The 43,374-nt window shown below is 39.6% G+C and carries 30 protein-coding genes and 8 tRNA genes; 24 read left to right on the top strand and 14 right to left on the bottom strand.

Annotated features, from left to right (window positions below; genetic code table 11):
* The first annotated feature begins 66 nt into the window (after positions 1–66).
* From CWB62_RS14750 to CWB62_RS14790, 9 genes are all read left to right on the top strand, one after another.
* Positions 67–142: transfer RNA gene (locus CWB62_RS14750), tRNA-Lys, on the top strand.
* 46 nt (positions 143–188) lie between these two features.
* A tRNA-Lys gene (locus CWB62_RS14755) sits at positions 189–264 on the top strand.
* A gap of 60 nt (positions 265–324) precedes the next feature.
* Positions 325–400 (top strand) — tRNA-Lys (locus CWB62_RS14760).
* Between the two features lie 55 nt (positions 401–455).
* Positions 456–531: transfer RNA gene (locus tag CWB62_RS14765), tRNA-Lys, on the top strand.
* Positions 532–593: 62 nt separating this feature from the next.
* Positions 594–669: transfer RNA gene (locus CWB62_RS14770), tRNA-Lys, on the top strand.
* Between the two features lie 39 nt (positions 670–708).
* Positions 709–784: transfer RNA gene (locus tag CWB62_RS14775), tRNA-Lys, on the top strand.
* 78 nt (positions 785–862) lie between these two features.
* Positions 863–938 (top strand) — tRNA-Lys (locus CWB62_RS14780).
* A gap of 128 nt (positions 939–1,066) precedes the next feature.
* On the top strand, positions 1,067–2,107 hold the full coding sequence (gene nadA, locus CWB62_RS14785) for a quinolinate synthase NadA (RefSeq protein ID WP_138530222.1): 1,041 nt from the start codon (positions 1,067–1,069) through the stop codon (positions 2,105–2,107).
* Positions 2,108–2,303: 196 nt separating this feature from the next.
* A tRNA-Ser gene (locus CWB62_RS14790) sits at positions 2,304–2,393 on the top strand.
* 42 nt (positions 2,394–2,435) lie between these two features.
* Here the strand turns inward: CWB62_RS14790 and CWB62_RS14795 are convergent.
* Together CWB62_RS14795 and CWB62_RS14800 are read right to left on the bottom strand one after the other, a co-directional pair.
* Entirely contained in the window at positions 2,436–4,094 is a 1,659-nt protein-coding gene (locus CWB62_RS14795) for a GGDEF domain-containing protein (protein WP_138530220.1), read from the bottom strand.
* Between the two features lie 102 nt (positions 4,095–4,196).
* Positions 4,197–6,866 (bottom strand): CHASE domain-containing protein, encoded by a 2,670-nt coding sequence (locus CWB62_RS14800; protein ID WP_138530218.1) that lies wholly within the window; start codon positions 6,864–6,866, stop codon positions 4,197–4,199.
* A gap of 287 nt (positions 6,867–7,153) precedes the next feature.
* On the opposite strand from CWB62_RS14800, the gene CWB62_RS14805 reads away from it, so the two are divergent.
* On the top strand, positions 7,154–8,023 hold the full coding sequence (locus tag CWB62_RS14805) for an alpha/beta fold hydrolase (protein ID WP_171034619.1): 870 nt from the start codon (positions 7,154–7,156) through the stop codon (positions 8,021–8,023).
* Positions 8,024–8,073: 50 nt separating this feature from the next.
* Here the strand turns inward: CWB62_RS14805 and CWB62_RS14810 are convergent, their stop codons facing one another.
* A complete protein-coding gene (locus CWB62_RS14810) occupies positions 8,074–8,463 on the bottom strand; it encodes a DUF2750 domain-containing protein (RefSeq protein ID WP_058406011.1) in 390 nt (129 codons plus the stop codon).
* A gap of 213 nt (positions 8,464–8,676) precedes the next feature.
* On the opposite strand from CWB62_RS14810, the gene CWB62_RS14815 reads away from it, so the two are divergent.
* From CWB62_RS14815 to CWB62_RS14865, 11 genes are all read left to right on the top strand, one after another.
* Positions 8,677–9,720, top strand: a complete 1,044-nt coding sequence (locus CWB62_RS14815) for an alkene reductase (RefSeq protein WP_058406012.1) — start codon at positions 8,677–8,679, stop codon at positions 9,718–9,720.
* A gap of 190 nt (positions 9,721–9,910) precedes the next feature.
* Entirely contained in the window at positions 9,911–12,187 is a 2,277-nt protein-coding gene (locus CWB62_RS14820; protein ID WP_138530214.1) for a TonB-dependent receptor domain-containing protein, read from the top strand.
* A gap of 69 nt (positions 12,188–12,256) precedes the next feature.
* Positions 12,257–13,381: an alkaline phosphatase family protein gene (locus tag CWB62_RS14825; RefSeq protein WP_138530212.1), complete on the top strand. Its 1,125-nt coding sequence runs from the start codon at positions 12,257–12,259 to the stop codon at positions 13,379–13,381.
* Positions 13,378–14,433: an alkaline phosphatase D family protein gene (locus CWB62_RS14830; protein ID WP_058406015.1), complete on the top strand. Its 1,056-nt coding sequence runs from the start codon at positions 13,378–13,380 to the stop codon at positions 14,431–14,433. Before CWB62_RS14825 ends, CWB62_RS14830 begins: the two co-directional genes overlap by 4 nt.
* 181 nt (positions 14,434–14,614) lie before the next feature.
* The gene (recC, locus tag CWB62_RS14835) at positions 14,615–17,914 is read left to right on the top strand and encodes an exodeoxyribonuclease V subunit gamma (RefSeq protein ID WP_138530210.1); all 3,300 of its coding nucleotides are present in this window, start codon (positions 14,615–14,617) and stop codon (positions 17,912–17,914) included.
* A complete protein-coding gene (gene recB / locus CWB62_RS14840) occupies positions 17,901–21,467 on the top strand; it encodes an exodeoxyribonuclease V subunit beta (RefSeq protein ID WP_138530208.1) in 3,567 nt (1,188 codons plus the stop codon). The genes recC and recB overlap by 14 nt, the downstream gene beginning before the upstream one ends.
* On the top strand, positions 21,464–23,479 hold the full coding sequence (gene recD / locus CWB62_RS14845) for an exodeoxyribonuclease V subunit alpha (RefSeq protein ID WP_138530206.1): 2,016 nt from the start codon (positions 21,464–21,466) through the stop codon (positions 23,477–23,479). The genes recB and recD overlap by 4 nt, the downstream gene beginning before the upstream one ends.
* A gap of 4 nt (positions 23,480–23,483) precedes the next feature.
* Positions 23,484–23,705, top strand: coding sequence for a hypothetical protein (locus CWB62_RS14850; protein ID WP_138530204.1), 222 nt, complete (start codon positions 23,484–23,486; stop codon positions 23,703–23,705).
* Positions 23,706–23,954: 249 nt separating this feature from the next.
* Positions 23,955–25,277, top strand: a complete 1,323-nt coding sequence (locus CWB62_RS18945) for a methyl-accepting chemotaxis protein (protein WP_058406019.1) — start codon at positions 23,955–23,957, stop codon at positions 25,275–25,277.
* Between the two features lie 481 nt (positions 25,278–25,758).
* Entirely contained in the window at positions 25,759–26,826 is a 1,068-nt protein-coding gene (locus CWB62_RS14860; protein ID WP_058406020.1) for a hypothetical protein, read from the top strand.
* A gap of 54 nt (positions 26,827–26,880) precedes the next feature.
* Entirely contained in the window at positions 26,881–27,936 is a 1,056-nt protein-coding gene (locus CWB62_RS14865) for a hypothetical protein (protein ID WP_082653645.1), read from the top strand.
* Between the two features lie 46 nt (positions 27,937–27,982).
* On the opposite strand, the gene ttcA is transcribed toward CWB62_RS14865, so the two are convergent.
* The 11 genes from ttcA to ccoN form a co-directional block, all read right to left on the bottom strand.
* Positions 27,983–28,894 carry a tRNA 2-thiocytidine(32) synthetase TtcA gene (ttcA, locus tag CWB62_RS14870; protein WP_138530202.1) on the bottom strand — a complete coding sequence of 304 codons (912 nt, stop codon included), beginning with the start codon at positions 28,892–28,894 and terminating at the stop codon, positions 27,983–27,985.
* Positions 28,895–28,989: 95 nt separating this feature from the next.
* Positions 28,990–29,916 (bottom strand): universal stress protein UspE, encoded by a 927-nt coding sequence (uspE, locus tag CWB62_RS14875; protein WP_138530200.1) that lies wholly within the window; start codon positions 29,914–29,916, stop codon positions 28,990–28,992.
* Positions 29,917–30,016: 100 nt separating this feature from the next.
* Positions 30,017–30,748, bottom strand: a complete 732-nt coding sequence (locus tag CWB62_RS14880) for an FNR family transcription factor (protein ID WP_138530198.1) — start codon at positions 30,746–30,748, stop codon at positions 30,017–30,019.
* 68 nt (positions 30,749–30,816) lie between these two features.
* Positions 30,817–31,488 (bottom strand): sulfite exporter TauE/SafE family protein, encoded by a 672-nt coding sequence (locus CWB62_RS14885; protein WP_138530196.1) that lies wholly within the window; start codon positions 31,486–31,488, stop codon positions 30,817–30,819.
* On the bottom strand, positions 31,481–31,648 hold the full coding sequence (ccoS, locus tag CWB62_RS14890) for a cbb3-type cytochrome oxidase assembly protein CcoS (RefSeq protein ID WP_006794301.1): 168 nt from the start codon (positions 31,646–31,648) through the stop codon (positions 31,481–31,483). Before ccoS ends, CWB62_RS14885 begins: the two co-directional genes overlap by 8 nt.
* On the bottom strand, positions 31,645–34,020 hold the full coding sequence (locus tag CWB62_RS14895) for a heavy metal translocating P-type ATPase (protein WP_138530194.1): 2,376 nt from the start codon (positions 34,018–34,020) through the stop codon (positions 31,645–31,647). The genes ccoS and CWB62_RS14895 overlap by 4 nt, the downstream gene beginning before the upstream one ends.
* Before the next feature lie 8 nt (positions 34,021–34,028).
* Positions 34,029–34,520: a FixH family protein gene (locus tag CWB62_RS14900; protein ID WP_138530192.1), complete on the bottom strand. Its 492-nt coding sequence runs from the start codon at positions 34,518–34,520 to the stop codon at positions 34,029–34,031.
* A gap of 149 nt (positions 34,521–34,669) precedes the next feature.
* Complete coding sequence (locus tag CWB62_RS14905; RefSeq protein ID WP_058406027.1) at positions 34,670–35,704, bottom strand: c-type cytochrome; 1,035 nt, start codon at positions 35,702–35,704, stop codon at positions 34,670–34,672.
* On the bottom strand, positions 35,701–35,886 hold the full coding sequence (locus CWB62_RS14910) for a CcoQ/FixQ family Cbb3-type cytochrome c oxidase assembly chaperone (protein WP_006794297.1): 186 nt from the start codon (positions 35,884–35,886) through the stop codon (positions 35,701–35,703). The genes CWB62_RS14905 and CWB62_RS14910 overlap by 4 nt, the downstream gene beginning before the upstream one ends.
* A 5-nt stretch (positions 35,887–35,891) precedes the next feature.
* The gene (gene ccoO / locus CWB62_RS14915; protein ID WP_006794296.1) at positions 35,892–36,566 is read right to left on the bottom strand and encodes a cytochrome-c oxidase, cbb3-type subunit II; all 675 of its coding nucleotides are present in this window, start codon (positions 36,564–36,566) and stop codon (positions 35,892–35,894) included.
* 12 nt (positions 36,567–36,578) lie between these two features.
* The gene (ccoN, locus tag CWB62_RS14920; protein ID WP_006794295.1) at positions 36,579–38,012 is read right to left on the bottom strand and encodes a cytochrome-c oxidase, cbb3-type subunit I; all 1,434 of its coding nucleotides are present in this window, start codon (positions 38,010–38,012) and stop codon (positions 36,579–36,581) included.
* A gap of 338 nt (positions 38,013–38,350) precedes the next feature.
* Between ccoN and CWB62_RS14925 the strand changes: the two genes are divergently transcribed.
* The 3 genes from CWB62_RS14925 (at position 38,351) to CWB62_RS14935 (ending at position 43,267) form a co-directional block, all read left to right on the top strand.
* The gene (locus CWB62_RS14925) at positions 38,351–38,776 is read left to right on the top strand and encodes a hypothetical protein (protein WP_138530190.1); all 426 of its coding nucleotides are present in this window, start codon (positions 38,351–38,353) and stop codon (positions 38,774–38,776) included.
* 540 nt (positions 38,777–39,316) lie between these two features.
* Complete coding sequence (locus tag CWB62_RS14930) at positions 39,317–41,761, top strand: TonB-dependent receptor (RefSeq protein ID WP_138530188.1); 2,445 nt, start codon at positions 39,317–39,319, stop codon at positions 41,759–41,761.
* Between the two features lie 153 nt (positions 41,762–41,914).
* Positions 41,915–43,267 (top strand): hypothetical protein, encoded by a 1,353-nt coding sequence (locus CWB62_RS14935; protein ID WP_058406030.1) that lies wholly within the window; start codon positions 41,915–41,917, stop codon positions 43,265–43,267.
* The last annotated feature ends 107 nt before the right edge of the window (positions 43,268–43,374 follow it).

Here is a 43,374-nt window from a genome sequence, read left to right on the forward strand (position 1 = left end):
AAATAAGTATTATAAGCGCCCGAAGCAAACGAATGCTTACCCAACTAAAAATGTTTCAAATAGAGCGGGTCATTAGCTCAGTTGGTAGAGCAGTTGACTTTTAATCAATTGGTCGATGGTTCGAATCCATCATGACCCACCATTTTTAAAATGGTTTTCCAACTTGAATACAGCAGTTACACCAGAGCGGGTCATTAGCTCAGTTGGTAGAGCAGTTGACTTTTAATCAATTGGTCGATGGTTCGAATCCATCATGACCCACCACTTTTAAAGTGTCTGGATCGGCGGATTTACGCATGTTTATTATTGAATAAGTTTATGAGCGGGTCATTAGCTCAGTTGGTAGAGCAGTTGACTTTTAATCAATTGGTCGATGGTTCGAATCCATCATGACCCACCACTTTAACGAGTGGTCAGTAACTAAAGTATAATCAATAATTTACGAAAAATAGAATGGGTCATTAGCTCAGTTGGTAGAGCAGTTGACTTTTAATCAATTGGTCGATGGTTCGAATCCATCATGACCCACCATTCTATAAAATTTCTAATCGGCGGATTCACGCATGTAAGCTTTTTTAAACTATGTTTTGAGCGGGTCATTAGCTCAGTTGGTAGAGCAGTTGACTTTTAATCAATTGGTCGATGGTTCGAATCCATCATGACCCACCATTTTATCAAAACATAAGTTTATAAGTTAGCACCAAGAGCGGGTCATTAGCTCAGTTGGTAGAGCAGTTGACTTTTAATCAATTGGTCGATGGTTCGAATCCATCATGACCCACCATTTTTACTTTATAAGTAAAAACTGGAACATCGGCGGATCTACGCAAGCAACATATTTCAGTACATACAATATTAGAGCGGGTCATTAGCTCAGTTGGTAGAGCAGTTGACTTTTAATCAATTGGTCGATGGTTCGAATCCATCATGACCCACCATTTGTTATATTCTTTTTTAAAATTCCATTCTCTTTTTTATAAACAGCTTAACCAGTTTGCTGTTATTTATGCTTTTATTCTCGTATAATTCGCCGTAATTTATACACTGTACATAAGTGGTCGAGAACATGAGTTTAGCGCAAACTATTATGCCTGAAGGCTATATTTTCCCTCCAAAGCCAGCACCGTTAACGAAAGACGAGCAGAGCGAATATAAAGCACGTATTAAGCAATTACTTAAAGATAAAAACGCGGTACTCGTAGCGCATTATTATACAGATCCTGAAATTCAAGCACTGGCTGAAGAAACAGGTGGCTGTGTTGCGGATTCTTTAGAAATGGCGCGTTTTGGTGCGCGACATGACGCTGACATGATCATTGTTGCAGGCGTACGTTTTATGGGTGAAACAGCAAAAATATTAACCCCCAATAAAACAGTTGTTATGCCAACACTTGAAGCAACCTGCTCGTTAGACATTGGTTGTCCAATTGATGAGTTCTCAGCATTTTGTGATCAGCACCCAGACAGAAAAGTTGTAGTTTATGCAAACACATCAACGGCGGTTAAAGCACGTGCTGATTGGATTGTTACGTCGTCTTGTGCCCTTGAGATTGTTGAGCACTTAGACGAGCAAGGTGAAAAGATTATTTGGGGCCCAGATAAGCACCTAGGCAGCTATATTCAAAAAAATACTGGCGCAGACATGATCATGTGGAATGGCGCATGTATTGTTCACGATGAGTTTAAAACTAAAGCACTTAAAGACATGAAAACGCTGCACCCTGATGCTGGCGTGTTAGTCCACCCCGAATCACCTGCTGAAATTGTTGCACTTGCTGATGCGGTTGGCTCTACAAGCCAGCTTATAAAAGCGGCGCAAACAATGCCTAATAAAAAGTTTATTGTAGCGACTGACCGAGGTATTTTTTATAAAATGCAGCAACTCTGCCCAGAGAAAGAGTTTTTTGCAGCTCCTACGGCTGGTGAAGGCGCTTCATGTAAAAGTTGTGCACATTGCCCGTGGATGGCAATGAATGGCTTAAAAGCGATTGAGGAGGCATTAATAGACCCTCTAGGTAAAGAAGTATTTGTAGATATGGATTTGCGTGAAGGGGCACTTAAGTCACTTAATCGCATGCTAGATTTTACAGCTAACATGGCAAAATAATAAAACGCACGATTAATAAAAAGGTTACTGAAGTTCAGTCCCCTTTTTTTGTGCCTAAAAGAGTTATAGTGATTGAAACTCATCATGTTGATGTAATTGGTATGATTAGTGAGCAGTTAAAAGCCAGATACTAAAAATGCCTTGCACCTGAGTAACCTATTTCATACTATAACGCGCTGTTGCAATGCAACACTGTGGAGGAATGGCTGAGTGGCTGAAGGCGCACGCCTGGAAAGTGTGTTTAGGTTAACCCCTAACGAGGGTTCGAATCCCTCTTCCTCCACCATCATTCTATATTAGGACGCCTTATGGCGTCCTTTTTTGTGCACTAAGTTTGCTGTGTGGCTTGTTGGCTATTCGATGTGCTATTTTTTCGGGCATATTTTACTGCATACATTCGTTCATCAGCTAAGGTAAAGCACGCTTTGTAATCAGTGCATTCATTACTGCTGGCAATACCAAAACTTAATCCTGATTCTGGCCACTTTTGCTGTAGCTGAATATGTACTTTATTGAGTGCTTTAGCCGTGTTGCTTTCGATTACAGCAAGGTTCTCTAGTGAGTCGGCATTACATAAACAGATAAATTCATCCCCACCTGTTCGATAAACATCCCCTAAGTTAGCCAATCCTTTTTTAATCAACTTAGTAACGTTAATAAGTAACTCATCGCCACTGGCATGACCTAATTGGTCGTTTATTGATTTCATACCATCACAATCAATAAATACAATTAAATAAAACGTGCCAATAGTATTTAGCTTTTCTTGTAGTAGTAATCGGTTACCTACTTTTGTGAGCGGGTCAATGCGGGATTGTTCAAGGGCATCAATATAATCGTTTTGCTTTATTTTTAACCATTCAGAAAGTGAAAGTAATATACAAATACAATCTATCGCGAGTGCAATTAAAACCCATAACTCAGCCGAGGCGGTTACGATTAAGTTAAGGTGAGCTAAAATAAACACGACAAGAGAAAGGCTATAAATAATATTACCGGTTAAAAAATACTTTGCTCTAAAATCGTTTAAGCTCAACATTTTAAAGCCGAGCACTAACGTTAGTACCACCCATATTGCTGCTAAAGTGTGTGCTAAATAAAATACCCAATGAAAGGGTAGTACTAGGTTTATAAAGCCACTAATAAAAGCGACATAAGAAAAATACTTTAAAAATTGGCTTATTCGTGTTTTTGCAACCGTATGAAAATTAAATAAGTAATAGGCAAAGGCGCTGGCTGAAGATATCGCAAACGAAAAAATATACATACCAAAATAATGTGAGTTTATGCTTTTAAAGCTGTAAAATACGCCAAAAACCCCAGCCGCAAACGCCCAACCAATTCCGTGTAAGCCAATATAACCTGCACAATATAACGCAACGTTTTGACCTGTTTTTAAATAAAGAATGAATGCCATGCAGGCAAGGGTGAGCATAATGGTGATGGACATTATACTGAGTGAATTTATAAAAAACTGCTGGTATATAAATGTAGGCTCATCTAAAAAGGTTACACTCACTGGTTTCGCGTAATGACGTGCATTTAAATAAAGCCACAGTACGCCTTGAGAATTTGTTTCTAGGTTTAATTGAAACGCTTGTCCATGCATTATAATTGCTGACTGCGACAAACTACCCTGAGAAAAATCAGCAATTAAACGAATTCCCTGTGTATCTTGCCAATAAGCAAAACCACCATCTAGGTAGTTTGCTTGGGGTAATACAACCCAGCGTTCTTCATTCAGAGTCGACAGTGGTATTTTAGCAACAGCGGGTCCACGCATTTCAGATAAAGAAACAAGAGGGCTTTGCTTATTTTGATATGCACTGATTATTTGTTCACCCGAAACAGGTGACTTTATATTAACCTGTTGCCAAATAGCGGGCCCAATTTTTTTAATTTGTTCATCATTAAGCGATTGAGCTAATGTACTAAAAGACAATAGGGTCAACAATATACATAAATATAAACTAAATAATCTAAGCATACTCCCCCTTTAATTTGCTTATGTGCTTATGTAAAAAATACTTTATAAGTATTTATATAACCATTTAATACCCAATATGTCAGTTTTTAAGGTATTTCGGCTTTAGGTATTTTTAATATGTAATGCGTTTATTAGTTTTTGTTTTTCAATAGGTTTTGATACGTACCCATCAAAAAACTGTTCATAAAGTTGCTTTTGTTCAGAGAGTACATTGGCTGTAAGTGCAATAACTGTTTGTGATGCATCTATCCTTTTTATGGCTTTACACGCTTCAAAGCCATCCATTTTTGGCATTTGTATGTCCATGAAAATTATATGAGGTGATACCTTTTTGTATAAATCTATTGCTTCATAACCATTATTAGCAATGACTAATTTAGCACCTGTAGGCTCAAGAAAAGAGCTCACAATTATTTGGTTAATTTTATTATCTTCAGCAATCAAAATAACTTTATTACTTAGATCGGGAAAATCTAAATTTTCAGTATTATCAGTGCTTGGTATTTTGTCAGCTTGTTCTAACGGTAGGTATACATAAAACTGGCTTCCAACACCTTCTTCGCTTGTTACTTTTATGTCACCGTCCATAAGGTTTATTAGCGACTTCGTAATTGGCAATCCAAGCCCTGTTCCACCATATTCACGCGTGGTTGAAGACTCTGCTTGTTCAAATCGCTCAAAGAGCCTGTTTACAACATTTTTTGGAATACCAATACCTGTGTCTGAAACAATAGCGCAAACTTGTTCATCGTCAGTTAGTTTAAACTCAACCGTTACACCTCCTTTGTGTGTAAACTTAATTGCGTTGTATATTATGTTTAAAAACACCTGCCTTATTCTTACAGCATCACCACGCCAGTATTTATGATGAATCGTTGATTTAAATTTTAGATAAATATTCTTTTCTTGGGCAGGTACTAATAAATCAGACTCTAAATGATGAATTAATTCGTCCAGCTCAAACACCTTCTGCTCAAGAGAAAGTTTACCGGCTTCGATTTTAGAAAAATCCAGTATATCGTTAATAATAGTGGTTAATGAGCGAGTAGAGTAGAGTGCTTTTTTTAAGTAGTCTGTTGATTTATCATTCATCGGTTGCTCTTGCAGTAACTGCAGAGTACCTAAAATACCATTCATAGGTGTACGTATTTCATGGCTCATGTTTGCTAAAAATTCAGATTTAGTCTTAGAGCTTTGCTCTGCGAGTTCTTTTGCGTGGGCAAGTGCTTGTTCGTGTTTTATTTGCTGCGTTAAATCAAACGCTATACCTAAAAAACCAACAACTTGAGCCCTGTTATTAAGCAGTGATGTAACACTTAAGCTGACTTGAATATGCCTACCTTTAGAGTCTACATAGGTCCATTGGTTAACATCGGGTTCTGTGGGGGTTGCCTTTACAATCAATGTTTCAAACCCTGGGCTAACTATTTTGTTGAGCTCATAACTAAGTTTTTTTGCTTTGCTTACCAGCTCTGTTTCTAAATGAAATATGCTACAGGTTTTTTTGCCTACGACATCATTTGCTTTGTAGCCCAGTAACTTCTCTGCAGCGGGGTTAAACTCGGTAATTAAACCGTTTATGTCGGTAGCTATAATGGAGTAGCTAGCGCTGTCTAAAATGCTGCGCTGTAACATACTAATATCGGCTATTTGCTGGGTTCGTAGCTTTACATCAGTCTCTAGTTTCAAATTGGCTTGTTCAAGAATATTTTTATGTGCCTGCTCGGCTTCACGTCTTAAATTTTCTTTTTGGGCTTTTCTAAAAAATTGTAACTGTATTGCAAGCACAATTAACATAGCAATTAGCGTTAAAAAAATACCATTTACGAGTGCTTGATATTGATAAGGCAAATGCAGGTTTTCAATAAACGCATGAGAGCCATGTAAAGTTATTTGCCACTGACGGCCGATCACATTAGTAACAGTGGATACTTTAAACTCAGTGTTACTTGTTTTATCGCCGTATGTAAAAAAGGCCACATTAGTTGCATCGTTTAGATCGCTAATGGCTAAGTAGTTTTCATTAATATCAAATAATGAGTTTAAAATATTGTCTATGAGCAAAGGGGAATATGCCCAGCCATGGAGCGCTTCTAGCCGTTCACCTTTAGATGAAGACGTGATCTTACTATTATAAATAGGTAATAGAATCAAAAAACCATGATGAGTTTTTTTATCTGCTTGTACTAACGTAATAGGTGCAGATAATTGAGCAGCATTTGCAAAAACTGCGTTTAATGCTGCACGTTTACGAATAGTTTCTGAGCCAATATCTAATCCTATTGCTTGTTTATTGTTACTTTCAGGAAAAATATATTGGATTACAAAATGATCACTTTTGTTTTCAGACAATGTTTTAAAGTTAAATAGGGTATCGGGGCGTTCGCTTTTTGCTTTAGTTATAAAAGAGGGAAGTTCGCTCTGGGTTACTTTTTTTATGTACCCAACGCCGTTAGCTCCCGGAAATTCTTGTGCGTAATCTCTCGCGTTTGAGTAACGTTTAATTGCGTTGTAGTTTAAGTTTTCAATACCAATACCCTGTATAAACCCTTTTAGGCCAAATAGCCCGTATTGATATAGCTCCATTCTGTTGTTTATGCCCACCGATAGGTTTGTTAGCTCGTTGTTTAAAGCCGCTAATACTTTTGTATCTAATGTTTGCTGATGTTGTATTTGTTGGAAGTAGGTGAAAACAACACCCATAGTGAGGATTAAAGCCTGAAGCGAAGTACCCAGTATCACTCCTTTATTAGCTCTAATTTGCAAAGCCATTTATTAATCCTTTTGCATGATATTAGTTGAAGTTATGGGACCTCGTTGTACATTTCAATATAGCATTTAATAGTTAAGTTACAAGTTAAAAACAAACTAAACGCCTTGTTAAATAGTAAGTTGTTCAGTAGTGTAATTGAGTTTTTTAGTGGCAGTAAATATAACTAAGCTGACTTTTTTTAATGATAAAGCATTAAATTTATAGGTTGTATTGTTTTTAGACTATTTTTCGGACTTTATCTGTAATTGTGTTAAAACATTTAAAACCACCTATTTGGGCTAACAACGTGTATACACTCACACAATGGCAAATAAACGGTCAGTTTTTAAATATCAACGGCCAGCAAATTTTTACTAAAATAGCAGGGAGTGCAAATAAACCCGTGCTGCTTTTAATTCATGGGTTTCCAAGTGCTAGCTGGGACTGGGAAGGTATGTGGGATGAACTTACTCAACACTACTTTTTAGTAACACTTGATATGCTGGGTTTTGGGCTTTCGGATAAACCAATAAACGCGACTTATAAAATTACGGAGCAGGCTGATTTATACACGCAATTTTTAAAGCGCTTAAATATTACCGATGTACACATACTCGCCCACGATTATGGTGATACCGTGGCGCAAGAGCTATTAGCAAGACAAGTTGCTACTAAAAGTGAAATACGTATACACAGTGTGTGCTTTTTAAATGGCGGGTTGTTTCCTCAAGCACATAAACCGTTATTTATACAAAAGCTGTTACTTTCAAAGCTGGGCTGGATAGTCCCTAAGCTAATGAGTAAGCAAAAGTTTGCCAAAAATTTAACCTCCATATTTGGTGCAAACACGCCACCCGCACCTGTAGTTATAGATACGCTTTGGGCGCTTTTAAATCACAATAATGGTTTACGTGTTATGCCAAAGCTAATTAATTACATTACACAGCGAAAGCAAAACGAGCAGCGCTGGGTTACTGCAATTATTAATAGCGATATACCGGTTACATTGATTGCAGGTGAGCAAGACCCAATATCAGGGAAACACATGCTCGAACAGTATGAAAAAATAATACCTAATGCCCGCACACAAGGCTTTGCTGAGCTTGGGCACTATCCGCAAGTTGAAGATGCTAAGGCAATCACTCAGGCTTATTTAAATTTTAGAAAGCAGATATAAAAAACGCGGCTACTTTAAAACCGCGTTTATACACCAAACAAGGATGTTATTTAGTATTTTTTCTTTGGTGCTTTTAGCTGTTTTTCAAATTCATCAGGGAATAAAATAGTGCCGTCGTCTTCCTCGGTTGGGAATACTGCAATAAGTAGGTCGTCTTCTTCAAGGCCCGGTGTCCAGCGGCTAAACCAATCAGCGGTCGGAATTGCTTTAGGTGTACAGCCTTCCCACTCACCGGTTGCCCATGCTTGGGCAAATTCCCGCGTTGGCCACACAGGTACACAGTCGTCATCTTCATTGGTAAGCATTACACAGCCGTCGTCGTCATTTAAAATCCATACTTGCTTGTATTGCTGAACGGTTTCAAACATAAACGCGAGACGTTTTTTGGCGCCTAGGCCTAAAATTACGTCGTGTTTGTCGGTTGCATTTTCGCTTGTCATGATGGGCTCACTTTGTTGCTGTCAATTTATATTTATAGCGTACAAGTATATCGAGTTATGTGACACAGTGTTGAAAACTTCACAATTATTTTTGTTATGTAGATCCGTTTTAGAGGTTAGTCAGTATATTTTGAGCAAACATTCAAAATTGATCTTGAATGTTGTCAAAAAGGCCACACTTAGTATGCATACACTTAATCAAGGATTTATAAAATGAACACAGATTTACTTACACCATATCGATTAAACGACACGATTGAACTTAAAAATCGTGTTTTAATGGCACCGCTTACACGTTGTATGGCTGACGAAAATTTAGTGCCAACGCAAGATATGGTTGAGTATTATGCACGCCGCGCAGACACAGGATTAATTATTAGCGAAGCGACAATTATTCGCCCAGACGGGCAAGGTTACCCAACAACGCCAGGCTTGTTTACACGTGAGCAAATTCAAGGTTGGAAAAAAGTGACTGACGCTGTTCATGCAAATGGCGGTAAAATGTTTGCTCAACTGTGGCATGTTGGCCGTGTTGCACATCCACACTTTTTTGATGGTGAAGTACTTGCCCCTTCAGCAATAGGTGTAGAGGGTTCGGTACCCCGTATGCGTGAGCTTACTTACATCACGCCAAAAGCCGCGACAACTGACGATATTAAATCGTTGATAGCAGATTTTGCGAAAGCCGCCGAAAATGCAATAGAAGCTGGGTTTGATGGTGTAGAAATTCATGGGGCAAACGGCTATCTGATTGATCAATTTTTACATTACGAAGCCAATGTACGTGAAGATGAGTATGGCCAAACACCGCAAAACATGGCTAGGTTTGCCCTTGAAGTCACCGATGCAGTTATTGCCGCAGTAGGTAACGAGCGTACAGCATTGCGTGTAACACCTGGCGCTTACTTTAATATGAGCGAAGATAACCGTGACAAAGCGGTTTTTGATTACCTATTACCTGAACTCGAAAAAAGAGAGCTTGCTTACTTGCACGGTGGTATTTTTGATGACAGCACAACATTCGAATCGCTTGAAGGCAAAACAACTTCAGCGTTTTTACGTGCGGGATACAAAGGAACACTGGTAGGCGTGGGTAGCTACAGCTTTGAGTCAGCCAAAGACGCAATTAATGAAGGTAAGTTTGATTTGATTGCTATTGGACGCCCACTAATTGCAAACCCAGATTATATTAGCAAAGTAACTAACGGCGAAGAGTTAGTGCCTTACAGCGACGAGATGCTGGCTGAGCTTAAGTAATTTGTAGTAATTAAATGAAAAAGACACTTAATAGCTTTATTAAGTGTCTTTTTTTTTACATGTTTTCGCCATCGTTCTCTCATATTTGTTTAATCTTTATGTCAATAAAACAAAGCGTTATTGTCATATTTTAAAATCATACTGTGCCCGTTTTCATAATAAACCATTAATAAAATCAAACGGGACAACAATGTACGCTTTAAAGAGTAAATCGATTTTGAGCATGGCCATTGCCATGGCGGTATCAACATCTGCTTATGCTAACGACGACACCACTATTGAAGAAGTTACTGTTGTGGCAAAGCCAACCAGTTACGCTAATAATGTGATTGAACCTGCCATGTTAGAGCAGCAAAGCACGGTTTCAAGTGTTTTGTCGGTTATTGATAATTTGCCAGGCATTAGCATAAACGAAGGTGATGCATTTGGCGGTGACGATTGGTCTACCACCATTACCATGCGTGGTTTTAGTATTGACTCAAACCAGCAACAGTTAGGTATGACAGTCGATGGTATTCCAAATGGCGGCTCTAATTATGGCGGCGGGGCAAAAGCAAATCGCTACCTAGACTCTGAAAACCTTGCAACCGTTGAGGTCGGTCAAGGCACCTCTGATATTAAGTCGGCATCACTTGAAGCGCTAGGCGGTACATTTAACTTTGTAAGTAAAGCGCCAAGCCTTGAAAAAAGCACTACTTTTGCGTACACATCAGGTAGTCACGATGCAACACGATACTATTTAAAACACGAAACGGGTACGCTGTTTAATAACACCCAAGCTTACGTTAGTTACTCACAAACCGATACCAGCCGTTGGATTGGCTCGGGTAGTAATGGTGGTAAAGACAACCAACACGCCGAAGCTAAATTTGTTACCACGTTAAGTGATTTAACCATTACTGGGCGCTTATCATACGATGACGTTAGCGAAACAAATTACAACAGTGTAAGTTTGGCCCAATTTGAGCAAACGCCTGACTGGGATCAACTGACGTGGAATTGGACGGGCGTTCCGCATTTTGACCAAATGTTTGCAGAAGGTTGGGGCACACTTCGCGAAAATACGCTAGCGTATGTAAAGTTTGAATATGCTCTTTCGCCAACATCTTTACTTACTGTTAGCCCTTATTATCATAAAAACTCAGGGCGTGGTGATTGGATCCCACCTTATTTAACAACCCCAGTAGATGAAAACGGTGATCCAACAACTGAGGGCGGCACTAACGCGGGCTCGTATGGTTTTGTAGATAGCGATGGCAATCCACTTGCGCCTAACGAAGGCTGTACCGCTAGTTTAAGTTGGCCGTGGGAGTCGGGACCTGGCCTAAACCCGGCGTGTTACGATGCTGGTGCAACACCGGTTATGTCGTATCGTCATACCCATTACAAAAAAGACCGCCTAGGTGTAACAGCCAATTACCAAGCTACATTTGGTATGCACGACATAGAAGCTGGCTTTTGGTATGAGCAAAGTGACCGCGACGAGTCGCGTGATTGGCACAAAGTGATTAATGCTAGCATTTACCACCATTTTGATAGCACGCCATACTGGACTCAATACAAAAATACGTTTGAGGCAGATACGCTAAAATGGTACGCACAAGATTCAATGGTATTTGGCGATTTAACACTCAACGTGGGTGTAAAAAAATACCTTGTTGATATTGAAAAGTTTGACCATTACCAAAATGCCACAACCGCTAAAGTTAATAGCGACTCTGACGTGCTATTTAGTGGCGGTATTGTGTATCAATTAAATAATTCAACCGAGTTATTTGCCAGTTACAGCGAAAATTTTGCAGCCATAAAAGATGGTGTACTTGAGCGCGACAGCTCAGATTTATCAGCGATTGAACCCGAAACGGCTGAAAATATTGACCTAGGCGTTCGTTACCAAAACGACGCACTTAAACTGACCGCTACAGCCTATTCAATAGAGTTTGATAACCGCATTACCTTTATAGCACCAGGCAGTGACACAGGCGGTATTGACTACACCATTGGTACAAATGGCTCTTACTTAAATGTAGGCGGTATTGAATCACAAGGGTTAGAGCTTTCAGCAAGTTACATGTTAAGCCCTGATTGGAGTTTTTATAGCTCGTATACAAATAATAATTCTGAATACAAAGGGGATGCACCTGGTTTTGAAGCCGGTGAAAAGGTTATTGACTCTGTAGATGACTTATTTGTGCTTTCAACCGATTACTACAGTGGCGATTTCCGCTTTGGTTTGTCAGCTAAATACACCGGTGAGCGTGGCGACGTAGATAGCTACACTGTGCTTGATTTAAATGCGGGTTACGCAGCACAAGTTGATGCGGGTCCATTTAAAGCCATTGATATTGCTTTTGTTGTTTATAACGTGACCGACGAAAGCTATTTAGCTGGCGGTACAGGCAACGGCACTACTTACTTTATTGGTGCACCACGCACGGCGGCGGTTACCTTTACCGCAACATTTTAAATAATCAATAACGTTAATATTAGCCCATCACATTGATGGGCTTTTTATTAAACGCAAGGTGAGAAAAACATGCAAACAATATTGAAAGTAATTGCAGCGAGCTTTATTTTACTTGCCAACGCTGTGTGCGCGAGTGACACAAACGTTGTTCTTGTGACCCTTGATGGCGTGCGCTGGCAAGAGGTATTTAGTGGTGCTGATAAAAACCTTATTACCAATAAAGACTTTGTTAAGCAGCCGAGCCAACTACACGATGAATTTTGGGATGAAAACCCTCAAAAACGTCAGCAATTATTAATGCCTTTTTTAACGCAAACGATTGCAAAAGACGGTGTTATTATTGGCGATAGAAAAAAGGGTTCTACAATGTCGGTAAGCAATCCGTGGTATTTTTCGTACCCCGGTTATAACGAAATTTTAAGCGGCGAAGTAGATGTAAACATAAACAGCAACGATAAAGTTTATAACCCTAATAAAACCATTTTAGAGCGTTTAAACACACACCCTGAATTTAAAAACAGCACCGCGTTGTTTGGTAGTTGGGATGTGTTTCCATACATTGTAAATACCCAGCGCAGTAACGTTTATGTAAACGCAGGCTTTATGCCGATTGAAAACAATTTATTTGATAACGCCCCACTTTTAAATGCACTGCAAAAAGAGATCCCCAGCCCGTGGGTCAATGTACGATTAGACAGTTTTACCTACCGCTTTGCTAAAGCCTACATGTTGGCCAAACAACCCAAGTTGCTGGTAATAAGCTTAGGTGAAACAGATGATTTTGCCCACGATGGTCACTACGACGCCTACTTAAAATCAGCCAAACAAAGCGATGCATTTTTAAAAGACTTATGGCAAACCATTCAAAGTACCCCAGGTTATAAAAATAAAACGACGCTTATTATCACAACCGATCACGGCCGCGGTAGTAATGCAAACGATTGGCAACATCATAGTTCTAAACAGGCATTAGCTAAATCAGCGCAGGGTAATAAAGCATTTCCAGAAGGGATTATTGGTTCAGAGCATATTTGGCTTGGCGCTATTGGCCCTGCAATTAATGGAAATGGCTTAATAAAAATTAACAATGTTAAACAGGCGCAAATAGCTGCTACGGTGCTTGAGGCACTTGGGCTACAACCTTACAAAATAAACCCGAATATGGCACCCGCTATTAAAGAGATCTTAAAATGAAAATGCGATTAAAACCTGTTTTATATTCAACACTTGCGTTAGTTATAAGCTCAAGTACGATGGCTGCGCCATCAAAAATATTGTTTGGCTCGTGCGGGCATCAAGATAAAGACATTCCAATATTCGACACTATAAATAAAGAGCAGGGCGATTTATTTATATTTTTAGGCGACAATATCTACGGCGATACCAACGACATGTCTGTACTTGCCAATAAATATCAAAAATTAGGCGCAAAATCCGGCTTTAAAACCCTAAAAGAAAATACACCCATCATTGCAATGTGGGACGATCACGACTTTGGTCAAAACGATGCCGGAAAAGAATACCCGCATAAAGAGCAATCGCGCCAAATTATGCTCGACTTTTGGGAAGAGCCCGCCAGCTCTGAGCGAAGAACACGTTCAGACGGTATTTACACCTCGTATACGTATGGGGAAGGCGATCAAACTGTACAGGTGATCATGCCTGATTTACGCTGGAACCGTGACACACTTAATCACGTAAGCGAGCTTGAGTATTACACCAAGCGTAAGTTAAATAACCAAGGCCCTTATAGCCCAACCGAGGTTAAAGGGGCATCTATGCTAGGTGAGGCGCAGTGGCAATGGCTCGAGACTGAGCTTAAAAAGCCAGCCGCAATTAAGCTTATTGCATCAAGCCTCCAATTATTGCCTGACTTTACTGGCTGGGAATCATGGGCTAATTTTCCAGAGGATCGCAATAGGTTATTTGCGCTAATAAAAAAACATAAGGTCAATGGGGTGGTGATCATTAGTGGCGACACGCATTGGGGCGAAATATCTAAATACGATCAAAACCTAGATTACCCGCTTATTGAAATGACCAGCTCAGGCTTAACAGAAAAATGGAAAGACGTTAGCCCAAATAAACACCGTGTAGGCGACTTCACTCATAACGTAAACTATGGCGATTTAAGCATAGACTGGGAGCAAGCCGACCCGGCTATTTCACTAAAACTTAAAGGCATAGACGGCAAAGTCATTATGCAAAGTAACTTTGGCCTCTCAAGTATTAGCCCTTATAAATAACAGCGCTATAAAATAACAAACGCACAGTGATTAAAAAGTGATTAAAGTAAGTTCTGTGCGTTTATTTTTTGTTTAACTACACGCTAACTTGCTGTTTTATTGACGCCATTTCTCCCTTATTGCTACCCCTATAATTGAAAATATCTTACACTGGTTTTACTTCAAGTAAGGACCGTGTCGTATGCTCAATATTATTCAATCAAACCGTATGGAAGCCCTGCAAGCACAGTTTCATCAACTGTTAAAAGTAAGCCCATTGCAAAGCCCGTTCGACAAAGAAGTGGTGCTGGTGCAATCGCCGGGTATGTCGCAGTGGTTAAAAATTGGCTTGAGCGAACATTTAGGGATAGCAGCGCAGGTTGATTTTCCATTGCCATCTAGTTTTATTTGGCAACTTTACCAGCAACTACTGCCTAATGTGCCTAAAGAGTCGGCTTTTAATAAGCCAAACCTTGCTTGGAAATTGTTTTCAATTTTGCCTACTTGTATTGACGAGCCGTTGTATTTACCTCTAAAAACCTATTTAGAGGGCGATATTGATGGCCAAAAAACCTTTGCTCTATGCGAAAAAATAGCCGATGTGTACGACCAATACTTAATGTACCGCCCACACTGGATAGCCACGTGGGATAGTGGCCGTGATGAACTTGATGATGTAGATATAACGATTGCGCCTTGGCAACCCGATTTATGGCGTCGTATAGTCAAATTAAGCAAGCAGCTGGGGCAAAGCCAATTTCACCGTGCCAATATGCAAGGGCAGTTACTCAGTGCACTTGAGAGCATGGATAGCAGCTTATTACCAAAACGCATTAGCTTATTTGGTATATCGGCCATTGCTAATTCTCAGCTTGATGTGTTTGAAGCATTGAGCAAAAAAACAGAGGTGTTTTTATTCTTTTTTAACCCGAGTGAACATTACTGGGGCGACATAATTGACGAAAAAACAGCGGCAAAAATAAATGCTAAATATGCCAAAATGCCGCTTATAGAAGCTCAGCAAAAAAAGCAAACTAACCCAGATGAAGACTATTACTTTATAGGTAACCCACTTTTATCGTCGTGGGGGAAATTAGGTCGCGATTACTTTGAGCAATTAGTACAACTAGATGCCCGCTGGATTGATGGTTTTATCGATGCGTTTGATAATACATTGCTTGGGCAAGTGCAAAGCGAAATTTATCAACTTGCGTTTAAAGGGGAATCGCTTACCGATAACAAAGAGTGGTTTATAAAAGATGAAGGTAAATTACCAGTAAGTGCGAACGATACCAGTATTACCCTTAGCGATTGCCACACACCGCTTCGAGAAGTTGAGCGATTACACGACTATCTACTTAATTTATTTAACCAAGACCCGGCGCTTACTCCCAAAGACATTATTGTAATGATGCCTGATGTAGGCACATACAGTCCTTATATCGAGGCGGTATTTGGTGGCGCACAGGGCAGCCGATACATTCCCTTCGCATTAGCGGATTTAGCAATAGAACAAGAAAAACCCGTGCTAAGCTCATTTGCAAGCTTAGCTAACTTACCGTTCTCGCGCTTTGGCGTATCAGATATTTTAGATTTACTGCAAGTCACCCAAATAGCCGAAAAGTTTGGTTTAGAAGCCCATGAGTACGAGCAAATACAATATTGGCTTGAGCGCGTAGGTGTTAAATGGGGCATAAACGGCGAACATAAACACAGTTTTGATTTACCCGCCATTGAGCTAAATACGTGGCAGCATGGTTTAAACCGTTTATTACTGGGTATTGCCATGCGAGACGAACAGTGCCCATTTAATGGTATATACAGCGCCGATGAAGTAGAGGGAATGGCACTTGATACGCTTAATAAGCTGGTAGATTTTATTGATGTACTACAAAACTTTAAAGCCAAGCTTACCCCTGACGATACCCTTACTAATAAAGCGCACATTTTAAGTGAGCTGCTAGGTGCTGTTTATGAAAGTGAAAGCGACGATAGTTGGGATTTACTCGTGCTGCAAAAAGTGCTTGAAGATATTCAAAAGCATCACGATAACGGCGACTACAATCAAGCGGTGTCGCAGCGTATAGTTAGCTATTTAATAAAACAAGGTATACAAGAAAAAGGCGTAGGCCAGCGATTTTTGGTCGGGCAAGTCAACTTTTGTACCCTAATGCCTATGCGCGCTGTACCGTTTAAAGTGGTGTGTATGCTAGGTTTAAACGACGCTGATTACCCACGTAACGTGCAACCTATTGGTTTTGATTTAGTGCCGCATTCAAAAAAGCAAAAAGGTGACCGATCACGAAAATTAGATGACCGCTACCTGTTTTTAGAAGCGCTACTCAGTGCCCGCGATAATCTTTATATGAGCTATATTGGTCGCTCGTGCTTTGATAACCAACCCCGAATGCCATCAACCTTGGTGAGCGAATTATTAGAATACATAGGGCGTAGCTTTACGCTAAGTGATGATTCAACTAAAACCTTGCCTGCATGTTTAATTAGCCAGCAACACTTGCAGCCGTTTAACAGTCACTACTACCAAGCTGACGAAAGTAAAAATAAACTGCTCAGTAATCATAGTTATAACCCAATTTGGCTGCCAAATGAGCCTGTTTTACCAGAACCCGTTACCGCACTTGATGTAAACGCCCCTGAGCAGCTAGAGCTTGATGTGTTTATACGCAGTATTTGCAACGCACAAGAGAGCTTTTACAGTCAAACCTTGGGTTTACGCTTGCCGCAATTTAACGAAGTGGCAAAAGATGAAGAACCATTTAGCCTAGATGCATTAAGCCGATACTTTTACTTAGATGAAATTTTAGAAGCCAACATAAATAATACCCCAATTAGTACTGAACAAATTTTACAGCGTGGGGCTTTACCGCAAGCAAATGTGGGCAGCTTAATTTTACAAGGTATGGAACATCGTATTGACGCACTTGCCGGGCAAGTAAAAGAGCAAATAAAAGCGGGTAAAAGTGAACCTGTTGAAGTGTCGTTTAATATTGAGGGTACACAAATTCAAGGCTGGCTTAACCATATTTTTATGCACAAGCAGGTGTTTTATCGTAGCGCGAGTATTAAAGCCAAAGACATGATTAAAGGCTTTATCTATCACCTTGTGGCACAAAGTTTGGGGTATGAGCTGGAAACGTTATTACTGGGGCTTGATAAACAAATTAGTTTTGCACCCATGAGCAAAGCCGATGCTGATTTAATTTTGGCTGATTGGTTTGAATTATACAAAGCTTTGCGAAAAGAGCCCGTGGCATTTTATCCAGTAAGTGGTTACGAATACATAAAAAGTGGCGGCGACATGGCAAAAGCTATGAACAAATTTAGCCCGCAATACATAGGCCGAGGTGAAGGTGAAAACCCCTACATTCGCTTAACAGTGCAATCGCTTAACGACTGCCAAGACGAATTTATTAGCTGGAGCGAAAAACTACTCGCGCCGTTATTTGAGCATGCTAAGGAGAGCGACCATGCAAGCGCTTAATCCACTCACTATGCCACTTAAAGGGCAAAGTTTAATTGAAGCCAGTGCTGGCACCGGTAAAACGTATACCATTACCGGGTTATATTTACGCTATTTACTTGGTATGCAAATACCGGGTGAGCTCAATCTTCCTCTGAGCGTGGAACAAATTTTGGTGGTGACATTTACCGACGCCGCCACTCAAGAAATTAAAGATCGCGTGCGTAGCCGAATTATTGCGGCGCGCGATGCATTACTTGGCCAAGACCCAAACGATGAGTTAATAGAAGGCGTAATAGCCGCAGTAGATGACAAACACCGTGCGTTTGATTTACTCGATGCCGCTGCAAAATCGATGGACGAAGCGGCCATATTTACCATTCATGGCTTTTGTCAGCGAATGTTAAAACAACATGCTTTTGAGTCAGGTGTTGCATTTAATTTAGAATTTATTGTAGATGAGCGCGACATACTGCTCGAAACGATTAAAGATTTTTGGCGCGCATTTGTATACCCACTTAGCAAAGATAAAACTAACGCCATATTAGAGGTATTTGCAGCACCAGAGTCTTTATTTTCGCAGGTGGCAAGTATTTTAAATAAAGCCAATGCGACCGTTACACCGCAAATTAAGCTAGACGATGTATGGCAAGCTCGTGATGAATACCTCGACCTTGTTCCACAGTTTAAAAAAGATTGCCAAGAATGTGCATTTACCGATGCCATTAAAAGCTCTGGCTTAAATGGCGCTAAAACGCCAGCTCGCAAAGCAAGCCTTGCAGCGCTTGATGCATTTTGTGCAAACGATGAGGTGTTTTTTGAATTTGGCACCAATAAGTATTCGTTTGAAATTTGGAGTAATGAAAACTTAAGTGATGCGGGTAATTACAAAAAAAATCAGCCCTTGTTCACGCATCCTCTATTGAGTCAGTTTGATAAATTATCAGCGCTTAACAACACTATGAACCAAGGTTTAAAAATAGCTTTAGTACAAGAAGCCGCACGCTGGGTAAAAGCTGCCATTGTTAAGCGCAAGCAAGAGCAAAGTGTAATAACGCCTGACGACTTGCTCACTAATTTATACACTGCGCTCAATAATGAACAAGGTGATGTACTTGCGCAAAAAATTGCGCAGTTGTTTCCGGTTTCAATGATAGATGAGTTTCAAGATACCGATCCGATTCAGTATGGTATTTTTAGTAAAATTTATGGCCAAGCCAATACCACACTTGCCATGATAGGCGACCCTAAACAAGCTATTTATGGTTTTAGGGGCGCAGATATATTCACCTATATAGGTGCAAAAGAGGCGGTAGACGAGCCACAACAATTTACATTGGGCACTAATTTTCGCTCAAGCAGCGATATAGTAAACAGCGTAAATAGCCTTTTTAGTAAACACGACAACAGCTTTATTTATAACGACGCCATACCATTTAATAAAGTAAATGCTAAAGGTAAAAAAGCGGAAGACTCTTTTTTAATTGATGGTAAACCAGCCACTGCCTTTGAATTTAACGTGTTTGTAGATGAAGCCGCAGATGAAAAAAATAAGCCTACCAGCAAAGGGGTCGGCCAAGCACACTTAGCCACCTATTTTGCCAATAAAATAGTGACCCTACTTGAACACGCTAAGCAAGGCAAAGCGTGCATTGGCAACACACCAATCAGTGCGGCAGACATCTGTATTTTGGTACGAGATCGCGTTGAAGCGCAAATAATGAAAAAGGCACTGAGCGAGGCTAAAATTGCTAGTGTTTACTTATCGCGAGACAGCGTATTTACCCAAGAGTTAAGTCATCATTTACTTAATTTTTTAACGGCATTACATGGTCAATATGACGAGTCACTGCTTCGTGGTGTGCTTGCAGGACCGTTATTTTGTTTAAGCTATAACGATATATATTTGCTTGCCGATAACGAGAACGCTTGGCAAGAACACCTAAACTTTTTTGCCCAACTTAGCCATATTTGGCATAAACAAGGGGCAATGGCCATGCTTGAGCGATTGCTAAGCCATAATCAGCTTAGTGCTAAATGGCAAGGCTTAGGCTATAACGTGGAGCGATGGCTTACCGACTTTAGGCACCTTGGTGAAATATTGCAGCAAAAACAAATTGAGCTTGAAGGTACATTGCGTTTACTGCGCTGGTTTGCGCAAAAGGTAAGCCAACAAGATGGCGAAACCGTGCAAGTACGTTTAGAAAGTGATGCCAACTTAGTCAAAATTGTGACGATGCACGCCTCAAAAGGGCTCGAATATCCATTGGTATTTATGCCCTTTGCCAGTGGCTATCGAGAAACTAAAGAAGCGCTGTATCATAAAAATGGCAAACTCATTTATGATTTGAGCAAGGATGAAGACGCACTCCAACAGGCTGAAAAAGAGCGCCTTGCAGAAGACTTACGTTTATTGTATGTGGCACTTACCAGGGCTGTGCACTTTTGTGCCTTGGGTGTTTATAACATAGGGCAGGGGCAGAGTAGCCGCTTAGCGATTCAAAGTAGTGCATTAGGGCACGTATTATTTTCGGGGATAGAGGTGACCAGTAGTCAGATATGGCGCACCCATTTAATTGATTTTTGTAAAGCGCATTCAGCCATGGCTTACCATCAATTTACCTCTGAAGATTTACAATCTCAGGGGGCTTTGCAATTTATTAATACCAAGGCAGCCCAGCAAACATTGAGTGTAAATAATAGTAAGGCTCACATTGAACGCGATTGGCGTGCAACCAGTTTCAGTGCTTTGAGTTTTAAAAAGCACAGCGACCAATTAGCGCCAGGGCGAAGCGATGAAGATCACGAAAAAGACGAATTTGCCGTGCAACAAGACGAACTCCCATCACCTTTCAGTTTTCCAAAAGGGGCAAAGCCAGGCAGTTGTTTGCACGAGATTTTAGAGCAAATAGATTTCACAAGCCCAGTTGTGCACCCAACTAACAGCGAGCAAAATTTATCCCAAGTGATAAAACGTGCCTTTGAAAAATACCATATTAGCGACACATGGCAGCCGATTGCCCAGCAGTGGATATTAGATGTACTCAATTGCCCATTAAATACTCAAAATAACTTGAGTTTAAGTACACTAGCGCCGAGTGATTGCTTGGTCGAAATGGAGTTTAATTTACCGCTGACGAGTTTAAGTGCCCCCAAACTTAACGAAGTGCTCATTAAGCACTTTGGTTTTGTGCAAAGTAAGCTGGATTTTTCTCATGTTAAAGGGCTTTTAAAAGGCTTTGTGGATTTAATATTTTGCCACCAAGGTAAATATTACATTTTAGATTATAAATCTAATTACTTAGGTAACACGCCTAAAGATTATGAACCCGAACAGCTAGAGCAAGCCATGAGCAGCCATCAATACCATTTACAGTATTTAATATATACCGTAGCGCTGCATAGACTATTAAAACAACGTATTAGTGACTACTCAATTGAACGCCACTTAGGAGGCGTGTACTACACCTTTTTGCGAGGCATGCCAGCTGGGCAAGGTGTCTTCTTTAATAAATTGACGTTAGAGCAAGTAACTATTTTAGATGGCTTATTTAGCCAAGGAGCCATGCTATGAGCGAGTTAAATCAGCAGCCGGGTTTATTTGACGCGCTAGATGATGAAGTTGAACAAACGTCTTCATCTTATGAGCAAAATACAGTGTCTAATAGTGTGGTTACTGAACTGCCATTGCTGGATTTTTTACTGGCTGAAAATCGAATACGAGTCGTTGACGTAAAACTTGCGCAACTACTCTCAAATACTCATGAAACAACCCATAATGAGCTGTTTTATATTGTTTTATTGTTATGTATAGCCCAGCAAAGCCAACATAGTTGCTTAACATTAAACACCATAGATTGGGCTAATCCGTTTAATTTGCGCCAAAGCGACTTTAATAAAATTGAAGGGAATATTCCCGATATATTTAGCCCATTTGCACAAGGGTTTGACCAACAAGCTGCCTTTACCTACTTGCAAAACCATCAAAGCGTCGGGGATGCCAAGCCACTACAATTATTTGACCAACGCCTTTATTTTTCGCGTCTTGCTGCCTATGAGCAAATACTTGCAGAGCGTTTGTTAGCAATGAGTGAGCGACCGCTTAATGTTGATAACCAAACTCTTGCAACCCTATTGCAGCATTATTTTGAAGCGCAATCAGAGGCAGGCATTGACTGGCAAAAAGTGGCGTGCGCCATTGCAGCAACTAAAGGGTTTAGTGTAATAACCGGTGGGCCAGGCACAGGAAAAACAACCACGGTAACTAAGTTGCTGGCTATATTGCAATCGCTTTATAAGTCGGCGCCATTAAGCATAAAGCTGGTGGCCCCAACAGGTAAAGCCGCGGCAAGGCTAAGTGAGTCCATTTTAGGGGCTAAAAACCAGTTAACGAGTATACCTGATGATATTAAAGCGCTAATTCCTGATACCGCGCAAACTATTCATCGTTTATTGGGGGTAAAACCGTTTACGAATAAATTTAGACACAGCCAAGGCAACCCACTGCATTTAGATGTGTTGATTATTGATGAAGCAAGCATGGTGGATTTATCACTAATGGCGAAATTAATAGAGGCCTTGCCTGCGCATGCTCGATTAATATTGCTCGGTGACAAAGACCAACTTGCTTCAGTTGATACTGGCAGCGTAATGAGTGATATATGCCAAGGACTGACCCTTGGGAGCACACCAAGCTATTCAAACCAACGATGTAAGGAATTAAATGCGCTTTGTTTTAATAACCAGCCAACATTAACACCGCAGGAAAATAGCCCATTCAAACTAGCCGATTGCATTGCATTTTTACAACGCAGTTACCGCTTTGACGCTAAAAGTGGCATAGGCCAATTGGCATTAGCAGTAAACACGAACAATAGTGGTTTATTAAATTATGTAGAGCAAGAGAGTGTTGAAGGACGCTTTAATGATGTTATTTTGGATTACGACTTTATAGGTAAACCAATAGAGAACCTAGTAAATCGAGCGGCTAAACATTATGCACACTATTTAAATTTAATTGCCCAAGGTGAGAGTGTAGCTAAAGTGCATGCTGCGTTTGCAGGGTATCAATTACTGGCCGCAGTAAAAGAGGGCGACTACGGCGTTAATAGTTTGAATCAACGCATTGAACGTACCCTGCAGCAACAAGGGTTGATAAATGTAAACCCAAATCAGCGTCATTATAATGGTATGCCTATAATGGTGAGCCAAAACGATTACCAATTAAAGCTTTTTAATGGCGATATTGGTATTTTAATGAATGATGAAGCTGGGCAGCTTAAGGCTATATTTATTGACGAGCAGGGCAGCACACGTGCATTTTCACCGGCGCGTTTACCCGCCCACGATAAAGTATTTGCAATGACCATACATAAATCACAAGGGTCAGAATTTAGCTATACCGCGATGGTTTTACCACCACTGCAGCAAGCAAGTGTTGGAGTTAATCGCCAGCTTGTTTATACCGGTATTACCCGTGCTAAGCACACGTTTGAGCTAGTTGCCGACAAAAAAGTGTTGCAATTGGCAATGAACAAAACCGTATCGCGTTCATCCGGTTTATATGAGCGATTACAAGTGAAATAACATTATGAAAACCCCTTTTACAATAAACCGTATAACCACTAATTTAGGTATATTTAAAGTCAAAGGGGTGTGGTGTTCTAAATACAAAACCATAGGTAGCGAAGATATAACTTCACTGCAAGTAATGGGAACAGACGGTTGGGTGTGCTTAAATCATAAATCTAAAGACTGCGCCCAGTGCATTGATAAATTATTGCCGGAGTTATTGCTGCAATTAAAAATATGAAAAATAAGAGTAAACAACCATTTTTATAAAAATAGTCGAGTTCAAAGTTTGACTTATAAGTAGGCTATATTAAAGTAATATATATTCAAAAATTTATGTTTAACATGTATTTTTGCCATTCTAAAGTGTTGGTTTTGATGACATTTAAAACATACTCTTAAGCTTTAAAGTAACAGTTAACTGTTACTTTGTACTAAATTAGCTCCTAAATTTATAAATTTTATATCACGCATATTGGTAAGGATATTAATGTTTTTTTCTAATAGTAAACAAAACGAAATAGCATCATTAAAAGCGGAGCTTTATCCCCTGCAACAAGTATGGGAAGGCCTTAATCGTGAAATGCTGGTGATTAATATCCTTTATGATGGGCGAATTTCCCACGCTAATGAACAGCTATTAAAAATGTTGGGTTATCGAGAAAATCATATTATTAATACACCAATTGTAGATATTATTTCTGAGCACTCTCAACATTCTGAAGAATATAAAAGCCTACAAAAAGCAATTAAAAAAGAGGGCCATTGGGGCGGTGCATTACAATTTATTCGCCAAGATGGCCAAGTTGAATGGTTGCGCTTAATTGTTCATCCTGTAAAAGGAGAGCAAGATCAGCTTTTGTATTTTTCTATTTTTTGTACCGTATTAACCAAAACAATTACTGCATCTCGTGAGCAAAGTGACACAATTAAAGCAATTTATCGTTCTATGGCGGTTATTGAATTTGATTTAGAAGGGCATGCTTTAAAAGCTAATCAGCAATTTTTAGACGCTATGAGCTATAAAGAAAAAGAAATTTTGGGTCAGCATCACCGAATTTTTTGTGAGCGCGAAGAGGCTGAATCTCCAGAGTACCAAACGTTTTGGCAAAAACTTAGGCAGGGTCAGTTTATTGCGTCTCGATTTAAGCGAGTAGATAAGCACGGCAATGTTGTATGGTTAGAGGCATCTTACAATCCTATTTCTAACGATGCTGGAAAACTATATAAAGTAATGAAATTTGCCACGGTGATTACAGAGCAAGTAAATCGAGAAATTGCAATTTCGCAAGCAGCAGAAATTGCCTACAGCACGTCAACCCAAACAGATAAAAAAGCAGAGCAAGGCGCTGAAGTAGTTAAAGACACTGTGGCAGTAATGACAGAGCTTGCAATTAATATGGAACAAGCGGCAAGTGAAATTTCGGCATTAGATCAACAATCTCAGCAAATAGCGAGCATAGTTCAAAGCATTAGCAGCATTGCAGAGCAAACTAATTTGCTCGCATTAAATGCAGCCATTGAAGCGGCTCGTGCTGGTGAGCAAGGTCGGGGGTTTGCCGTTGTAGCAGACGAAGTTCGTTTACTCGCATCACGCACGTCTAAAGCAACAGAAGAAATTGTAGAAGTTGTACAGCGTAACCAATCTCAAACTCAAAACACAGTAGATGTGATTGAAAAAGGTAAAGAAAAAGCAGAGCAAGGCTTAGCTTTATCTAAAGAGTCTGGACATGTAATGACTGAAATTCAAAATGGTGCTCAAGAAGTTGTAAATGCTATAGGGCAATTTACAAGCGAGCTTAAAGGTCAATAATTGTTATAACATCAATCTATGTGTACCAAACTTAAAATCTTTTAGGTTTGGTACCGTATATTTTTAGCGCCTCATCAATATTTAATATTACAAACCTCCCATAATAATCCTAAATATAACAATTCTTACTATATTGATTTAATTGGATTAAATTTATATTTATTACAAATGATAATAATTTGTTGCATTTTTGTACTTTGTTCCTAATACTGGTCATTGTCTGGACTGATGAGTTACACACATTGCTTAGCTAAGCACTTTATACCAATTCGCTTAATTAAGTGATCTAGTTTGAGGGTGAAAAAACATGTTGATAGCCAGCAAAAAATTCGCTATTTGGTTGCTCTAATTAAGAATTTTTTAACGTCGTTAACGTGAGATATAAGCCTTACATATGCGTAATTATTTCTGTTCAGCACAAAAAAATAATGACAATGAATACCTTAACTAAAAATATTAAACACACACATTAAGGAATTTTATGAACAACACACACACACACAAATGGCTGAAGCCACAACATATACTAGGCGCATGCCTTGCTATGGTAATAAGCTTTTCAGCTGCGAGTAAAGATCACAAAATAATATTAATCCATGGCTTGCAGGTTTCTCAAATAACCAATAAATCAGGTAGCGACGTTGTAAACGATGGCGAAACATATTGGCAGTCCTATTGGAATAACCGAGCAGATGAGCGAATTGATTGGCCTGCCTACGAGCGTGTTGAAGGTAAAATAGCAACAGATTGGGTTTGGCCTAAATTAAAGCAATTATCGCGCTCAAACTTATGTGCTGATGGTTGTGTATTAGTGACACACTCAACGGGGGATTTAATTGCACGCCATATTATTGATAACCAAGCAAACTGGTTAGAAAACGCAGGGCTTACTCCACTTAATATTGTTGCTACATTTGATTTAGCTGGTGCTGGTGGCGGTAGTGAACTTGCTGATGTTGCTGTAAGCGCACTAACCGGTGCCTCATGGAATTTTGCTATAGATGCAGCACTTAGATGGTGGCTAGGAAGCGATGTTACTGAAGCGGTTGGCGTGTTACATGATTTAAAAGTAAATAATGCGCGTAAAATTTCTCCATTTCCAGATGCGCGTACACCTCGTTTACGTTTTGTTGCTGACGGTAATGAATTCTTAGGTATCACAGGCGCATTTTTAAAAGGTAATGACGATTCGGTTGTTGCGTCGCACTCATCATGCGGTGCAAGCTCAGCGCGTTCATTTGGTAGCTGTAGTAGCAGTATTGATACTGATGGTCGATTAAAATCACAAAGCGATGCTGTAAATAGTTTTATGCCTAATCATTATCCTATGATGATGAGCGACAGCTACAGCCATAACGAAATTCATAATGCTCAGCGTAAAGGTAATGTAACCATTGCTATGAATAATATAAATGTTGATGGGCAAAATGTTGGTTTTAATACATTTGATCAGACAACGGGTACGTGGTTTTGGAAAAAGAACTATCGCTATATTAAAAACTCAAATACAACGAGTGCTTCTGCATTAATTTATAATGTGATCCCATAAACGTTGAATGTGCAGCTTTTTTAAGCTGCACTTTTTATAAGGATTGAAGTATAAATGATAAAAAAAATCTTCGTTGTCATTTCAATAATGGCTGTATTTGCTTTACTAGTATGGCCCTCTCAAGAAGAGGTAGAGGCTGAGGTTTCTGTTGTTAAGGTAAAACAGCCTGCCACCGTTGAGCATAAATCAAACTTACAAAAAAGCACTGCAAATTTGCCCGGTAAATCACCACAGAAGCATAAAGTAACAACCGATTATAATAGCAACTTAGCAAAAGCCGCTGAGCAGATTGCAATTCAATATGAAAGTGCACTTAAATACCCACCGTATTCACAACCCTTATCTGAATTTGATGAAGACCGTTTAAAACCTAATCAATTTTATCCTGTTGAAAGCCCAATAGATGACAAAGGAAATGCAGTTACAATCAGCCTGAGTAAATATAGGTTTGTTTACCCAGAAGAAATTACATTAAAAGTCAGCGCAGGGGGCCTTAAAAATGTGATTGTAGAGCTTGCCAATACAGATACAAAAGAGATAGTAACAACTTATAAAAGTAACGCGCGAGAGGGCGAAGCCAATGTTATTTTTAAAGCAGAGGAAGACTACCCGCGAAATTTACAAATATTTGTTGAAGCTAATGTTGATGGGAAACAAATCCCCGTGGTGGCGCAAATCCAATATATGCCTCCAAGTGCTACACTTCTTGGCTTTGAATCGGCATATCCACAAAATGAAAACATGCTTATACCCGCCAATTTAAAAGTAGCTAAAAAAGGCTTGTATCGTCTTCGGGCAAATCTGTTTAGTGGCGACACACCACTTGCGCATTTGGTGAGTAAACAACGTTTAAGTAAAGGAAGCCAAACTATTGATTTAAAAGCGCACTGGTCAATTTTGCCACAAGGTATGGCTGATATGCGATTGAGTGGATTTGTAATTGAAAGAATGTCCCCCAGTCCTGGTGAGCGAAACAGTTTTGGTAACAGTGAAGTTAGTCATTTTGATATAAATGACTTTCCTTATGACAGTTTACAACAGCTGCCGTACCAACCTAATGAACAAGAAAAATTAAGCTTGGAGTTTTTACAAGGATTAGCCGAGGGTTAAACTGGTTTTGGGTTTGCTATACAGCAAACCCAAAAATACAACGTAGTTAACTTAAGTTGATTGTAACAACACCCGAATTTTCGTCGTCTGCATCGCTGTTGACCGGTACTTTAGGAATATCTGGCTTGTCGAGTGCAATATCACCGCCGTCAATAACGTCACCCGTTTTTAGGTTTTCAAAGTCAAATAATTGAGCATCGGCTAAGTGAGAAGGCACTACATTTTGCATTGCTGTAAAAATACTTTCTATGCGACCCGGATGATCTTTATTCCATTGCGCCAACATATTTTTTGTATGTTTACGTTGCAGGTTCTCCTGAGAACCACACAAGTTACACGGAATAATTGGGTAGCCTTGAGTAAATGCATATTTACTAATATCAGCTTCTTTACAGTATGCAAGCGGGCGAATAACCATATGCTCACCGTTGTCGCTCATTAATTTAGCTGGCATACTTTTTAGTTTTCCACCATAAAACATGTTTAAAAACAGTGTTTCAATCATATCGTCTCGGTGATGGCCAAGGGCTATTTTAGTTGCGCCAAGTTCTTTAGCTGTGCGGTATAAAATACCACGGCGTAAGCGAGAACACAGCGAACAGGTGGTTTTACCTTCAGGAATTATATCGGTGACAATGCTGTAGGTATCTTCTTCTACAATTTTGTACTCTACATCGAGTTTATCTAGGTACTCGGGCAAAACATGTTCAGGGAAACCGGGCTGTTTTTGGTCGAGGTTAACAACCACAAGATCAAATTTAATCGGTGCAACACGTTTAAGGTGCTGCAGCATTTCAAGCATTGTATAGCTATCTTTACCACCCGAGAGGCAAACCATAATGCGGTCACCTTCTTCAATCATGTTAAAGTCCATAACGGCTTGACCAGTTAAACGGCGTAAACGCTTTTGTAACTTATTAAAGTTATATTGAGCTTTGGCTTGAGCTGAGTTAGACACTACGCCCCCTTAGTAAACAATGCGGCAAAATACTTGCTAGAAATAAAGGGGCGTATTATATGTTATTAGCATATCTGGAGCTACAGCAAAATTTATTAATCTTTTGCTAGTGGGCTTACATAGCCATCTGGTTTTAGTGCTAATACATCGCAGTCTAGGCTATCTATTACATGCTCTGCAGTATTGCCTACCAATGCGGCGCTTAATCCTGTACGGCCTACGGTTCCAATAACAACCAGCTCGCTGTTAAGGCGTTTAGCAATGTCGGGGATCACGTCTTCTGGTAAACCTTCTTCGATAAAGCAGTGTTCACTAGTTAAAGCAAACTCAGTAGCCAGTGCATTGGTTGATTCTATATGGTGTTTTTTTACTGACTCGTTGTAAAGACTAGGATTAAACTCTGGTATTTCAATCGCTATATTAATAGGGGTTGCGGGGAATGCATTGACTAAATTCAGCTTTGCGTTTGCAAGTTCACATAAAAATTGCGCGTCTTTAATTATACGTTTGTTTAACGCAATATGCTGATCATTCTCACTCACTGCGTTAACTGCAGCTAAAATATTGCCATTTTCAGGCCATGCCATTTCTTTTACAAATAACACCGGAGTAGGGCATTTACGCACTAAATGCCAGTCTGTTGGGGTAAATATTACCGATTTTAGTGCACCATGTTGATGGGTACTTTTAATAACTAAATCGTAGTTTTGATCAATAACTGTTTCAATAATGGCTTCGTAAGGGCGGTTATGCCAAACAACTAATGTTTCAATATTTAGCGTGTTATAAGGTGAAACTAAATCGTTTAGCCAAAGTTCGCGGTCTTTTAAAACGGCTTCTCGCATGGCTTCGCGCTCATCGCCTGAGAGCATGGTTGTCATTTCATACGAAAAATCATATACCGTCATAAAGGCAGTAATGGTTGCGCCAGATTTTTTTGCCAGCTCGACTGAGCGCGCTAAACCGTGTTGGTCGTCTTTGGTAGGGTCAATAACCGCAAGAATGCGTTTAATTGTGTTCATGTGCTACTCCATTTACCTAACTGGTGTACTTTTAGTGTAACTCAAATACAAAACAGTTAAAGGCCTAGCACATAAATTGTTGTTCTATATCAATGTATATCTATCTAACAATGGCTGCCGTTTTAGCCAGTGCGTTATTATCTAAAATAGTAATAAACTTGCCTTCTACTTTAATCAAATCAGCCTTTTGAAAGCGGCTTAATAAACGGCTAATAGTTTCTACTGTTAGGCCTAAGTAATTACCTATTTCACCACGGGTCATGGTAAACCTAAATTCTTTACGCGAAAAACCACGTTCACCAAATCGTTCCGATAAGTTATAAACAAAACTAGCTAAACGCTCTTCTGCCGATTTTTTGTTAAGTAGTAACAACATTTCTTGATCGTAGGTAATTTCACTGCTCATTAAACGCATTATTTGCTGGCGTAGTTTAGGTAATTTACCTGCAAGTTCATCAAGGGTGTCAAAGGGAATTTCGCAAATCATTGAGGTTTCAAGAGCCTGAGAAAAGCTCTGATGTGTCATTTTACTAATTGCATCAAAGCCTACTAAATCGCCTGCTAAATGAAAGCCAGTAATTTGCTCATCGCCTTGCTCAGACAAGGTATATGATTTAAATGAGCCAGATCGTACTGCATAAATTGCTTTTAATGAAGCACCCGATTCAAACAAGTAATCTCCCTTGTGTAATGGCTTTTTTCGCTCAATAATCTCGTCAAGTTTATCCATTTCTTGGCCATTTAACGAAAATGGCAAACACAATTGGCTTATGCTGCAGTTATTACAGCTAATAGCACAATTACCTTTAGCGCGACTTTGAGTGAAATCCATAATTTTATCCGTTTTAGTTTTTATATACTGGGGCAAATAAACCTCGAAAGGTTAATACACCTTAAACATTAATGTACTAACTTATCGGTTGCAATAATCAATAAGTAGATACCATACCAAATTATAACACTACCTAATACAATGCGGGTCCAGGGATGATTTATTATGCTATTAAGTTTTTGCGCCGCAATGCCTACGGTGATCATGGCTGGAAATGTACCTAGTGCAAAACATAACATCACTATTGCGCCATCAAATGCTGTTGGGCTTGTCATTGCCCATGTTAGCGCAGAGTAAACCAAACCGCATGGCAACCACCCCCATAATGCGCCATAACCCAATGCTTTAACCGTTGAGTCAACGGGCATTAAATATTTATTAAGCTTCACTATATGCTGCCAAATAAGCGTTTTGCCTATTTTTTCGAGCCATTGCAATGTTGGACCTAAACGCATTATGTAAACGCCAACCAAAAGCATAAAAATGGCAGCAATAAATGAAAGCGTTATAGAGAATGATGTGTTTTGTTTAGCAAATTGGCTGCTTATACCCGCAACGAGTGAGCCTGCAACCATGTAACTTAATGCTCGGCCAATGTTATAAGCAAATGAGTAGGAGAGTGTTTTTCGCTTTTCGCTGGCTAATTGTAAAGAGCTTGCAATCCCTCCACACATTGCTATGCAGTGGCCACTACCAATTAAGCCCATTAAAAATGCGCTTATGTATAAAGGGTCAATCATTGCTTTTATTATGCTGCTCTTTGTCATCTTCAAACAAAATACTGTGGCCTTGTTTGTTTAAATCAGAAAACTGCTCGCTTCTTACTGCCCAAAAAAATACGCCAATAGCAATAAGTACAAACAAAATGGCAATGGGGATCAAAATGTAAATTATGCTCATAACTTTAATAGCCTCAGTGAATTACATATCACAATAATCGAACTGGCAGACATGCCAATGACCGCCATCCAGGGAGCAACTAATCCAAGCGCTGCAAGCGGTAAGATTGTGCCATTATACAACAATGACAATGTTAGGTTTTGTTTAATAATACGCCGAGTTTGTTTAGCTATATTCAGTAAGTGATCAATAGACGCTAAATCGCTATTTAGCAGTACAACATCGGCGCTGTTTTTTGATATATCAGCGCCGGTTTCCATTGCAATAGATAAATGGGCACTTGCAAATACAGGGCTATCGTTTATACCATCACCCACCATAGCGACTACTTCATTTTGAGATGAAAATGCCTCTACGGCGGTTTGTTTATCTTTTGGTGAGCAACCAGATTGCACGCTGTCTAATTTTAATTGCTTAGCTACTTTGTTGCCCGCATCTGACGCATCACCAGTTAACATGTGGCAAGTTAATTGCTGTGCGTGTAACGATTTAATTAAACTTTCGGCATCGTGCTTTACTTTATCCACAAAATAAAAGCGTGCCACAACACGTTTGTTTATGTACAAACTGGCCTGTGCGTTTGTTTTTTTACTATCAAACCAACCACTTTTACCTATAGCATAATGAAAGGTTTCATCTTTTGCACTGATCCCTAAACCTGCGTGCACTTCAATGTTATGCAGCGTATGCTTTGCTGGAGTGAAACCATCAAAAGCAGTTGCAATCGGGTGCTCAGAAAAACGCTCCAACATTGCTGCAATGGCCATTACATCATCTTTTGAATAGTGGCTGTCGATAATATCGACCTCATCAAGGCTAAATTTACCTTGGGTGAGTGTGCCTGTTTTATCGAACGCAAATAACGTTAATTTGGAGAGTGTTTCAAGTACATGAGTTTGCTTAATTAAAATTCCCTTTTTGGTTAGGCTGGCAATTGCACACGTTAAAGCAGTCGGTATTGCTAAACTTAAGGCACAAGGGCAGGTTGCAACTAACACTGAAATAGTGATCCAAAAAGCGTGCTCGGGATCAATTTGATACCACCCAATAGCGGTTAATGAGGCAAATACTAACAAGCAAGCTACAAACCCTTGAGCGACTTTATCAGTTATTTCGACCAGTTTGGGGCGTTTTGTGAGTGCATTGTGCTGCAGGCGAATAATTTGATTTAAAAGTGTATTTTGACCTATTTTGTTTATTTTAATTTCAATAACACCATCGTGGTTTACACAGCCGGCATACACATTATGGCCTATAAACTTGTTAACGGGTTGGTGCTCGCCGGTCATCATTGATTCATCAACCGTCGTTTTACCTTTAATGAGTTCGCCGTCGGCGGGAATGGTTTCACCTGCTTTAATAAGCACAACATCATTAAGTTTAAGCTTTTTAGCCGCAATAATGAGTTCTTCACCACTATCTGTAAGCGTGCGAGCCGTTAATGGTAGTAACTTTTGAAGGTTTGCTGTGTATTCACTTGCTTTTAAGCGTGCTCTAAATTCTAAATATTTACCCAGTAATAATAAAAAGGTAAACATGCAAATAGATTCAAAATATACCTCACCAACTTGCATAACAGTGGCATAACAACTGGCTCCGTAGGCGCCAAAAATGGCTAAGGATACAGGTAAATCCATATTAAGCTGCTTAGCTTTTAAGCCGTTAATTGCATTGGTTAAAAAGGGCAGGGCACTATACAAAATAACGGGAGAAGCAAGTACTAAGCTTATCCATCTAAAGTACTGTTCAAAATTACTATCCATGCCTGAAAACATGCCAAAATACATGGCAAATGCAAACATCATTACTTGCATTGTCATTAAGCCTGCCACGCCTAAGCGGCGAATATATGCTTTGGCAGTTTGTTGCTTTTGTTGTGCTTCGGTATCGGCCTGAAATGGGTACGCCTTGTAACCAATTTTGGCCAAGGCAGTAATCACTTCGCTTAGTGGTGTCGCTGTTTTGTCCCACTGGATCATTGCACGGTTAGTTGAGGTATTTACATCCACTCGCTTTACGGTGTTTAAACTCAATAATTGCTTTTCTATAAGCCACGCACATGCAGCACACGTAATGCCTTCAACACTCAATAATACTTCTGAAATATTGTTACTCGTGGCTATAAATTCATCTTGAATATCTTCGTTGTCATAACTTTTAATAAATGCCAATTGCTCAGGAACAAGTTGCTCCACTTTACCCGCACTGACTGTGCGGTACTTGTAGTAATCAGTCATTCCTTGCTCAACAATATTTTGCGCTACGGCCTGGCAACCAATGCAACACATTGGCTGGGGGGTATCGTCTATTGTAACTGTGGCGCTAAATCCTTTTGGCACACTCTCAAGGCAATGAAAGCAAGAGTTAGACATAGTAATAACTACTTATAGTTTGGCGTAACTAAAACGGTTTCAACCGTGGGTAGGGTAATGTTTTCTTTTAATTTCCATGTTTTATCGATAGGTTCAATAAAAATGGAGTAAGCACCCTCAGTGTAATTTTCAAGTAGTGCGGTGAATTCTTTGTTTGCATTAGCTGTAAGTGTCGCTTCAAAGTCGTGAGCTTTAATTGTACGGTGATAAAACGATACTTTTAAAGCCGGTACATTACTGCTATCGCCTTTGGTAAATTTAAAACTCACTCGGTCATTAGTTACTGCTAATTCACCATGTAAATAGAGCGCTTTAGCTTTCTCGAATTTACTGAGCTCTAAATTAATTGCTTTACCTTTTTTATAGTAATCATCAACAACCATATCTGGGCCGTTGCCAATTGCCGTTATCAGTAAAGTAAAACAGCCAACAATGGCTGCTAGCGGGAAAAAAATTAAAAACCAAGGCCAAAAGTTTTTATACCACGGAGTAGGTTGCATAGTGACTCTAATGTTAGTTTCGAAGACGTTATTTTATAGTAATTGTACGTAAAAGACTAAAAAAAAGCCTCCTAGTGGAGGCTTTTTTGATCTGGATTAATCTATTGAATTTAATAAATTAATTTATAAACATTCTATTAACAGCGTGCTTATTTATCTTGCGATAAATTGTAAACGTACGCTGTTAAAAGGTGGATTTTATCTTCACCTAAAATGTCTTTCCATGCAGGCATTACACCAGCACGACCGTTAAGCAGAGTTTCTTCAACGGCACGTTGAGAACCGCCGTATAACCAAATGTTATCTGTTAGGTTGGGCGCGCCAAACGGTAGGTTGTGAGCAACCGACCCTTTACCGTCTGCACCGTGACATGCTGCACACATTGCAAACTTAGCTGCACCAGCGGCTGCATCTTTTTGGTTAACTGTACGACCAGAAAGGCTTAGCACGTGTGCTGTCATTTCTTTTATACCTTGTTCACCTAATGCTGCACCCCAAGGAGGCATAGCTGCAACACGACCAATTAGAAGAGTTTCTCTAATTTTGTCTGGTGTGCCACCGTATAACCAATCTTTATCAGTTAGATTAGGGAAGCCAATGCCGCCACGTGCATCAGAGCCATGACACTGCGCACAGTTTTGTGAGAACAAACGTTGACCAATTTCTAACGCTAATTGACCATCTGTTTGTTCATGCTCAGTACCATTTTCAAGGGCTAGCTGCTGTGCTGCATCACCATCGATTTTAGATTGAACCAAATCTAAAACAGGTACTTTTGCAAGTCGATTAAAAATAGGACCAAAACGCTCTTCTGCTGCTTCGTACTCTTTATCAAGCTTTACAAAACGGCCTTCTTCAGCTGCTAATTTAACAGCTTCTTTCGATTCCGCTAAAGATGTAATACCCTGATTAGAGCTTGTCCATTTACCTAACCCTTCCCAGTTACCTAAACCTGGATAAGCCGCTAAATAGTAAACCGCCCATATAAATGTTGCGAAGAACATGTAAGTCCACCACTTAGGTAGCGGATTGTTCAGTTCGGTAATACCGTCATACTCATGCCCACAATCTTCACCTTCTTCAACACCAGCGTAGTTTTTTAAGTTCCACACTAATAGGCCAAAGATAATAAGTAAGCATGCTAGGGTTAAAACAATAACCCAAATACTCCAAAAGCTAGTCATTTTTCAGACTCCTTTTCCTCGTTAGAGAGTGTGTTGTTATGTTTTTTTTCATCTTCAAAAATGGCATTAGCAGCGTCGTCAAAACGATTTTTGGTACGCTTGCTGTATGCCCATACAACAATCACAATAAACAATACTAAAATTACCAGAGTTAAAATGCCTCTGTATGTTCCGTAATCCATAATAATTACTTCAAGTGCGTGCCAAGCTGTTGCAAATAAGCGATAAGGGCTTGCATTTCTGTCGCGCCTTTACCGTCATTCATTGCATCAACTTTGGCAACGTCAGCTATTAGTTCTTCATCGCTACCGTATCCTAAACCCGGATGTTTTGGGTTTTCTGGATTAATAGCGAATGTATCACGGAAAATTTGTAGTTTTTTCAGAGTTAAGCTGGTGTCAACTGTGTTCTCTGCTAACCAAGGAAAACCTGGCATATTAGACTCAGGAACCACATCACGCGGGTTTACTAAGTGAGCATAATGCCAATCGTCCGAGTAACGTTTACCAACACGAGCAAGGTCAGGACCAGTTCGTTTAGAACCCCATTGGAAAGGGTGATCCCATACTGACTCGCCTGCTACAGAATAGTGGCCGTAACGTTCAACTTCGTCACGAAAAGGACGAATCATTTGTGAGTGACAGTTATAACAACCTTCACGCACGTAAATATCGCGACCTTCCATTTCTAATGCATTTAGAGGACGTAAGCCATCTACTGGTTTTGTTGTGTCGTCTTGGAACATAAGTGGAGTAATTTCAACTAATGCACCAAAGCTAATAGCAAAAACAGTTAGTATGGCCATAAGGCCAACGTTTTTTTCTACTATTTCGTGTTTGTTTTGTGAATTTTTATTGCTCATCATCTCACTCCGTTATGCTAATTGTGCTTGCGCGTCTAACTTCAGTGATTCTTTTTCAGCTGAAATTGTACGGAAAACGTTATAAGCCATAACTAACATACCTGTTACGATGAATACACCGCCAACAAAACGCATTATGTAGAAAGGATGTGATGCTTCTAAAGACTGAACAAAGCTATACATTAATGTACCGTCAGCATTAACTGCACGCCACATTAGACCTTGCATTACACCTGAAATCCACATTGCAACAATGTATAAAACAACACCAACTGTGTGTAACCAGAAGTGGGTGTTAACAAGCTTAATGCTGTACATACGACCTTGTGCGAATAGTGCAGGGATAAGGTGGTAAATAGCACCAATCGAAATCATTGCTACCCAACCAAGTGCACCTGAGTGAACATGGCCTACAGTCCAATCTGTGTAATGAGATAATGCATTCACAGATTTAATTGCCATCATTGGGCCTTCAAACGTAGACATACCATAGAAAGACAACGATACAACTAAGAAACGAAGCACTGGGTCAGTACGCAGTTTGTGCCACGCACCCGATAAGGTCATTATACCGTTTATCATACCACCCCAAGATGGAACGAATAGGATGATAGACATAACCATACCTAAACTTTGCGTCCAATCTGGAAGCGCAGTGTAGTGAAGGTGGTGAGGACCGGCCCAAATATATAAAGATACAAGTGCCCAAAAGTGAACGACCGATAAACGGTAAGAGTAAACAGGGCGACCCGCTTGTTTAGGTACAAAGTAGTACATCATGCCTAAGAAACCAGCGGTTAATAAGAAACCTACAGCGTTGTGACCGTACCACCATTGCACCATTGCATCTACTGCACCAGCGTAAATAGAGTACGATTTAGTTAACGATACAGGCACAGCCATGCTGTTTACAATGTGCAACACCGCAACAGTAATGATAAAGCCAGCGTAGAACCAGTTAGCAACATAAATATGCGACACTTTACGTTTAATTAAAGTACCAAAAAATACAACTGCATAAATAATCCAAACAACTGCGATTAGAATATCGATTGGCCATTCTAGTTCAGCGTATTCTTTAGAGCTTGTAATACCAAGTGGTAAAGTAATTACTGCTAATACGATAACTAGCTGCCAGCCCCAAAATGAAATTGCGGCAAGTTTGTCTGAGAAAAGGCGCGTTTGACAAGTACGTTGAACGACGTAATAAGACGTCGCAAAAAGTGCACTTGTACCAAATGCGAAAATTACTGCGTTCGTGTGTAACGGACGTAGTCGAGAGTAAGTTAACCATGGTGTATCAAAGTTAAGTGCTGGCCAAGCTAATTGGGCAGCAATCAGAACCCCAATACTCATGCCAACGATGCCCCAAATCACTGTCATAATAGCGAATTGGCGTACAACTTTATAGTTATACTCAGTTTGTGATGCTACTGTTTGGCTCATTTTCTGGCTTCCGCTGCAATAAATGCGTTTAGAAATGAATTACCCACTTGAAAAGTGGGGCCTACTATTACTTCACAAGCATGTTACCTAAAACGTTCAAAGCATGAATGCTTCAGAAAACAAACTCGAGAAACCCTAATTTTTGCGAGGGAAATAATAAATTTTTTGGCCTAAAAAAGATAGGTCAATTACGTAATATTATGACATCAATCAAACTTTGTGACTTTGTTGTCTATTTTTTGATTAGCTTAGTGTCTAATTTTGGTTATTTAGTGCACCATGCTTGTCATTTATAAGCTTGATTATTAGTATCTGCTTTTATTCGAAGGACATGTTTTATGAAAGCAACCCAATTTTGTTTTGTGTTTTTGTTACTTTTACTGTTAACCGCCTGTGATTCTGGTGAGCATAAAAACGCAACGGTCCTTAAAAACTCAAACTGCGAACCTAACTTAGAATGTATTTACCCAAATAATGTGAAAGTGTGGCTTAGTCATCAATCTCTTTCACCTGAAACACCTTTTACAATTTTCAGTAAACTGCCTGATGATATAAAAATAACTCAAGCAAAGTTGAAGGGCATCACTATGTATATGGGGTATATTCCGCAGCAGTTTGTAAAGCAAGGCGACTTATGGAAAAGCGAAACCATGGTTGGCATTTGCTCAGAAAACAATATGCTTTGGACCTTAGAGTTAACCGTTATAAATACAACTACTTCAAAAGAAGATACCCTCAACTTTAACTTCTACGTTACCTACTGATAAACTCTTATTTTATTACGAATTAAGCAGCCAACCGATCACGTTTTATCCCAAAATTGTTGATTTGTACAAGCACACATACTCCATACAATGTAGTCCACATTTAAAAATCATACCTAACAAAGCAAGAGTGTTTGTTATTGACTATGAGCAATAGGCTTTTGTCATGGGTTAGCAACTATCAGGTGGTTTTACCTTTTTAATAATGCCGTGTGATTAAGTTGTTAATACCTGAATTATTACTAATCAGTAGGAGTAATTACATTTGATTACAAAGTAGCGGTGTTTGATTTCATCTGTACTTTAATTGTGTATAAGTTTTTTTAAATCATTAATTTTAAATTGTATTTTTATATTAACAATGAAACAAAGAGTAACCTTTGTACCTTTTATAGGGTGGTCTTTTTTACCTTTATTAAAAAACAATCAAGCGTTAAGTTTTCGTTCAGTTAAGTGCGCTTAAGTTGCCTGCCGACTCATTCTTCTTATAACAAATGAGCATTACCAATCTTGGTAAATTCCAACAAGTAGGATTCTTTCATGACTAAATCGACTCTTGGTCTAGCTGTAGTTGCAGCCATCCCAATGTTTTCAAGTGTACATGTACTAGCAGCAGACGAAGCTGCAAATTCAATCGAAAAAATTCAAGTTACGGGTTCACGCATCAACCGTACTGATATGGAAACAGCCAGCCCAATTACTGTTATTGGCGATGACTTTATTGCAAAAAGTGGTTTCACGTCTGTTGCCGATATTCTCTCAACTCAACCCTCTGCTGCGGGTATAAGCCTTGGTGCTTCAAGTAATAATGGTTCGGGTGGTTCTGCAACTGTTAACTTACGTGGCATGGGATCACAACGTACCCTAGTGTTACTAAATGGTCGTCGTATGGTTTCTTCTGGAACCGGTGCAGACTCTTCAGTTGATTTAAATACCATTCCTGTTGCAATGATCAAATCAATTGAAATCTTAAAAGATGGTGCATCAGCGGTGTATGGATCTGATGCAATCGCCGGTGTTGTTAACATTATTACCAAAAAAGATTTTGAAGGTACTGAGCTTAATGTTGAAGGAAGCCGCACAACGAAAGGTGATGGTAATAACTACGGTACTAGCTTATTACATGGCATGCAGATTGCCGATGGTAACTTAGTAGTTGGTGCCCAGTTTTCAAGCCGTGGAGAAGTGATTCAATCAGATCGTAGCTTTGTGCCTGCAGGACAGTCGTCGTTTATTCCACAAGGTACTTTAGGCGGTAAAACATACGAAGGTAATGGTGTATTTGCCGATAGAACAACGTCGTACGACTTCACTACATCGAGTTATGCGCAAACACCAAACGATTTGTACAGCCTTTTTACAAGCTTTGATAAAGAGCTAGACGCTGATACCACTTTTAATGTTGATCTAATGTATACACGTCGTGACTCATCACAGCAATTGGCACCTCAACCAGCCAGTGTAGATTTACTTACAGCAAACCTTGATAGCGAATACACTAATGCGTTTATCGCCGACGGTGAGCTTGCCGATTCGCTAGAGTATCGCAGAAGAATGGTTGATGCTGGCCCGCGTATATACGAGCAAACAACAGACACATACCGTGCATCTGTGGCATTACAAGGCATTTTAGATAACGATGCAAGCTGGGATGTGAGTGCTACATACGGCAGAAACGACTCTAAAGATAAAGTACAAAACTCGATTAATGCAAGCCAAGTAGAGCAAAGCATTTACGCAAACCAAGCACTTTGGTTTAGTGGTGATGCACTTAGCCGTGACTTTTTAACTGCTAACGATTCTATTTACACCGAAAATAACGAAGGTGGAAATGAGCAATTTATCTTATCAGCAGGTTACAGCGCACTAACCGATAGCGATATTGGTTACGCTATAGGTATTGAGAACCGTTTTGAAAGTGGTTTTTACACACCTGATTTAATTACACAATTGGGCCAAAGTACAGCTGCTCAGCAAGATCCTACTGAAGGTGATTATTCGGTACAGTCGATTTACTTTGAAACATCGATGCCTGTCTTAGAAGTGGTAACACTTGAAGGGGCTGCACGTTACGACAATTATTCTACGTTTGGTGGTGAGACAACGTGGAAGCTTGGCGCTACTTGGGATGTAACAGATTCATTTATGGTTCGTTCTGTACTTGCAACTGGTTTTAGAGCACCAAACGTTGCTGAACTATTTGGTGGTAACTCGGGCTCATACGATTACCTAGCCGATCCATGGGGTAACGAGCAAGATGCGCAAATTTTAGTGAACTACACAAGTGATGCTGACTTACAAGCAGAAGAAAGCCGTTCGTTTACATTTGGCATGGTGTGGGAAGTAGTTGATGGTTTATCTACAACGCTTGATTACTGGAAGTTTGACATCACTAACGCTATTACGCGTTTAGATGTACAAAACGAAATGAACAACTGTTTTGCGGGCGATACGCAATCGTGTGATTCGGTAAATATTACCCCAGCGGGTGATTTATCAAACTTAAGCTCTGCATTAACCAATGTTGGCTCTCAAAAAACATCAGGTATTGACTGGAACATTGGTTACACGGCCGATAACTACCGCGTCAATCTAGATACCACTTACTTAGTTGAATTTGAGCAAGATGATATTGATTACACGGGGACTATTGACGGTAACATTGGCGGCTACTCTAAAATCAAATCTAACTTGTCTGTAAATTACGATTTGTCTGATGCGTTGAGTGTGCTTTATAACGCACGCTTTATTCGTGGTATGAGTGGTGATTATTACGGTGAGTCGTTCAGCACTGATAATGTTATTTACCACGATATTTCAATGACGTACAACCTAAATGAATCACTGAAAGTGACAGGTGGTATGAATAATATTTTTGATAAAGAGCCTGAAGAAGTCCTTGGCGGTAATGACATGGGCACCGTACCAGAGATTTACGACGTTATTGGTTCACGAGTATTCGCAAGTATTAATTACAAGTTTTAACTGTAAGTAACTTGAACGCTATTTAACCATTCTATTTATAGCCGAATTCAAGTTAGGTATAAAACTTTTAAGGCTCCGTGTTTACGGGGCCTTTTTTATTGAACAAAGTAAACGAGGGAAGTAAACTAAAAACAACAAAAAAAGGAGAGTTGATTGCTAAAACAAGACGAAAATTTATCTTTTGTCATTGAGCCCGAGTTAAATGCGCGTTCAGAGCAGCGTATTGATCTGTATTTTTCTATTCCTAATGAAATGGGAATAAATCCAAAAACGTTAAGTGAAGAATCTTACTTCAATAACCAGTTTAAATCTCACTTAGCTTACAACGCCAATAATATTCATTTGCCACTAGTACGAAGCCGTTTTGTGAGTAAAAACAAAGGTGAGCAGCAGGATTACAGGCAAAATCTAAATTTATTTTGTTACCAAGTGCGTTTAGCGCTCGATGCTGATATTAAGGATGCACTTAAATTAAATGAGGCAGAAGAGTTTTATAATCGCGCAAATGAATTATTTGAGCAAAGCGAAGGGTTATTAAAAAAGCTACGCCGTTATACCCCCGATGACGAAAAATTACTGCCATTTTATACAAATGCAGATAACTACCTTAGCTGGCACGTAGAACAATCATTTTTAAAATTGTTAGATGAAGGGCCGCGTAGTAGTGATTTTGCTAAAGAGCGGAACGACCTTTTGCAGTTTTGTAAAAGCGAAAACGTTTACCGAGCAGATAAAAATTACAACTCTGAAACCACACTACAAGATGCTAACCGCATCACAAACAAAATGCGTTTGCTACAACGTTTAATTGAGCATGGAGTAATACTGCAGCGTAATACTCGCTTTTTAAACAGTTACTTAAAGCGATTAGTAAAAGGCACGGTGACTGCAGTTATAATGGCGTTTGTTATGTTAGTTATCCTTAATGCACGCTCAAGTTTTACCGAGGTCACAGCCACGCTTATTTTGATACTGGGTGTTATTTATGGCCTGCGTGAAATATTTAAAGAAGACATAACCCGTGTGATTTGGCGTGCTATTGTTCAAGGGCGGCCAAAATGGCGGTTTACATTTAAAAACAGTATTACCAAAGATAAAATAGCAAGTCAGTTTATTTGGCTTGAGTACACGCGGTTTAAAAAAATCCCCAAAGAAGTACAAACTATTTTTTCAAAACGTCGTCAGCAAAATAAACAGGCCGCGCAATGGCTGCATTTTGCAAGTGAAACCCGCGTGTCGGCAAAAGAGTTTTTACCAGGGTACGATACGTTACAGCAAACATTGCAATTTAACTTAGCGCCATTTGCCCGCTATTTAAAGCGCGGTGAAGGGAAGCTCTATCATTTAGACAGTAACAAAATATCAAAACAAGCCGTAGAACGACGTTATCAATTAAATATGGTACTGGTGCATACAGAGGGCGATAAAACACTTTATCAGCGTTATAAAATTACGTTAAATCGCAGTAAAATTGTCAATATTGAGCTTATTTACTCTAAAAAATAGGTTTTATAGCCATATAATTAAAAAAGGGGGATAGATATAATCTATCCCCCTTTTTTAATTATTTAAGCGTTACTTAGTTAGCTAAACCATGTTTGCTATATAAAGTT

The sequence above is a fragment of the Pseudoalteromonas sp. S408 genome, from assembly GCF_005886645.1.
Taxonomy (GTDB): domain Bacteria; phylum Pseudomonadota; class Gammaproteobacteria; order Enterobacterales; family Alteromonadaceae; genus Pseudoalteromonas.

Excerpts from the sequence above, each read along its gene's own strand:
- nadA (WP_138530222.1), top strand. The coding sequence starts at position 1,067 with ATGAGTTTAGCGCAAACTATTATGCCTGAAGGCTATATTTTCCCTCCA.
- CWB62_RS14795 (WP_138530220.1), bottom strand. The coding sequence starts at position 4,094 with ATGCTTAGATTATTTAGTTTATATTTATGTATATTGTTGACCCTATTG.
- CWB62_RS14800 (WP_138530218.1), bottom strand. The coding sequence starts at position 6,866 with ATGGCTTTGCAAATTAGAGCTAATAAAGGAGTGATACTGGGTACTTCG.
- CWB62_RS14810 (WP_058406011.1), bottom strand. The coding sequence starts at position 8,463 with ATGACAAGCGAAAATGCAACCGACAAACACGACGTAATTTTAGGCCTA.
- CWB62_RS14815 (WP_058406012.1), top strand. The coding sequence starts at position 8,677 with ATGAACACAGATTTACTTACACCATATCGATTAAACGACACGATTGAA.
- CWB62_RS14820 (WP_138530214.1), top strand. The coding sequence starts at position 9,911 with ATGTACGCTTTAAAGAGTAAATCGATTTTGAGCATGGCCATTGCCATG.
- CWB62_RS14825 (WP_138530212.1), top strand. The coding sequence starts at position 12,257 with ATGCAAACAATATTGAAAGTAATTGCAGCGAGCTTTATTTTACTTGCC.
- CWB62_RS14830 (WP_058406015.1), top strand. The coding sequence starts at position 13,378 with ATGAAAATGCGATTAAAACCTGTTTTATATTCAACACTTGCGTTAGTT.
- recC (WP_138530210.1), top strand. The coding sequence starts at position 14,615 with ATGCTCAATATTATTCAATCAAACCGTATGGAAGCCCTGCAAGCACAG.
- recB (WP_138530208.1), top strand. The coding sequence starts at position 17,901 with ATGCAAGCGCTTAATCCACTCACTATGCCACTTAAAGGGCAAAGTTTA.
- recD (WP_138530206.1), top strand. The coding sequence starts at position 21,464 with ATGAGCGAGTTAAATCAGCAGCCGGGTTTATTTGACGCGCTAGATGAT.
- CWB62_RS14850 (WP_138530204.1), top strand. The coding sequence starts at position 23,484 with ATGAAAACCCCTTTTACAATAAACCGTATAACCACTAATTTAGGTATA.
- CWB62_RS18945 (WP_058406019.1), top strand. The coding sequence starts at position 23,955 with ATGTTTTTTTCTAATAGTAAACAAAACGAAATAGCATCATTAAAAGCG.
- CWB62_RS14860 (WP_058406020.1), top strand. The coding sequence starts at position 25,759 with ATGAACAACACACACACACACAAATGGCTGAAGCCACAACATATACTA.
- CWB62_RS14865 (WP_082653645.1), top strand. The coding sequence starts at position 26,881 with ATGATAAAAAAAATCTTCGTTGTCATTTCAATAATGGCTGTATTTGCT.
- uspE (WP_138530200.1), bottom strand. The coding sequence starts at position 29,916 with ATGAACACAATTAAACGCATTCTTGCGGTTATTGACCCTACCAAAGAC.
- CWB62_RS14880 (WP_138530198.1), bottom strand. The coding sequence starts at position 30,748 with ATGGATTTCACTCAAAGTCGCGCTAAAGGTAATTGTGCTATTAGCTGT.
- CWB62_RS14885 (WP_138530196.1), bottom strand. The coding sequence starts at position 31,488 with ATGATTGACCCTTTATACATAAGCGCATTTTTAATGGGCTTAATTGGT.
- ccoS (WP_006794301.1), bottom strand. The coding sequence starts at position 31,648 with ATGAGCATAATTTACATTTTGATCCCCATTGCCATTTTGTTTGTACTT.
- CWB62_RS14895 (WP_138530194.1), bottom strand. The coding sequence starts at position 34,020 with ATGTCTAACTCTTGCTTTCATTGCCTTGAGAGTGTGCCAAAAGGATTT.
- CWB62_RS14900 (WP_138530192.1), bottom strand. The coding sequence starts at position 34,520 with ATGCAACCTACTCCGTGGTATAAAAACTTTTGGCCTTGGTTTTTAATT.
- CWB62_RS14905 (WP_058406027.1), bottom strand. The coding sequence starts at position 35,704 with ATGACTAGCTTTTGGAGTATTTGGGTTATTGTTTTAACCCTAGCATGC.
- CWB62_RS14910 (WP_006794297.1), bottom strand. The coding sequence starts at position 35,886 with ATGGATTACGGAACATACAGAGGCATTTTAACTCTGGTAATTTTAGTA.
- ccoO (WP_006794296.1), bottom strand. The coding sequence starts at position 36,566 with ATGAGCAATAAAAATTCACAAAACAAACACGAAATAGTAGAAAAAAAC.
- ccoN (WP_006794295.1), bottom strand. The coding sequence starts at position 38,012 with ATGAGCCAAACAGTAGCATCACAAACTGAGTATAACTATAAAGTTGTA.
- CWB62_RS14925 (WP_138530190.1), top strand. The coding sequence starts at position 38,351 with ATGAAAGCAACCCAATTTTGTTTTGTGTTTTTGTTACTTTTACTGTTA.
- CWB62_RS14930 (WP_138530188.1), top strand. The coding sequence starts at position 39,317 with ATGACTAAATCGACTCTTGGTCTAGCTGTAGTTGCAGCCATCCCAATG.